The sequence below is a fragment of the Marinobacter lacisalsi genome, from assembly GCF_042651045.1.
GTDB lineage: Bacteria > Pseudomonadota > Gammaproteobacteria > Pseudomonadales > Oleiphilaceae > Marinobacter > Marinobacter lacisalsi.
In genome coordinates this window covers 1-41377 of the sequence record NZ_JBHSDI010000052.1, presented here as the reverse complement: position 1 = coordinate 41377, position 41377 = coordinate 1, and the positions used below count along the sequence as shown (strand labels likewise).

General features: G+C 58.2%; 36 protein-coding genes and 1 tRNA gene. 15 read left to right on the top strand and 22 right to left on the bottom strand.

From position 1 onward, the window contains the following. Window positions 1-108: 108 nt before the first annotated feature. The 3 genes from ACFOZ5_RS14515 to ACFOZ5_RS14505 all read right to left on the bottom strand — a co-directional run bounded on the left by ACFOZ5_RS14515 (window position 109) and on the right by ACFOZ5_RS14505 (window position 3734). Window positions 109-1473 (bottom strand): AmpG family muropeptide MFS transporter, encoded by a 1365-nt coding sequence (locus ACFOZ5_RS14515; protein ID WP_379888558.1) that lies wholly within the window; start codon window positions 1471-1473, stop codon window positions 109-111. A gap of 41 nt (window positions 1474-1514) precedes the next feature. After that, window positions 1515-1997, bottom strand: coding sequence for a YajQ family cyclic di-GMP-binding protein (locus ACFOZ5_RS14510; RefSeq protein WP_379888552.1), 483 nt, complete (start codon window positions 1995-1997; stop codon window positions 1515-1517). Between the two features lie 525 nt (window positions 1998-2522). After that, a complete protein-coding gene (locus tag ACFOZ5_RS14505; protein WP_379888550.1) occupies window positions 2523-3734 on the bottom strand; it encodes an argininosuccinate synthase in 1212 nt (403 codons plus the stop codon). Window positions 3735-3874: 140 nt separating this feature from the next. Here ACFOZ5_RS14505 and ACFOZ5_RS14500 point away from each other — a divergent pair, with 140 nt between their 5' ends. Next, window positions 3875-4162, top strand: coding sequence for a BrnT family toxin (locus ACFOZ5_RS14500; RefSeq protein WP_379888548.1), 288 nt, complete (start codon window positions 3875-3877; stop codon window positions 4160-4162). Beyond that, window positions 4159-4377 (top strand): BrnA antitoxin family protein, encoded by a 219-nt coding sequence (locus ACFOZ5_RS14495; protein WP_379888546.1) that lies wholly within the window; start codon window positions 4159-4161, stop codon window positions 4375-4377. The genes ACFOZ5_RS14500 and ACFOZ5_RS14495 overlap by 4 nt, the downstream gene beginning before the upstream one ends. 85 nt (window positions 4378-4462) lie before the next feature. Here ACFOZ5_RS14495 and fliS read toward each other — a convergent pair whose 3' ends face one another. The 4 genes from fliS to ACFOZ5_RS14475 all read right to left on the bottom strand — a co-directional run bounded on the left by fliS (window position 4463) and on the right by ACFOZ5_RS14475 (window position 9248). Beyond that, entirely contained in the window at window positions 4463-4867 is a 405-nt protein-coding gene (gene fliS / locus ACFOZ5_RS14490) for a flagellar export chaperone FliS (RefSeq protein ID WP_379888544.1), read from the bottom strand. 88 nt (window positions 4868-4955) lie between these two features. Next, on the bottom strand, window positions 4956-6947 hold the full coding sequence (gene fliD / locus ACFOZ5_RS14485; RefSeq protein WP_379888542.1) for a flagellar filament capping protein FliD: 1992 nt from the start codon (window positions 6945-6947) through the stop codon (window positions 4956-4958). Window positions 6948-7288: 341 nt separating this feature from the next. After that, window positions 7289-7726: a flagellar protein FlaG gene (locus ACFOZ5_RS14480; protein ID WP_379888540.1), complete on the bottom strand. Its 438-nt coding sequence runs from the start codon at window positions 7724-7726 to the stop codon at window positions 7289-7291. A gap of 70 nt (window positions 7727-7796) precedes the next feature. Then, entirely contained in the window at window positions 7797-9248 is a 1452-nt protein-coding gene (locus ACFOZ5_RS14475; protein WP_379888538.1) for a flagellin N-terminal helical domain-containing protein, read from the bottom strand. A 463-nt stretch (window positions 9249-9711) separates the two neighbouring features. Between ACFOZ5_RS14475 and ACFOZ5_RS14470 the strand changes: the two genes are divergently transcribed. The 3 genes from ACFOZ5_RS14470 (at window position 9712) to ACFOZ5_RS14460 (ending at window position 12411) form a co-directional block, all read left to right on the top strand. Then, complete coding sequence (locus ACFOZ5_RS14470; protein WP_379888536.1) at window positions 9712-9951, top strand: type II toxin-antitoxin system Phd/YefM family antitoxin; 240 nt, start codon at window positions 9712-9714, stop codon at window positions 9949-9951. After that, window positions 9881-10339 (top strand): type II toxin-antitoxin system VapC family toxin, encoded by a 459-nt coding sequence (locus ACFOZ5_RS14465; RefSeq protein WP_379888534.1) that lies wholly within the window; start codon window positions 9881-9883, stop codon window positions 10337-10339. The genes ACFOZ5_RS14470 and ACFOZ5_RS14465 overlap by 71 nt, the downstream gene beginning before the upstream one ends. Before the next feature lie 260 nt (window positions 10340-10599). Continuing rightward, window positions 10600-12411 (top strand): flagellin N-terminal helical domain-containing protein, encoded by a 1812-nt coding sequence (locus tag ACFOZ5_RS14460; RefSeq protein ID WP_379888532.1) that lies wholly within the window; start codon window positions 10600-10602, stop codon window positions 12409-12411. A gap of 87 nt (window positions 12412-12498) precedes the next feature. Here the strand turns inward: ACFOZ5_RS14460 and ACFOZ5_RS14455 are convergent, their stop codons facing one another. Together ACFOZ5_RS14455 and ACFOZ5_RS14450 are read right to left on the bottom strand one after the other, a co-directional pair. Then, complete coding sequence (locus tag ACFOZ5_RS14455; RefSeq protein WP_379888530.1) at window positions 12499-12909, bottom strand: type II toxin-antitoxin system VapC family toxin; 411 nt, start codon at window positions 12907-12909, stop codon at window positions 12499-12501. After that, window positions 12893-13141: a hypothetical protein gene (locus ACFOZ5_RS14450; RefSeq protein ID WP_379888528.1), complete on the bottom strand. Its 249-nt coding sequence runs from the start codon at window positions 13139-13141 to the stop codon at window positions 12893-12895. Before ACFOZ5_RS14450 ends, ACFOZ5_RS14455 begins: the two co-directional genes overlap by 17 nt. Before the next feature lie 207 nt (window positions 13142-13348). Between ACFOZ5_RS14450 and ACFOZ5_RS14445 the strand changes: the two genes are divergently transcribed. After that, window positions 13349-15349, top strand: coding sequence for a tetratricopeptide repeat protein (locus ACFOZ5_RS14445; RefSeq protein ID WP_379888526.1), 2001 nt, complete (start codon window positions 13349-13351; stop codon window positions 15347-15349). A 229-nt stretch (window positions 15350-15578) separates the two neighbouring features. On the opposite strand, the gene sbcB is transcribed toward ACFOZ5_RS14445, so the two are convergent. Beyond that, window positions 15579-17024, bottom strand: a complete 1446-nt coding sequence (gene sbcB / locus ACFOZ5_RS14440) for an exodeoxyribonuclease I (protein ID WP_379888524.1) — start codon at window positions 17022-17024, stop codon at window positions 15579-15581. Between the two features lie 227 nt (window positions 17025-17251). Here sbcB and ACFOZ5_RS14435 point away from each other — a divergent pair, with 227 nt between their 5' ends. Beyond that, entirely contained in the window at window positions 17252-18268 is a 1017-nt protein-coding gene (locus ACFOZ5_RS14435; protein ID WP_379888522.1) for a response regulator, read from the top strand. A gap of 27 nt (window positions 18269-18295) precedes the next feature. Beyond that, entirely contained in the window at window positions 18296-19246 is a 951-nt protein-coding gene (locus ACFOZ5_RS14430) for a GGDEF domain-containing protein (protein ID WP_379888520.1), read from the top strand. Window positions 19247-19264: 18 nt separating this feature from the next. Here ACFOZ5_RS14430 and ACFOZ5_RS14425 read toward each other — a convergent pair whose 3' ends face one another. The 5 genes from ACFOZ5_RS14425 to ACFOZ5_RS14405 all read right to left on the bottom strand — a co-directional run bounded on the left by ACFOZ5_RS14425 (window position 19265) and on the right by ACFOZ5_RS14405 (window position 25188). After that, window positions 19265-20356: a tRNA-queuosine alpha-mannosyltransferase domain-containing protein gene (locus ACFOZ5_RS14425; RefSeq protein WP_379888517.1), complete on the bottom strand. Its 1092-nt coding sequence runs from the start codon at window positions 20354-20356 to the stop codon at window positions 19265-19267. A gap of 91 nt (window positions 20357-20447) precedes the next feature. Continuing rightward, on the bottom strand, window positions 20448-22175 hold the full coding sequence (locus ACFOZ5_RS14420) for a sugar phosphorylase (protein WP_379888515.1): 1728 nt from the start codon (window positions 22173-22175) through the stop codon (window positions 20448-20450). Continuing rightward, window positions 22172-23395, bottom strand: a complete 1224-nt coding sequence (locus ACFOZ5_RS14415; RefSeq protein ID WP_379888514.1) for a glycosyl transferase — start codon at window positions 23393-23395, stop codon at window positions 22172-22174. The genes ACFOZ5_RS14420 and ACFOZ5_RS14415 overlap by 4 nt, the downstream gene beginning before the upstream one ends. A 54-nt stretch (window positions 23396-23449) precedes the next feature. Continuing rightward, window positions 23450-24256 carry an HAD-IIB family hydrolase gene (locus ACFOZ5_RS14410; protein ID WP_379888512.1) on the bottom strand — a complete coding sequence of 269 codons (807 nt, stop codon included), beginning with the start codon at window positions 24254-24256 and terminating at the stop codon, window positions 23450-23452. Between the two features lie 5 nt (window positions 24257-24261). Further along, entirely contained in the window at window positions 24262-25188 is a 927-nt protein-coding gene (locus ACFOZ5_RS14405) for a hypothetical protein (protein WP_379888510.1), read from the bottom strand. A 136-nt stretch (window positions 25189-25324) separates the two neighbouring features. On the opposite strand from ACFOZ5_RS14405, the gene ACFOZ5_RS14400 reads away from it, so the two are divergent. Next, the gene (locus tag ACFOZ5_RS14400) at window positions 25325-26785 is read left to right on the top strand and encodes a protein adenylyltransferase SelO (protein ID WP_379888508.1); all 1461 of its coding nucleotides are present in this window, start codon (window positions 25325-25327) and stop codon (window positions 26783-26785) included. An 88-nt stretch (window positions 26786-26873) separates the two neighbouring features. On the opposite strand, the gene ACFOZ5_RS14395 is transcribed toward ACFOZ5_RS14400, so the two are convergent. Together ACFOZ5_RS14395 and ACFOZ5_RS14390 are read right to left on the bottom strand one after the other, a co-directional pair. Beyond that, window positions 26874-27191: a hypothetical protein gene (locus ACFOZ5_RS14395; protein WP_379888506.1), complete on the bottom strand. Its 318-nt coding sequence runs from the start codon at window positions 27189-27191 to the stop codon at window positions 26874-26876. A gap of 43 nt (window positions 27192-27234) precedes the next feature. Beyond that, on the bottom strand, window positions 27235-27822 hold the full coding sequence (locus tag ACFOZ5_RS14390) for a hypothetical protein (protein WP_379888504.1): 588 nt from the start codon (window positions 27820-27822) through the stop codon (window positions 27235-27237). Window positions 27823-28220: 398 nt separating this feature from the next. Between ACFOZ5_RS14390 and ACFOZ5_RS14385 the strand changes: the two genes are divergently transcribed. Next, a complete protein-coding gene (locus ACFOZ5_RS14385; RefSeq protein ID WP_379888502.1) occupies window positions 28221-28766 on the top strand; it encodes a hypothetical protein in 546 nt (181 codons plus the stop codon). Between the two features lie 72 nt (window positions 28767-28838). On the opposite strand, the gene ACFOZ5_RS14380 is transcribed toward ACFOZ5_RS14385, so the two are convergent. Beyond that, window positions 28839-30353: a fumarate hydratase gene (locus ACFOZ5_RS14380; RefSeq protein WP_379888500.1), complete on the bottom strand. Its 1515-nt coding sequence runs from the start codon at window positions 30351-30353 to the stop codon at window positions 28839-28841. A 227-nt stretch (window positions 30354-30580) separates the two neighbouring features. Here ACFOZ5_RS14380 and ACFOZ5_RS14375 point away from each other — a divergent pair, with 227 nt between their 5' ends. Further along, window positions 30581-31354 carry an enoyl-CoA hydratase gene (locus tag ACFOZ5_RS14375; protein ID WP_379888498.1) on the top strand — a complete coding sequence of 258 codons (774 nt, stop codon included), beginning with the start codon at window positions 30581-30583 and terminating at the stop codon, window positions 31352-31354. A gap of 78 nt (window positions 31355-31432) precedes the next feature. Here the strand turns inward: ACFOZ5_RS14375 and ACFOZ5_RS14370 are convergent, their stop codons facing one another. Together ACFOZ5_RS14370 and rmuC are read right to left on the bottom strand one after the other, a co-directional pair. After that, the gene (locus ACFOZ5_RS14370; RefSeq protein WP_379888496.1) at window positions 31433-32257 is read right to left on the bottom strand and encodes a hypothetical protein; all 825 of its coding nucleotides are present in this window, start codon (window positions 32255-32257) and stop codon (window positions 31433-31435) included. 34 nt (window positions 32258-32291) lie between these two features. Continuing rightward, window positions 32292-33866, bottom strand: coding sequence for a DNA recombination protein RmuC (rmuC, locus tag ACFOZ5_RS14365; RefSeq protein ID WP_379888556.1), 1575 nt, complete (start codon window positions 33864-33866; stop codon window positions 32292-32294). 279 nt (window positions 33867-34145) lie between these two features. On the opposite strand from rmuC, the gene ACFOZ5_RS14360 reads away from it, so the two are divergent. Genes ACFOZ5_RS14360 through ACFOZ5_RS14350 form a run of 3 tightly spaced genes read left to right on the top strand, consistent with a single transcriptional unit; the run spans window position 34146 to window position 37410 of the window. Further along, on the top strand, window positions 34146-34931 hold the full coding sequence (locus tag ACFOZ5_RS14360; RefSeq protein ID WP_379888494.1) for an ATP-dependent zinc protease family protein: 786 nt from the start codon (window positions 34146-34148) through the stop codon (window positions 34929-34931). A gap of 11 nt (window positions 34932-34942) precedes the next feature. Continuing rightward, complete coding sequence (locus tag ACFOZ5_RS14355) at window positions 34943-36460, top strand: inactive transglutaminase family protein (protein WP_379888492.1); 1518 nt, start codon at window positions 34943-34945, stop codon at window positions 36458-36460. After that, window positions 36457-37410, top strand: coding sequence for an alpha-L-glutamate ligase-like protein (locus tag ACFOZ5_RS14350; RefSeq protein WP_379888490.1), 954 nt, complete (start codon window positions 36457-36459; stop codon window positions 37408-37410). The genes ACFOZ5_RS14355 and ACFOZ5_RS14350 overlap by 4 nt, the downstream gene beginning before the upstream one ends. 77 nt (window positions 37411-37487) lie before the next feature. Here the strand turns inward: ACFOZ5_RS14350 and ACFOZ5_RS14345 are convergent, their stop codons facing one another. Both ACFOZ5_RS14345 and ACFOZ5_RS14340 read right to left on the bottom strand, forming a co-directional pair. Then, window positions 37488-39083, bottom strand: a complete 1596-nt coding sequence (locus tag ACFOZ5_RS14345; protein WP_379888488.1) for a BCCT family transporter — start codon at window positions 39081-39083, stop codon at window positions 37488-37490. A 211-nt stretch (window positions 39084-39294) separates the two neighbouring features. Further along, a complete protein-coding gene (locus ACFOZ5_RS14340; protein WP_379888554.1) occupies window positions 39295-40923 on the bottom strand; it encodes an FMN-binding glutamate synthase family protein in 1629 nt (542 codons plus the stop codon). Between the two features lie 266 nt (window positions 40924-41189). Here ACFOZ5_RS14340 and ACFOZ5_RS14335 point away from each other — a divergent pair. Further along, window positions 41190-41266, top strand: a tRNA-Pro gene (locus ACFOZ5_RS14335). Window positions 41267-41377 lie beyond the last annotated feature (111 nt).

Here is a 41377-nt window from a genome sequence, read left to right as displayed (position 1 = left end):
TCGTCAACAGGCCGGATATATGGCAGCAACCTGTCCCTCATCAACGTCTGAGGCCTTGCAAATGGGAGGAGACCATATATGTTCTTCCGTGGATTCCGTGGCAAAAAATCAATCACTTTCGGACACCGAAGCCTCATTGGCCGGCGCCCGCTCGTCCAGCAGCCGGCCTTTTTTGTGCATATAGAGCGACAGCAGAATGGCCGGTATGCCCATCATGCCGGCAACCAGGAAGAACTCGGCATAGCCGAAGTCCGCCACCACAATCCCGGAGAAGCCCCCCAGGAACTTGCCGGGCAGGGTCATCAGGGAACTGAACAACGCATACTGGGTGGCGGTGAAGGAAGCGCTTGTCATGCTGGATAACCAGGCAATCAGCGCCACATTGGCGATACCACCGCTGAGGTTGTCGGCACTGACCACCAGGGCCAGGCTGACGATATCCGGCGGCATCTGGGCCAGCCACACAAACAGCAGATTGGTGGCTGCGGTCATCACCGCCCCCAGCACCAGGATGCGACGCACCCCATAGCGCACGACCATGACACCGCCCATCATGGAGCCGGCAATGGTCATAAAGAAGCCGAAGATCTTTGTCACGTCGGCCACTTCCACTTTCGAAAAACCCATAAAGTCCAGGTAGAACGGATTGGCCATCACGCCCATGGCAATGTCGGAGATGCGGTAGACCGCCACCGTAAGCAGGATCAGCAGAGCCAGTTCCCGGTAGCGGCGGAAGAAGTCCATAAAGGGGCCCGCCACCGCTGCCGAGAACCACCCCGCCAACCTGGCCAGCCCAATGGGCAGGTGCGCCCGCTTTTCGGCCTCGGCCTGAACCTTGTGGGCAATGTCTGCCGCCGCGGCGAAATGATTGATCCGGGGCTCCCGCACAATCAGCACCGTCAGCATGCCCACCCCGACCAGCAGAGCCATCACCTGGTAAGACACGGTCCATGACCAGAACTGTGCGATATACAAGGCCCCGGCCCCGGCGACCAGCAGCGCCAGGCGGTAGCCAAAGATGTAAGTGGAAGCGAGTGCCGCCTGCAGCCGGTCATCGGCAATCTCGATACGATAGGCGTCGATGGCCACGTCCTGGGTAGCCGACGAGAAGGCAACCAGCAGCCCGAACAGGGCCATCATTTCCGGCGCGACCACCGGGTCCACCGTTGCCATCAGGAACAGGCCGGCGGCAATACCGGTCTGGGCGAGGAAAATCCAGCTTCGCCGCTTGCCCAGTAGCCGGTCGAGTACGGGCAGCCGTACCCGGTCCACCACAGGCGCCCAGAACACCTTGATGGAATAGGTGATGCCCAGCCAGCTGAAGAACCCGATAGTGGCCGTTTCCACCCCTACGTCCGCAAGGCGCGCATTAAGCGTGGAAAATACCAGCAGGAAAGGCAGACCCGCGGAGAAGCCCAGAAACAAAAGGGCAAAGACCTGCCAGCGAGTGAAGGTATAGACGGTTTCCTTCAGCCAACCTGAATCGAGTCGGGAATCGATGATGGTGCTCCTGATCAGTCGCGGAAATTGTTGAACTGCAGGGGCAACTCGAACTCGGACTCTTTCAGCATGGCGATCGCCGTCTGAAGATCGTCCCTCTTCTTGCCGGTTACCCGCACCTTGTCACCCTGGATGCTGGCCTGCACCTTCAACCTGGCATCCTTGATCATCTTGACGATCTTCTTGGCCTGATCAGTCTCGATACCCTGGCGCAGCTTCAGGTGTTTCTTCACCAGTTTGCCGGCCTTGCTCTCCCCGTCGTCGTCGATGGCGCGAGGGTCAATCTTGCGATTGGCAAAGGCCATCCTCAGGATGTCGAGCAGCTGCTCCACCTGGAACTCCTGCTCGGCACTGATGGTAATGGTCTGGTCATCCAGCTCTACATCCGCTTCCACATTCTTGAAATCCCAGCGATTGCCCAGATCCCGTTTGGCCTGGTCCACCGCGTTGGTCACTTCGTGCATGTCGATTTCGGATACGATATCAAAGGAAGGCATGGTCTCTGGTCTCCTGCTCAGAAAGACGGTACTGGCTTGAATGGCGGATAGCATAGCGGCAAACGCCGGCCACATCGACCCTGCAGGCGGCCATTACCCAGTCGTAAAGTCTACATAGATCGCCAGGAAACACGCGGTAACACTAGAACACAGAAGGTCAACAGACGGCAGACGGCCGGGGAATTATTCTGGTCACGTGGATCAGGGGAATGTCGCAGTATCTCCTGGCAGTATCCACCCCCGACGGTGAGGGAGCCGGGTAGTACTCTCACCGGATTTTCGGGACCCAGTTGTGTTGTTCAGGCAGTATCGATCTTTCCTTGTTTGTTGTTATCGGGCCGGCTTCATTGAAGTCGGCCTTTTTTTGTCTTGGGCCAACCAAAACACCGAGTCAGCTGCAGACATCCCCTCTCCCCCTGGGGGGATAGGGCCAGGGAGGGGGGGAAGCGGACGAACTCCTCAGATTGCCTGCTCCACCCTCACCCCAACCCCTCTCCCCTCAAGGGAGAGGGGCTTTAGCCGGTATCAGAGCTTACGGCCCTTGCCGGCGGCAATCCGCAACCGCAGGGCGTTCAGCTTGATAAAGCCTTCCGCGTCCTTCTGGTCGTAGGCACCTTCGTCTTCTTCAAAGGTGGCGATCTTCTCGTCGAACAGGGAATCGTCAGACTTGCGGCCCACTACATCCACGTTGCCCTTGTAGAGCTTCAGGCGAACGGTACCGTTGACGTATTCCTGGGTCTGGTCGATCAGCGCCTGCAGGGCTTCACGCTCCGGCGACCACCAGTAGCCGTTGTAGATCACCTCGGCATAGCGGGGCATGATGCTGTCCTTCAGGTGGGCCACTTCCCGGTCCAGGGTGATGGACTCAATGGCGCGGTGGGCCCGCAGCATGATGGTGCCACCCGGAGTTTCATAACAGCCCCGGGACTTCATACCCACATAGCGGTTCTCGACGATGTCCAGACGGCCAATGCCGTTGTCACCGGCCACCTTGTTCAGGGTTTCCAGGACCACGTGGGGCTTCATGTCCTGACCGTCGATGGCCACGATATCGCCCTTTTTGTAGGTCAGCTCCACATAGGTGGGGGTGTCCGGGGCAGCTTCCGGCGACACGCTCCAGCGCCACATGTCTTCCTCGGCTTCCGCCCAGGGGTCTTCCAGGTTGATGCCTTCGTAGGAGATGTGCAGCAGGTTGGCATCCATGGAGTACGGGCTCTTGCCCTTCTTCTTCTCCACCGGGATATTGCGCTCGTCGCAGTAGGCCAGCAGCTTCTCGCGGGAGTTCAGGTCCCACTCACGCCAGGGGGCAATCACCTTCACGCCGGGCTTCAGGGCATAGGCGCCCAGCTCGAAACGCACCTGGTCGTTGCCTTTGCCGGTGGCACCGTGGGAGATGGCATCGGCCCCGGTCTCGTTGGCAATCTCGATCAGGCGACGGGAAATCAGCGGGCGGGCAATGGAGGTACCCAGCAGGTACTCGCCCTCATAGATGGTATTGGCGCGGAACATGGGGAACACGTAGTCCCGCACGAACTCCTCCCGCAGGTCCTCGATGTAGATTTCCTTCACACCCAGGGCCTTGGCCTTCTCACGGGCCGGCTCCACTTCCTCGCCCTGGCCGATGTCGGCGGTAAAGGTCACCACTTCACAGTCGTAGGTGTCCTGCAGCCAGCGGACGATAACGGACGTATCCAGACCACCGGAATAGGCCAGCACCACCTTATTGATATCAGACATGCCCTTGCTCCTGCGAATCACGAAAACGAAAAAACGAGGCCCGGCCCCGCTTTATTGGTTCTGAAAAGAAGGCGCATATTGTACGGGAGTGGGGGTGGAATGGCTATTGACTCGCTGGCCTGCGTACATACAATGTCAATATGATCAGGTTTGAATGGAATCAAGCAAAAGCTGCATCAAACGCGCGAAAGCACGGAGTCAGCTTTGAAGAAGCGCAAACTGTCTTCTTTGACGAGTTTGCGGTTCAGTTCTTCGACGAAACCAACTCTCATGATGAAGACAGGTTTCTCATGCTAGGAACAAGCGCGTTAGGCAGGCCCCTGTTGGTTTGCCACTGTGAACGTAGCGCAGGTAATGTCATCAGGATCATTTCAGCAAGGAAGGCGACAGCAAGAGAACGCACTTACTATCATGGTGGCCTTTCATGAAAGCAGAATACGATCTTTCGAAAATGAAATCACGCCCCAACCCTTATGCTGCAAAGCTCAAGAAGCCTATAACCATGCGTCTGGGTGAAGATGTTCTGGACTATTTCAAGGAAATGGCTGAAGAAACGGGTGTGCCTTACCAGACGCTGATTAATCTCTACCTGAGGGACTGCATGACCCATGGCCGGAAGATTGATATCGGCTGGCATGAATAGGCGGAAAGGTCTCATTTGCCACGAAACCCACGAAAAGCTGACGCTTTAATTGCGTGTTCTTTCGTGGGTTTCGTGGCTATAAAAATCAGCCTACGGCCTGCGCCTGCTGGCTCTCCACTTCGCCGCGGATACCATCCCAGCCTTCCTTCACGGAACGCAGCAGGTTGGCCACTTCGTCCAATTTGGCAAGATCGTTCTTCGCACTGCCTTCCAGCAGGGTGCGCTCCATGTAGTCATAGAGAGCCTCCAGCCGCAGGGCCAGTTCGCCGCCCTTCTCGAAGTCCAGGAAGCTGCGCAGGCCGCCGATAATCTCGATAGCCTTGTTGATCAGCTGGGCCTTGGCACCAAAATCCTTTTGCTGGATCCTGGCCTTGGCCATGTTGATGCGCTCCAGGGCCCCGTTGTACAGCAGCTGGATCAGCTTGTGGGGGTCCGCATCGGTGATGCTGGTCTGGGTGTTTACGCGCTGATAGGCCTGCAAACCGTTCATAATCTACCTCTTTGTTACCGGCTTTCCGGTTGTGCCGTGTTGGCTGCCATACCCGTGATATGGCTGAGTCTGAATCTGTCCGGCAACCTTAACCGTTGCCGCTGTTCTGGTTCGGGGCGAGTGCCGCCAGCTGCTGGCTGACGTAGTCCCGGGTGCTGTTGAGCTGGGAGATCAGGGAGTCCGCTGCACTGAACTGGCTGACCAGGCGCTCCCGGTAAGACGTGATACGCTCCTCCAGCCGGACCTGGTTTTCCTGTATCTGCTCCAGCTCCCGGTTCAGGCTATCCGTCCGGGACTCGATGGCACCGCCGGCACCGACCATGCTGCTAACCATGTTCACGGTGCGCTCGGCCACGCCTTCCACAAACGTGATCGAGCCACGGCTACCGGTCTGGTCCCCAAGTACTCGCACCTGCAGGCCGGACGCATCGCCATTGCCGCTGCCCAGATACAGAACCTGCCCGTCGCCTTCGGCCACCTGACCATCAATTGTGCCGGCAATGTCCAGCCCAGCTGTGCTGTTTGTGGTATCCAGCCCAAAGGTCGCGGCGTCCTCGGCGGACGTCAGAGTGACACTGGACTCGCTGCCATACGTTGACGACGTAAATGTCAGATTTCCGGCACCATCGAGCCCCGCCTGAACCGTTACACCCGCTGCGCTCAGGGCATTGTTAGCGTCCAACTGCGCCTGGATATCATCCAGTAAGGCCTGCTGCCCGAGGCCGGTGCCCTGGGTCAGGGTCAGGTCTACACCGATATCGCCGTTGACGGTAAGACTTAACTGATCGTTGGTGTCGGTGATATCAAAGGTGGTACCAAGCGCTGAGCCAGCAGCCAGCTGCCCCTGTGTAGCTGCCTGGGTAACATTGATCGCATAGTCGCCGGGCTGCGTGGCAGAGCCACTGCGCACAAACTCCACCTGGCTATCAGTCGCCCGGCCCTGCTCGGCAAATAACGCCGTGACGTCATCCGGATTGGCTTTAAGCTGCTCTTCAAACTTCGTCCGATCAAATTCAAGCCCACCTGTCTCCCAGTCGGTGGTAATGCCCACATCGGCCAGGCTACGAACACTAGCGTTCTCCATGCCCGGAACCACCCGGGTCAGAATGCTCCGCAACTGGCTCTGTATATTGCGGACCGTGGAATCGCCGGTCAGGAGACTGCCTGTGCCCGCTTCGGCATTGAATCCGGCGAGACTGTCGATGGTGGACTGCAGGGCGTTGAACTTGTCCACAAAGCCCTGAACCCGATCCGCTACCGCGCCCAGGTCCTGTTCCACCTTGATGGTCGAGGTGCCTTCAGCCTTGATATCAAAGGTCAGACCGTCGATCACATTCTCGAAGGTGTTGGTAGAGCGGGTGACTTGCACACCGTTAATGCTCATTTTCGCATCGCTGGCGGCAATGGTTTCTTCCAGGCCAGCACCTGCATCCATACCGGTATTGAAGGCGAAACGGGAAAGCCCCTGGTCGTCAGTATTGGTGCCGCCGTTGTCACCGGTCACCGACATGCTCACCGCATTGACGGTACCGGTTTCATCGGCAGAAAGAACCAGTTGGTAACCACTACCCGTATCGATTACGCCAGCAGACACACCCGCGTCGGATTCATTGATCGCATTGGCCAGCCCCTGCAGGGTGTCGTTGCTGCTGTCGATCGTGATGCTGGTCTTCTTGTCGCCAACCGATAGCTCCAATGTACCCTGCCCCACACTGGTGGCATCCCGATCCGCAAAGACAGTGCGTGAAGCCAGTGCCTGGGCTGAGGCCAGACTGGTGACTTCAACGCTGTAAGTGCCCCGGCTGGCCTTGGTGGCATCAACAGACACACCAATGTCTTCATTGGAAGAGGAGGCGGAGAAGGCCTTAAGGTTATCCGGCGCACTCAGTTGCCGCATTGGCAGGCGCAGCTCAGTCACCGCGCTACGGAGCTTGCCGTAGGCAGACAGCATGGCCTCGGCCTGCTGGGTTTTCTGGGTCAGCCGGGTTTCGGTGGGCTTGCGCTCCGCCGCCACCAGCTGATCCACCAGATCCGAATTCAGGACCCCGGAACCAATACCTAACGATGATATACCTGCCATAACTCTGCCTCCTCAAGGGGGCTCAATTCGCTACTGTTCAGTTTATCGGCAGCGGGCGGCAAAACTTTGCCCCTTTTCGCTAAATCCCCATGCCGTTTTGTAACAGCCTGTAACAAACCTTTTAGCCACGGACACTCACAGACCCACACGGACAATAAATAACCGTCTTCATCCGTGAAAGTCCGTGAGCGTCCGTGGCCAAATGTTCTTTTCTTTCGCGTATTCCGTCGCTAAGCAATCGTTCCACGACAATTATCCAGAACGCAGAACACCGCCGGACCCTTGGGGGTGCGGCGGTGCTGAAATACCGTTGTCTCAATCAGGCCAAAAGCGGCAAGCTTTTACACCTTGATGTTCAACAACGTCAGCGGTTCGTCCTGCTGCAAGTTTTCTGCCAACCTCATGGCAACCTCATCCGGAATCTGGCGGATAACCTCTTTGGTCTGCTGGTCTACCACCTTCACAATGGTCTGACCGGCTTCATTATCCACTTCGAATTGCAGGTCCCGCTGAACGTTCTGTACGAAATCGTTCAGCTGGGTGACGGCTTCCCCCAGATCCTCGCGCTGATCTTCGTTGCGGGCCTTCAGCTTTTCAGCTTTAGAAGGCTCGCTGGACTGCTCAGCGGAGCGGGTTTGTGCCGTACTGCCTTCGGATGACGATGCCAGGTCGGAGGCATTCCTGCCTTCGGCCTGAGATGACGACAGTGCCTTCACCGGCGCCTGGTCGCTGGAACGCACCAGCTTCAGGTTCGGGTTGTTCAGGTTAACGTCATTCATAGCTTTACCTCGCTATCCTCAAACGGCGTAAAACCGGAGCCCGAAGGCTCCGGTTGTTACCGTCAGTCCCTTACTGCAGGAGGGACAGAACCTGCTGCGGGCGGGCGTTAGCCTGGGCCAGTACCGAGATACCGGCCTGCTGCAGTACCTGGGACTTGGAGAGCTTCGCGGTTTCTGCGGCGAAGTCGGCGTCCACAATTCGGCTGTTTGCAGCGCTGAGGTTCTCTGACGTTGTAGCCAAGTTGCTAATGGTAGACTCGAATCGAGTTTGAACTGCACCAAGCTCGGCCCTGAAACTACTTACCGCCGCAAGCGCTCCATCAATGGTGGTGATCGCGTCGCTAGCCCCCTGCTGGTCACCGATATTGACAGAAGCAAGTGAATCAAGCTGCGCATCAACGCCACTGGTGAAGGTTGTGCCAGTGTCACTGGTCACAGAAAAATCTTCTTGAGCGTCGAAGCTGACCTGGCCACCAACGATGATACTATCGGTGGCGGTGCCCTCCGTCAGCGTGGTGGAGTTGACGTCCACAGCTCCGCCTGTGCCAAGAGCAAAGTTATCGACAGAAATATCCTCACCTTCTTCGCTCACGAGGGTAATGGAGTCCTTCGAGGTCGAAAGTTCGGCTTTGATCCCTGTTGCGGCGGTTTGAGCATTTATAGCATCTGCCAAACCTCCCAAGTCCCCGGCGTCAGCGACGTTTGCAGTAATTGAAGCCGCACTGCTGTTTTTTCCATATAGGTCGAAAGTCACCTGCCCCGTTGTCGACAGATTATCAAGAGTAGTTTCGGTTCTGGCGCTCGCACTAACACCCGTGTTCTTCGTTTCAGCATTAACCGCAGCTGCGATTTCCTTAGCTGACTCCCCTCCAGTCAAAGTAGCTGTCGCAGCTCCGAGCTCTCCGGAGACTGTGAGAGTTTGGCCAGCAACACCATTATCAACAAGGGTGGCGACATCCGCACCAGAAGTTGTTGGCGTACCGATATTTTGGTTAGATTGACCAGCATAGCTACCCAAACTGCTTGAAGCAGCACTACCGATGGAAACCCCGATAGTCTGCCCTGCGTTAGCACCAACCTGAAACAATTTATTCTGGAAATCGCCGTTAAGAATTTTTGTTCCGTTGAACTCAGTAGTAGAGGCAATACGGTCGATCTCAGCCGTCAATTGCTCCACTTCTTCCTGCAGCGCTGCGCGGTCACTGGTTGAGTTCGTGTCGTTGGCAGACTGAACCGACAGCTCACGGATCCGCTGCAGAGAGCTGGTAACTTCGCCAAGCGCGCCCTCTGCGGTCTGGGCCAGGGAGATACCATCGTTGGCATTCCGCTGAGCGACATCCAAGCCAGAAATTTGCGCCTGGAAACGAGTCGAGATCGCCAAACCAGCGGCATCGTCTTTTGCGGAGTTGATCCGCAGACCGGAAGACAGACGCTCAAGTGCCTGGCTATTCATGTCCTGAGACTTGTTGAGGTTGTTTTGAGCAGACAATGAAGCGACGTTAGTGTTAATACCGAGAGCCATTATGCTTCTCCTTCGACTTATGTCGTTATTTCATGGAAAAGGTCTGGCGCCCGTTCTCGTTTGGTTGGGAGCGCCGCCCTGTTGCAATGCTTAACGGCGCCTGCCCTGGTTCCTTTAGAAAAAATTTAAGGGGTTTTGTAAAGGAATGTTACACACCTCGCTCTGGCGCAGGATTATCACTGTCATTGAAGATAGAGCGCTCCTTCAGTGAACTGGGACTGTCACCCGGCGATCTGATAAGGAGCGCCTGAAAGCGAGAACCCTGAGTCTTGGCTGTTTATGATCCTGAGACAGAAGCACAACCTCAACTGGCCTTTAAGCGTCGCTTCAGGCGGCAAAGTTGCAAAGCGGGACAGGGACAGACCAGCCAGAGAAATCTGAGGTGTACATACTCTTCCGCTCTGGATCCACCCTTTCCCTTTCGTTAAACTAAGTCAAATAGACTAAACCAAGGAGTTTGGACGTGGAATCCGTGAACATGCATGAGGCCAAGACACGCTTATCACAGCTGGTCGCTCAGGCCGCCAAAGGCGAAGGGTTCATTATCGCCAAAGCTGGAAAACCGGTTGTCCGTGTCACTGCCATTGATAGCCCCGAGAAAGGCCAACAGAAGCGAATTGGCTTCATGGCCGGTGAGTTTACAGTCCCGGACGATTTCGACCGGATGGGCCAGGAAGAGATCGCTGAGATGTTTGGGGGTTGAGGTGAATCTGCTTCTTGATACCCACATCCTCCTATGGGCTGCAGCAGAGCCCCACATGCTATCGCCCCCGGCGGCAACTCTGATTAACAACGATGACAATAGATTGTATTTCAGCGCCGCCAGCGTTTGGGAGGTGGTCATCAAGAATGGACTCGGCCGACCGGATTTCCAGGTTGATCCGCATCTGTTAAGACGCGGACTTGTCGACAATGGGTATCTGGAGCTGCCCATCTCATCCCGGCACACCCTTGCTGTGAGTCACCTGCCTGATATCCATAAAGACCCATTCGACCGGATTCTAATTGCCCAGGCCGAGACGGAGGGCTTTTTACTACTCACAGCAGATGAACTGGTGGCTCGCTATCCAGGTCCTGTCCGTCGAATTTAGGGCTATTTTGTCGTGCCCAGCTGACTGAAAAAGCGGCAATCCGTTTCCCTTTGCCGCGCCAAATTTCCGGCAATCACTGCTGACTCCCCTACTACGCTGACCGTAAAAAATTAGAAAAAACAGATTACTAAAGACATATACACAAAACTGGCACACCCTTCGCTTAAGGCTCTGCAACACAGCAATTCAACGAATTTGCGCCGGCAGAGGTTTCCGCTTTCGGAATCACAGCCCGGCATCTCTGAGCAGGGAGAAGGGTTATGCCTCAGGTCATTAACACCAACATTGCGTCGCTGAATGCGCAGCGCAACTTGAATGCTTCACAGGGCGATGCAAACCAGGCACTGGAGCGTTTATCATCCGGTCTGCGGATCAACTCTGCCAAAGACGATGCGGCAGGCCTCGCAATTTCTACTCGCTTCGAATCACAGATCACTGGCCTAAATATGGCCCAGCGGAATGCCAACGATGGCATCTCGCTGGCCCAAACGGCGGAAGGTGCGCTGGACGAAGTCACCAGCAACCTGCAGCGTATCCGCGAGCTGGCGGTTCAATCCGCTAACGCCACGAACAGCACCTCTGACCGCCAGGCTTTGAACCAGGAGGTCCAACAACGGATTGCGGAGATTAACCGTGTCGCAGCGCAGACCAGCTTCAATGGCTTAAAAGTATTAGATGGAACCTTCGGAGAACAGACATTCCAGGTTGGCGCGAATTCTGGTGAAACAATAGGTGTCAGCGGACTGGACTCACGAGGCAGCCAGATTGGCTCCATCATCTCAGCGACAGAAGGCTTGTCCGACACAATCGTTACTGAGGGGGCCCCTGCTCAAACCGTTATAGATGTATCCGATACCGGCTTCAGCTTTGATGGAACCGATTCAATCGACGGTACCATAGAAATCAACGGGGTTTCGCTGACAATCAGCGACACGTCAAACGATGTTACCGAATTGGCGACTGCAATCGATGATGCAATCGATACCTTTGTTGCGGACACCAACAATGATCCGGAGGATATTGCCACGCTCAGCACGGTTTCGGTCTCCGGTAATGCCGCAAACGGTACGTTGACCTTTGAAAACGACTCGCCGGAGGACCTCAGAGCGGTATTCAACCTTGCCACAGCTCCGGCCAATGCGACTTTGGCATCCGCAGCAATTAACGATGGGGCCTCAACTTCAATTGATGTATCGGCTCTGGACTTTACTAGGGGCGGTGTGATCGACATCGGCGGTACCGATACCGTGATTCGCCCGGATTCCGACTTTGACTCGATTGCCAGCCAACTTGAAGATGCGCTCCAGGATGCAGGCAACAATCTTACAGTTTCAAACTCGGCCGGAGTACTGACGATTGCTAACGACTCTGGCGGGCCAATCACTCCTGCTGCCATAACTATCACCGACGCACCCCAAGGTGAACTCAGTGGCACCTTCACGCTTGTAGCCCGTGATGATGTCAATCTTACGGAGTATCTTAAAGATAGCCCAACTGACTTCGAGATTGAGATCAACAATGAGACCTTTACCGTAGAAGGTGCGACCTCACTCAACGATATGATCTCGCAAATTAACGCGAAGACCGTTGAGACCGGAGTCAAGGCCAACCTGAACTCCGAGAATGACGAGATCATTTTCTCTTCTCAGTTTGGAGAGGCATTTCAGATCAACTTGAGCACTCCGGACCTGCTTGATGCCGCCAGCAGTCCAATTGTTGACACGCAGATTAACGCGACTGTTGACCAGAATACTGTCACGGTAAACGATTTGAACATCGCCACACGCGACGGAGCGGAAGAGGCTTTGGTTGCCATCGACTACGCCTTCGACAAAATCAACGGTTTCAGGGCAGAGCTAGGCGCGGTACAGAACCGCTTCGAGTCCACCATTGCCAACCTGGCCACCACTTCAGAGAACCTCTCAGCTTCCAACAGCCGAATTCGCGACGCGGACTTCGCGGCGGAGACGGCGGAGCTGGCCCGAACACAGGTATTGCAGTCTGCGGGCCTGTCGGTACTGGCCCAGGCCAACGCCCGGCCGCAGCAGGTGTTGCAGTTGCTACAGGGTTAAACCTGAAGCACTACAGAAAACGGTCGGCTTTGCCGGCCGTTTTTCTTTCAATGCCCATCAATAAGTAAGAGTTCGCTCTGGAAGCCTTTAATCCAGCACTTCTATGGAAATGGCGACCTTGTCAGCAAATCGACGGAATCCTTTGTCAAAGGTGACAAACGCACTGCACCCGCACCTTTCAGCATGCACCAGGTGAATCAGGTCGTTAATGCTTTTCCCGGCATCAAGCTCGTCTGCCAGGTCGGTCGCTTTTTCAACATCAGATCGAGAAATACCCGGTGAAGAGAAGCGGCTGAAAAACCGAACGCTGTCCCTGTAGTCGCCGAGCACATTCAGCTTCGACAGGACGAACACCATCTCAGACAGTACGAGAGGAGATATGATCAGCGTATTGCTCCGCAATGCTCCCTTTATAAGCCGTTCCGATGTGGCCTGTTTTTGAGAATCCTGATTAATGGCGGCGTAAACGAGGACGTTGGTATCAAAAAACGTCGTCATTGATGTCGTCCTCCATGGACTCTATTGCCACATCCTGTGGTACTTCACGTTTTTGACTACGACGGGACTGCAACTGCTCGAACAGAGCAACATCTTCCCTCAATTGGTGAGTGTCTTCCTGCTCGTCGTCTACCTGGATAATGACCCGCGCATGCTTGTTGACCAGCTTGTCATAATCCTTCAGTTCCAGAAAACGGCTGGTAATCTCGGTTTCAAACTCGACGGTCACCATGAGACCTCCTGATTTGCCTGCAACTGTGTTGCCGTGAAACCAGTGTACCCCGGCTCGCTGAAACACTCAACGCTGTGCCAGGGCCTATACGCAGTGATCAGCAAAACTGGCACACCCTTCGCTACACCTCCCCCAACACGGCAATAAACGCCATAAAACTGCAGATCCTTGCCGCCCCTTGCCGCGGCCCGGTTGATGAGGTGTTCCATGCAAGCACAACACAATATAAAGGTTTCCGAGTCCCGGAGCGCCGAGGCGGCCCGGCTGGTGCTGGAGGCCAACCAGGCCTATGGCGAGTCCAATCATCCCCAGCGCCGCTACGTGGAGCGTATCCGTGCACGGCAGGGTTGCCGTCAGCTGCTTAAGCAGGCACTGGCAATCCAGCCGGACCATGCCGCCGGCCTCGGCTTGCTGGGCCGGGTGGAGATGGACGATGGCCAGCTGGAGCGGGCGGCCTCCCTGTTCGAGGAAAGCCTGAAGGCCCAGCCGGATCAGCCGCAGCAGTACTGCAACCTGGGCTACTGGGCCCTGAAGGCCGAGCGCCCGGCCCGGGCCGAGAGCTACTTTCAGCAGGCCCTGGAGCTGGACCGGCAATCCGCCGCCGCTTTCTGCGGCGTGGCCCATGCCAAGCGTGAGCAGGGTCAGTTCGATGTGGCCTACCTGCATTACCGCAAGCTGATCCAGCTGGGGCTGGACTGGCCCTCTGCCTATAGCGGCATGCTCAAGTGCGCCGCGCAGATCGAAGTTCATCAGGCGGATACGGAACTGGCGATAGATGCCATCAGCCTGCTGCGCCGCAATGAGCTACCCCATCAGGAGATCGGCCGCTTCTGCGCTGCCATCCTGCGGCAGCAGTACGATCTGGATAACCCGAACGCGGAAGTATTCCTTGATGCCGCAGCGGAGGATGAACTGCTGATCCTGGCCCTGGACCGTACGCTGATGCCCGACCCGGCCATAGAGGAACTGGTCACTCTGCTGCGCCGGGCGATCATCGCCGAGGTTGCCCAGACGGTAACTCTCCGTGACGAGCTGCAGCCCCTCACCCTGGCCATCGCCCGCTACGTGGATCGTACCGGCTACGCTCTGGCGGCAGAGGCCGACGAAGAACATCTGATCGACACGATCAACAACAGCATTGCCGCCCAGTTCGCCATGAACGATCCGCTGGAGTCGCTGGTGGGCAGCGTGATGATCAGTGCCATGTATGGCGCCTTGTTCCACCAGAGCTTTGCGACCCAACTGGGGCAGTGGTCGCTGACCGAGTGGCCCGCCGGCACGCAGGGCGTAATGGCGGCCAGCTACTACGACCGCGCCATGGACGAGTCCATCAAGCAGAACTTCGAGGAGAAGGCCGACGAACTGACCCTGGCCCGGCCCGACGTGCCCCAGGCCTGGCCCAGCTGGAATCATCTGGCGTATCACGCTGAAACCAGTCTGAAATCCATCATGGCCCAGGAGCTGGGCATGGACACCAGTGCCCTGCCCGGCACCCTGCGGATGATGATCTGCGGCGCCCAGTCCGGCCAGCGGGCACTGGAGCTGGCCTACTACCTGGACGATGTGGAAATCATTGCGGTGGATGAGTCCCTGGCCAATGTGGCCACAGCCACCCGCCGCTCTGAAGAGCTGGGCCTGAACAATATCGTATTCTGGCCCTGGTCCGTGGCCCGTCGCTTTGTGGCGGATGGGCACCGGGTGCACTGGGTGGAAGTGGGCCGCCTGCCCTCACAGGCCATGGGCGACCTGTCCCTGGCAGCGCTGGTCAGCGAAGCTTCAGCCCAGGGTGCTGTGGTACACATGCATACGGCCGTCGCGGAACAGACCAAAGGCGACTTGCAGATCCGCCAGCTTATCCATGACCACAACCTGACGCCGACCCGTGAGTCCCTGCGCCGGCTTCGCCGCATGGCACTGAATAACCGGCAGGATGCCCAGTGGCAGGAGCTGCTACAGGAGGAGGACTTCTATGGATTGGGCGGCTGCCGCGACCGCTGGTTCCGTCCCCAGGACGTCAATCAGCTCAAGGATCTGATGGGCCTGGTCAGTAATGAGGTGGAATGGAAGCTACTGAAAGCCCGGGACCATGATGGCCACAGCCTGGCGCTGGGCCCCGTAGCCCGCCAGGTACGTGCCGAAGCCCTGGGCAGCCAGGTGCAGAGCCTGGTGGGGCAACCGCTGTCTGTTTACTTTGTTCGCCGTCGGTAACGGATTTTTTTCGCCACGGAATCCACAGAAGAACACGGAAAAAGAAGAAAAAATGAAATGATTTTTGGCCACAGACACTCACGGACCCTCACTGACGAAAACAGAGAATTGTTATTGTCCGTGTGGGTCCGTGAGTGTCCGTGGCAATAATTAGTATTTCTTTCGGTGTTCTTCCGTGGCTAAAAAATCTTTCGATCCCTGTGCTGGGACCCGACCAACAACTCCGCCACTAAAAATACGGCATGATCGACTCCCCATAAAGATGCAGGTCTTCCAGGATCTGCATCTTCTCAGGGGTTATCGCAGGATCCTGTGCCATGCGCTGCAACTCGGCGCCAAACGCCTCCATGGACAACCACCCCTTGCCGGGCTGCATCAGCCGCTTCTGGCGGAAGGCTTCCCAGCGTTCCCGCTCCTCGTCAATCAGGGTGTCCGGGTAGTTACGGGCACGGTAGCGGAACAGCATTTCCTCCAGCCGTGGGTCGTCAAACCTTTCATTCACGTCCGCCAGCCGCTCCGGGGGCTGGCTGATGATCCAGTTGAGTCGTTGCCGGTCGGTATCACCAATGAAGCCTCCGGCGTACAACTGCTCGTCGGGATCCGTCAGATCACCTTCCGGCTTCTGGCCAAAAACCTCCGCAATCTTTGCAGACAGGCCTTCGGCGGCGCGAAGGGTGGCCAGATTCTGCCGCAGTGTGCCGCCATCCAGCGCCAGCTCCTGCAGGCGTTCCGGACTCAGGGTCTTCAGCATGGTGCCGGGGGCCAGTACCGGGCACTTGTTGACCTGTATTCCCTTGAGAGGAAAGCGTGTCACCCCCTCCCCGAGCTCTGCCTGTGAGGTAAACACCCGTTCGCGGATCTGCTCCACCGAGGCATTGATCAGCTCCGTGGGGTCTTCCCGCAGGTCGTAGACGATGACCTGGTTCTTGTTGGTGGGATGCTCCGCCACCGCTGAAACCATTGCACAGCAGCCCCGGCTGGCCGGGTATTTTGATGACACATGGAAGACCGGCTTCATGCTCGCGGTATCCAGCATGGCCCGGGCGGATCGCTTATCCTTGTTGTTGAGCACGAACTCGAACAGCTTCGGCTGTTTTTCCCGTATCAGCTTTGCCAGTGCGATGGTGGCCTGAACGTCGGACATGGCGTCGTGCGCGGCCTCATGGGTAATGCCATTGGCGGCGGTCAGTTCCTCCAGGCGGAAGCTGGGGCTGCCATCCTCCTTGCGGGGCCACACGATGCCTTCCGGGCGCAGGGCGTAGGTCAGGCGCACCATGTCGATGATATCCCAGCGGGAGTTGCCGTTCTGCCATTCCCGGGCATAGGGGTCCCGCAGGTTGCGGTAGAGGGTATGGCGGGTGACCTCGTCGTCGAACCGCAGGCTGTTGTAGCCCACCGCACAGGTGCCAGGCTGGCTGAAAGCCTCGTTGATGCGGGCAATGAATTCCGCCTCCGGCAGACCGTTTTCCAGGGCCGTCTGCGGAGTGATACCGGTGATCAGACAGGCCTCCGGGTTGGGCAGATAATCGTCCGACGGCTTGCAATAAATGACCAGAGGGTCTTCGATAATATTCAGGTCGGTGTCCGTACGAACACCGGCAAACTGGGAAGGTCGGTCGTGCACGGGGTCCGCGCCGAAGGTTTCATAGTCATGCCAGTAGAAAGAGCGAATCACGCCTGGAGCTCCCGGATTGTCCAATCGAAGGGCGAAGTGTAACAGTTTCCCGGAAAGGAGCTGTAACCAGGCAGACTCCTGCATAATGGGGAGTTTTTTCTGTCGATGTTTTGCAGGCTTTGACGGTTGCCCGGTTTTTGCCCAACCAATTGCCTGTATCATGGGCATATTCCCTGCCGAGCGTGGTTCAGGGCCATATTTCAGTGTTTTTGACGAGCGTACCTCTCATGCAAACCCGTATCCTCATCTGTGATGATTCGGCCATGGCTCGCAAGCAGATGGCCCGTGCCCTGCCCCAGGACTGGAACACCGAATTGCTGTATGCCGGTGACGGCAGCGAGGCCCTGGACCTGATCCGGGAGGGGCAGGTGGACCTGTTGCTGCTGGACCTGAACATGCCGGGCATGGACGGCTACGAGGTTCTGGACGTTATCCGCAAGGAAGATCTGCCGGTGATGACTCTGGTGGTGTCCGGCGATATCCAGCCGGAAGCCCGCAACCGGGTGATAGCCCAGGGCGCCATCGACTTCCTCAAGAAGCCTGTTAACCCCTCTCAGTTGGCCGAACTACTGAGGCAGTTCGGACTCTACCAGCCAGACCTCTCCGCTCCCCAACCCGACAATGAGGGGGCCCGTGATATCGGGCCGTTCAGTGTGGGCCTGGCCGACTTCCTCCAGGAGATTTCCAACGTCGCCATGGGCCAGGCAGCGGATTTGCTGGCCCGCCTGCTGAATACCTTTGTGCAGTTGCCGGTGCCGAAGATCACCACTGTCTACCGCAGCGAGCTGAGCATGGTGCTCACTGCATCAGCACAACAGCAGGACACCTATTCCGCCGTCTGCCAGGGGTTCACCGGCGCGGGTCTGGCCGGCGAGGCCCTGCTGCTGTTCTCCGACTCCAGCGTGAAAGATATGGCCCAGATGCTCGGCTATGACAATGCAGACACAGAGGTGGTCGAGATCGAGGTGCTGATGGATATGTGCAGCATCCTGTTCGGGGCCTTCCTGCGGGGTGTCGGCGAGCAGATGGACATACAGCTGGGGCTTGGTCAGCCCATGGTACTGGGGCGCCACCGTCGCGTGGATCACCTGGTGGAGCACCACAGCCTGCGCCAGGAGAAACTGATGTGTGTGGAGATCCCCTACCGCCTGGAGGGCTACGACATCCGCTGTGACCTGCTGGTTTTCCTCACCGAGGAATCCATTAACCAGCTTGAAACCAACCTGCCCTTCCTGACCGAGTGACTGTGGAGATGATTGTGGAGAGCACCCATGGCTGACGAAACCGAGGCTACCGGCTACCACGCCCTGGTCACGCTACTGGAATCCATCGAGGTGGGCCTGGTGGTGATCGATCTGGACTACCGCGTCAAACTCTGGAACGGTTTCATGGAGAACCACAGCGGCGTAACGTCCAACCGGATCAAGGGCCAGAACCTGTTCGAGCTGTTCCCTGAGCTGCCCCGGTCCTGGCTGGAACGGAAACTACAGTCTGTGGTAACCCTGAATACCCGCACCTTCACCTCCTGGGAGCAACGCCCCTACCTGTTTCGCTTCCGCAATACCCGACCGATTACCGGCACTGAAGAATTCATGTTCCAGAACCTGACCATCAGCCCACTCACCGGTCCGGACGGCCAGGTGACCCAGGTGTGCCTGATGGTCTACGACGTGACGGACATTGCCAGCGGCAAGCGCGCCCTGGAACATGCCAATGAGCAACTGGAGCGGCTCAGCTCCACCGACCGCCTCACCGGCCTGCTGAACCGGGGTACCTGGGAAAACCTTCTGGATGCCGAGTTCGAACGCTATCGCCGCTACGGCCACAACACCGTGCTGGTCATGTTTGATATCGACCATTTCAAGGCAGTCAACGACACCCATGGCCACCTGGTTGGCGACGAGGTCATCCGGGAGGTAGCCAGGGTTACCCGCGAATCCCTGCGCCAGGCGGACCGCCCCGGGCGATACGGCGGCGAGGAGTTCAGCATCATCCTGCCGGAAACGGAAATTGACGGTGCCCTGATCATCTGCGAGCGTATCCGCGAGACCATCGCGGAGCAGCGAATACCGGCCGGCGATGGCACCATCCAGTGCACCGTCAGCATTGGCCTGGTCCAGCTTTCTGACACCCCGGACAACTACATGCAGTGGCTGCAACAGGCTGACAACGCCCTCTATGAGGCCAAGCACGGCGGCCGAAACCGCTCCGTCATCGGTTAGTGCGCCAAACAACACACACTAACCTGCCACTTCCAGGATATGACGCCGGTAGTCAGCCACCAGCCGTGACAGTCGCCATGCATCAGGGGCCACGGGCGCTGGCCGCTGATGCAGCAGGGTTTGTAGGCCGTCCGCCGCAGCTGCGGCTTCTGCGGCAGCATCTTCCACCAGGCTGGCGTAGCACTGTGCCGCAGGCACATATTCCGGATACGCCAGACGGCGCGGAGCCAGGGGAAGACAACCCGACGCCATGGCCTCCAGCATTGCCAGCCCCTGGAAATCGTGGGTCGCCGTACTGATCACCACATCGGCCGTGGCCAGCAGCCGATCGTAGTCCTCCCGGCTGTCCTGAAAGCCCCAGCAGACGATCTGCTGCCCGAGCTCTTCCCGGATCTGCCCGAATGCTGGTGGCTGTCGACGGAATTGCTCCCCCACCACACTCAGCCGGAAAGACTGCTGCCGGCGCTTCAGCTCCCTTAACAGAGCCAACAGGCGCTCCGGCCCCTTGTCGTATTCCCAGCGGTGGTTCCACAAGAGGTGGGGGTGGGTCAGATCCAGTGGCTGAGATCGGGAAACGTATAGCCGGTCCTCAATGGGAACCGGAAGCACATGGGACTTCTCACGGATGCCATGGGTCATATCCGGAGGCAACCGATCCGGCATGCGGTCGATAAACCGATAGGCACCGTCCAGGAAGCTGTCCCGGTTCCAGGCACTGTTGAACAGCACCCTATCCGCCGCCAGTGCGCTGTACAGGTTCACCATGGCCGGCTCAGCGCTGGAATGCTGGCGACCGGAATCCGGGTAGGCGAACTGGTTTTCGTGCATGTACAGCAGGGCCGGGGTGCGGGCCAGGTTCGGATTCAGTCCTTTGAGCGTGGCCAGGTCCACCATGGACGTGGCCACGATCAGGTCCCAAGGCTCCTGCAACACGGGGTCGCCCAGCCAGCTCAGGGGATTGCCCCGGATGCGCCAGCGGAAGAATCGCGGTGGCAGGGCCAGCGTCTGCCACTGGAATTCCGGCAGGGCGGCCACCAGCTGCTCCCGCCAGCGACGGTGACTGCCAGCGTCATAGCCGGACAGTAGCAGGATGCGTTTTTGATCAGCCATAGGAGCGCCTGTCGTCTGGAACAGCGCCCCAGTGTATTCATGAAACCGGTAAATGTCGCGCCGTGGCAAGCTATGCGCAGGGACGTAACGGCTAGCGGTTTGCCAGCCACACCACCTGGTAGGGCTTCAGCGTCAGGCATCCGGACAGGTCTTCAACAGGGTCCCCGCTGATCAGGTCCCGCCAGTGGTCGGTGCCGATCAGGTTGATGTCCGCCAGGGATACCTGCTGCACCTCGTCGGTGATGTTATGGATGCAGAAAATCGACTGGTCCCGGCGCATGCTCTGCCGCCAGAACCCGAAAATTTTCAGGCCCAGGTGCAGGGTGAACTGGGTGGCATTGGGATGGAACGCCGGCTGGGCCCGGCGGATGTTGATCAGCCGGGTCAACTGGGTGAACACCTGGCAGTGATGGCTCAACGGGTTTTCCAGCTCCGTCTCCAGCTTGTCGATGTCCCACTGGCCACGGTTGATGGAGCGCAGGCGGCCGGTGTGTTCCATGCGGGCATAGTCATTACCGGTGCCCAGCAGGCTGTGGATGTAAAACGCCGGAATACCTTCCAGGGCCAGCATGATGGCATGGGCACAAAGGAAACGCGGCAACTGCCACTGATCCGGGCCATGCTCCTCGGTGCCCTTGAGCGCATCCCACAGGGAGATATTGATCTCATAGGGCTGGCTGTCGCCGTTGCCAAGCCGGCGATAGGACACCTTGCCGCCAAAGGTTTCCATACTCCGGATCAGCGCCTCTTTCTCCTCCTCACTCAGCAGACCATCCGTCGGCCGCAGGCCAACGCCATCATGGGAGGCTATAAAGTTCAGGTAGGTGGTGCCCATCTGGGCCGGCGGCATGCTCATCAGCCAGGTTTTCAGGTGCCGGCTGTTACCACTGACCAGGGTGTTGATCAGCAACGGCGGCAACGAGAAGTTATAGATGACATGGGCTTCGTTGGCGTTGCCAAAATAGGTCAGGTTCTCGCGATTGGGCACGTTGGTTTCGGTGATCAGGGTGGCCTCCGGTGTGTGGTGCTCCACCAGCAGGCGCATGATCTTGATCAGCTCGTGGGTCTGCTGCAGGTGGATGCAGGGGGTGCCCGGCTCCTTCCACAGGTAGGCCACCGCATCCAGCCGGAAGATGCGCACACCCTGCTCCAGGTAGAACCGGATAATCTGCACGAACTCCAACAGCACCTGGGGGTTGGCAAAATTCAGGTCTACCTGATCCTCACTGAAGGTGCACCAGACATGGCGTTCGCCGTCTTCGGTCTGTACCGGGACCAGCAGCCGGGACGTCCGGGGCCGCACCACTCCGCTCAGATCCAGACCCGGGTCCGCCTCGAAAAAGTAGTCTTTGCCCGGGTGTTCCCTGCGCCGGAAGTTCTCGAACCAGCGACTGCGGGCAGACATGTGATTGACCACCAGGTCCGCCATCAGTTTGTAACCCGATGCGATATCACGGATGTCGTCCCACTCTCCCAGCGACTCATTGACCTGGCGATAGTCCATAACCGAGAAGCCGTCGTCCGAGCTATAGGGAAAAAAGGGCAACACATGAACCGCATTGACCGTGCCCTTGAGGCAGTCATCCAGGAACCGCTTCAGGGTATGCAGCGGTTTCTCCCCCGGCGCCTGCACGGAGTCCCCGTAGGTAATAAGCAGAATGTCAGACTCGTCCCAGTTGTTCCGGTGGGGCGGCGGCCCGGGGCTGTCGTCCTCGAGCCCCATGGCCTCCAGCAGCTCGGTGGCCAGCCAGCTGGTATTCAGGGCGGGATACACCTGTTCCAGCATGCCAGTCAGTTTCTGTATCAACACGTCACTCATGGAGCATATTCCCGGTTATCCAGTTCCACCGCTTCCGCCATCTCCGACATCAGGTCGGGCAAGGCACTGACTACCCGGCTCCAGCTGGGAATAAAAGGTGCGTCCATGGGGTTATCCAGGAAATAATTGCCGGCTTCCATGACATTGCGGGCAAACATCTCCACGGCCTGCTCCTCGCTATGACGGTCAATGGTCAGGCCGTTGATCAGGGCATCGGCCTGATAGGTTTCAATAAAATCCAGGGCAATCCGGTAATAGGTGGCCTTGATGGTGCGGAACTCCTCGGTGGAGAGCACCTCGCCATTGGTCGCCAGCTTGCGGAACAGGGCCTTGCAGATATCCATGCTCATCTTCGACAGACCCTTGCTGGCATCCTCCGGCGACAGCTCCTGGTGCTTGTGGTCGTAGTTGTCCGCGATATCCACCTGACACAGACGGTTGGTGGCGTAGTTTCGGCGCATCTCGGAGAGCACGCCGATTTCCAGCCCCCAGTCACTGGGGATCCGCAGGTCGCTGATGACGTCCCGGCGCAGGGAGAATTCCCCCGCCAGCGGGTAGCGGAAGCTGTCCATGTAGTCCAGGAACTCCCGCTGGCCACAGACCTTTTTCAGGGCCCTCAACAGCGGCGTCACCAGCAGCCGGCTCACCCGGCCGTTCATGCTGCCGTCGGCGACACGGGCGTAGTAGCCCTTACAGAACATGTAATTGAACGCCGGGTTGGCCACCGGATAGATCAGCCGCGCCAGCATATCGCGGGAATAGGTCAGGATGTCGCAGTCATGCAGGGCGACGGACCGGCTGCGCCCCGACGCCAATACGTAGCCGAAGCAGTACCAGACGTTGCGCCCCTTGCCCATCTCGGTGGGCGCCAGTCCCTGCTCCCGCAGTTTCAGGTCAATCCCCCGCAGGCGCGGGCCGTCGTTCCAGAGTACCTTGACGTTCTGGGGCAGCTCCGAGAAATAGGCCATGGCGTGACGGTATTGCTCTTCACTGGCACGGTCCAGGCCAATGACGATCTCCTCAAGGTAGGGCACCGCCTTCAGCTCCTGCACGATATTGGCCAGTGCCGGGCCTTCCAGCTCCGAATAAAGCGAGGGCAATACCAGCGCCATTGGGCGGGTCTTGCTGAACCCGACCAGCTCCTGCTCCAGATCCTCAACGGGTCGGCGTGTCAGGTTATGAAGGGTGGTAACGATGCCGTTCTGGTAAAAATCCCCCATAGGGACTCTCCTTGAATGTTCGGATAACTGCCGGAAACCGTATTCATCCCGGCTTCAGCTGTAGCCGTACCGGGAAAGAACCTCCAGCACGCAGCGGTTCCAGCCGACCGGCCCCGGCTCAGCAGAGCGGATCACCGGATGTGACGACGGTAGCTGGATCCGGCCGGCGTTCTCGCCTGCGATGATGATTGCAAGGTCCGCGCCAGCGAGCATTGCCTGATCGTTCGGGCTATCCCCCAGGGCAACGGCAACACATCGATAGTGCGGGGTCTGGGCGCGGTATCGCTGCATCAGCTGAACCATGCCGTCGGCCTTGTCGAACTGGCCCATCACATGCAGGAAGCGACCTCCCTGCTGCAGGACCAGCCCCCTGTCTGACAGGTCACGGCGAAAACGCTCCAGTTCCGCGGCCGTGCCCTGCCACTGGAGGGGTTCGGTACCAATACGGTCCGCCGCCCTTCTGGCCGACTCCTCGTCGAGCCCGGTCAGCCTCGCCAGCTGGGCAGGTGACAGGTCCGCAAACCCGGTAAACCGATAGCCCCTGGCCTTCAGGACGCCCAGTGTCTCAAGGATCGAGGCGCGGGACGCGCCGGTGGTAATCACCTCCTCTGGGCCAGCGCCAAAATAACCCGCCGGTATGACCACGCCAGCGCCATTCTCCACGATGTAAGGGTGGCCGTTATCGAGCTGCTGCCGCAATGCCCGTATTTCCGGCCCGGTCTTGCTCGAGTTGAGTACCAGGGGAATGCCCAGAGCATCCAGACGCTGCAATGCCGGGCGGGCCGGGCGCCAGTCGTAGGTGTCGTGGTCCAGCAGGGTGCCATCAAGATCACTGAACAGGATCAGGCGCGGCTTGGACATATACGCTAGACCTGAGTCAGGTTGTGGTCTTCATCCAGCTTGAGCAGCACATCGGCACGTTCAGGCATCTCGGCCAGGCAGTGGCGGGTGATCCGTTCGTAGTGCATGACGAACCGGTCCAGCTCCTGCTCACTCATGATGCGCACTTCCGGTGCAGGACGCCCGGCGTTCTCGCCCACTTTTGGGGCACTCTGGTAGCGCTCCGCCAGCTTGCGCTCCTGCTCGATGCGCCAGCGCTTCACAGCCTCCATCGAGGGGGCTTTCAGCATGATCAGTAAATCCAGCCGCTCGAAGAAAGCCCGGTACGGGCCCCGTAACTGCTCGTTCACGTAGCGGCGCCAGCGGCCGTCCCGATCATCGTTTTCCTCCAGGGAATTCAGTGGACGCTCCAGGGCTTCATCGGATTCCGGCCGGGCGCCCAGGCACCACCCTTCCAACAGGATAATGTCCGGGTGGCCAATGAACAGCGGCCAGTTCTCTTCAGGCTCTCGGTCATCCAGTGCCTTGTTGAAGGTGGGCATGGCCGTGCGTGAACCAGCGTTTGCCTGGAGCAGCCTGTCGATCACCCGGTTGCCCAGCTCAAGGTCGTGGGTTCCCGGAACGCCACGGGTAATCAGCAGCGGGTGAACCTCCTGCGCCAGTTCTGACCGGTCCTCGCGGGTGCAATAAATGTCATCCAGGGACAGGCTGGCCGTGGGGCATTTGTAACGATAGGCCAGCATGACCCGCAGAAAATCCGTCAGCGTGGATTTGCCGGTTCCCTGGGCCCCATGGATACCCACCACCAGAGGTGTGTCCGCGTGCTTGCTGGCCTGATACAGTGACAGAGCCAGGGGCTCGAGCACATCCCGTACCGTGCGTCGGTACTCCGGCGGCAACTGATGCTGGGTCATCAGGGCTTCGAGGGCGTCATCAATGTCGGTATTGGGCATGGCTTTGGCTCCAGGTGCTCACGTTGAAGGGATCAGTGCAGGTTCCGTACCAGCGACAGGCGTCCCTCCGGCAGATCATTCGATATCAGTATAGGAGCAGAATGGCCCCCGGCCAGCAGGCTGGCGGTTAAACCCCATGGCTTACTTCAGCAATATCACCACCCGGCAACGCTACCTGGAGCTGCCGGACACTTTCTACAGCCACGTCCATCCTACGCCATTAAGGGGCGACATCCGGCTGGTGCACGTCAATAAAGAGCTGGCCCATGACATGGGACTGTCAGCGGCGGCACCGGAAGAGTGGGCCGATATCGGTGCCGGTCGCGCGCTGCCTGAAGGCATGACACCGGTAGCCATGAAGTACACGGGCCATCAGTTCGGCATGTACAACCCGGACCTGGGGGACGGCCGGGGCCTGCTGCTCTGGGAAACCGAAGGGCCGGACGGACGGGTGCGGGACTGGCACCTGAAGGGCGCCGGCCAGACCCCCTACTCCCGTTTTGGTGATGGCCGCGCGGTATTGCGCTCCACCATCCGTGAATACCTCTGCGGGGAGGCCATGCACTACCTGGGCATTCCTTCTACCCGATCGCTGTTCCTGGTGTCGTCCACGGAACCGGTACGGCGGGAGACCATCGAAACCGCAGCCGCACTGGTACGGGTGGCAGACACCCACATCCGCTTTGGGCACTTCGAATACGCGGCCCACCACCTCGGGCCTGATGCGGTGAAAACCCTGGCGGACCACACCATTCACCACCACTTTCCGGACCTGGAAGCCCTCCCGGACAACGAGCGCTATCCGGCTTTCTTTGTCGAAGTAATCCGCCGCACCGCCCGCACCATTGCCCGTTGGCAGGGCGTTGGTTTCTGTCATGGGGTGATGAACTCCGACAACATGTCCATCATCGGCGATACCTTCGACTATGGGCCTTACGCCTTTCTTGACGACTTCGACGCCCGCTACATCTGCAATCACACCGATCAGGGCGGCCGCTACGCCTATAACCGGCAGCCGGAAATCGGCTTTATCAACTGCCAGTTCCTGGCCCATGCGTTGACATCGCTGATAAACGAGGACGAGCTTCGCCGCTGCATGCGCGAGTATGAAACCACCTACAATGAGGCCTTCGTCAGTCTGATGCGCCAAAAACTCGGCCTGGCTCAGGCGGATAACAACGACCTGAGCCTGGTGATGGATACCTTCAGCATGCTCCATGAACACAGCATCGACTACACCCGCTTCTTCCGCGGGTTGTCCACCCTGCCCTCCCGGGGGCCTGCCCCGGTCAGGGATCTGTTCACGGATCGCCAGGTGGCCGATGAATGGCTCGACCGTTACCAGAACCGGTTGTCGTCGGAAAATCGATCACCGGAGGACCGGGAAGCGGACATGCGCCAGACCAATCCAAAGTACATCCTCCGGAATTATCTGGCACAGAAGGTTATTAAAGCGGCACAGGCCGGGGACGATCAGCCACTGGCAGATTTACTGGAAGTGTTGAAACGCCCTTTCGACGAGCAGCCGGAGTTCGAGGATTATGCCGCACTACCGCCGGACTGGGGCAAGCATATGGATATCAGTTGTTCTTCCTGAGGGTAAGGCAAGCCATATACCGATGCTGCAGCTATCGGAAACGAAAAAGGCGGGGTATGCCAACCACTCAAGACAAAACGCGGATCCCTCACTGGGCGTAGAACTGCCTGGCTGCTTCGCATTCCCAGTCACGCCCCACTTTCTTCGAGGCCTTTGCCTTCAATGAAGCAAAAGCCTCATCAGGAGGCAATTCAGATAGGTACTGAAAAAACGTATTGATTTCCGGGAGTTCATTCTCAACCCTGTTCGCCAATGCGTTCACGCGAGCGAACCCCTCCTGACCGTCTTTTTGCGCCTCGCCGTAAAGTTCACATAACCGATTATAAGCTTCAGCATCCTGCGCGGCAGACCGCTCACAGCCAGCCAAACCAATTACCAATCCCATGGAAAGCAGTATTATTCTCACCACCAGTCAACCTTTAAAAATAACGGATTTGAATTGAGTTTTACTAGAGGGTCAGGTCTTTTCTTTCTTCATGGATAAGCCAAGAGTGTCTGGTACCCGGTTTTCTATAGGGATCCACCAGAAAGTAAGACGACACATGGACCACTTTAAAAGAAGCGCCATCTTTTACCTTACCAATCTCTTCAACCTTCCAGAGCTCATCCCCAGCACGGGCCAGGACCTTTTGGCTTTTCTTCGCCACACTAAGTGCAGTACTACCCGCACTGAACAAAAGCGATGCTCCGCCAGAGACGAGGCCCACACCGGCCCCCAGTACAGCCGTCAGTACTGGGTAATTTCTGCCTCCCATCAGTTTGGTATTGAGAAGGGAGGTCACGTTGTCTTCGGATGCGATAGGCAAGGTCAAAACCTTGCGGACAGATTGACGATTCTGCGGCTGTTTCAGCGAGTTTGCGCCATTCTCCGGGAGGTGATCCCAATGGGAGTTTGCTATCAGCTTTGGCTTTATCAACTCCTCCGGATCACGCCCTTCCGCCTGCATGTACATATTAAAACCAGTCATGCCGGTGAGTATCCGGATTTCAGAATCAGCTCGTAGCTCTGGCAGGTGTCTGAGAATATCAGCACTCATAAATTCCCTTTTTATATCGTATGATCCGGTCTGTTCCTTACCGGGTGAGTCTCGTTATAAACAGAAGAATGACGTTAGCATTCATAGACGTAGGGTGCCAAGGTTACGTTCACAGCGAACACTCTCGCTAAGGTTACGGTTCTGCCATACTCCACCGCAGTTTTAGCGGAAGCAATATTGGCGTTTCTTAAAACGGTTTTATATCAACACCCTGCTTCAACTTCCATATTTGATTCAGCTTACGCAACCAGCCACTACAATACATAGATAATGTGTTTCATATTAAAACTGTTAATATCACAAACCGATCTAGATTGTTCATTTAGCAACCAGCTGCAGCCGCTAGACTGATAGTAGAATCTTCTGAACAGCGTCCCGACAAGGGAGGAGGACAGGTCATGAAACGATTGTTCTATCTGGTGGATTCCATCGACAGCGTGGATGAGATCTCTGACGACCTGCATAAGCACGGAGTCACTGACTGGCGGTTTCATATCGTCAGTAAGGACGAGGCAGGCCTCTTCCGCCATCATCTGCATACCGCCAGTATACTGGACCGCACCGACCTGCCACGATTTGTTGAACGGGGCGTTTTGATTGGTGCGCTGGCGGGCGTTCTCGTGGTTGGCACCCTGTCACTGATCATCGGTCTGAGTTTTCCCATGGGTGCATGGATAGCCCTGTTTGCCTTTTCCGTGGTGGCCGGCGGCTGGCTGGCGGGCTTCGGTGGCATCCAGAGTGAAAACTATCGCATCCGGCGCTTCCACGATGACATCGAGGCGGGCAAATATCTGGTCATGGTGGATGTACCGAAGCAGGATGAAGAGGAAATGAAACGCCTTATGGGCGCGCGCCACCCGGAAGCCGTCCTTCAGGGTGAAGGCAGCAGTTTCAACAATCCGTTCGCGGGATTGTCGCTACACAGGAAAGCCAGGGCTCACTGACCGACAAAACCGTCTTGAAAGCCCCTCCCCCATGCGGGCGAGGGGCCTTCATTCAGGCGCGGGACTGAACGATCATACAGCCTTGGCAGCGATGATCTTCTCCTGCCACTCTGCCGGACCGGTCTGGTGTACCGAACTGCCGCGGGAATCCACAGCCACGGTGACCGGCATGTCTTCCACTTCGAACTCGTAGATGGCTTCCATCCCCAGTTCCGGGAAAGCCACCACCTCGGCCTTCTTGATGGCCTTGGACACCAGGTAGGCTGAGCCACCAACGGCCATCAGGTAAACGGCGCCAAACTCGCGGATAGCATCGATGGCAACCTGGCCGCGCTCCGCCTTGCCGATCATGCCGGTCAGGCCGGTCTTCTCCAGCATGGTATGGGTAAACTTGTCCATGCGAGTGGCGGTAGTGGGACCGGCCGGGCCAACCACTTCCTCACGTACCGGGTCCACAGGGCCCACGTAGTAGATAAAGCGGCCCTTGAGATCCACCGGCAGTTCCTCACCCTTCTCGATCATATCCACCATCTTCTTGTGGGCGGCGTCACGGCCGGTCAGCATCTTGCCGGACAGCAGTACGGTTTCGCCCGGCTGCCAGTCCTTCACGTCGTCCGGAGTGACGGTGTCCAGGTTGACGCGGCGAACGTTGTCGCCCACCTCCCAGGTGATTTCCGGCCAGTCGTCCAGGCTCGGCGGAGTCTGCAGGGCCGGACCGGAGCCATCCAGCACAAAGTGCGCGTGGCGGGTGGCGGCACAGTTGGGAATAATGGCGACCGGCTTGTTGGCTGCGTGGGTGGGATAGTCCTTCACCTTCACGTCCAGCACGGTGGTCAGGCCACCCAGGCCCTGGGCGCCGATGCCCAGATCGTTGACCTTGTCGAACAGTTCCAGACGCAGTTCCTCGGCACGGTTGGAGGCACCGCGCTCCTTCAGGTCCTGGATATCAATCGGGTCCAGCAGGGATTCCTTGGCCATCTCCATGGCTTTCTCGGCGGTACCGCCAATGCCGATACCCAACATGCCCGGCGGGCACCAGCCGGCGCCCATCTGGGGCACCATCTTCAACACCCAATCCACCACCGAGTCGGACGGGTTCAGCATGGCAAACTTGGACTTGGCCTCGGAGCCGCCCCCCTTGGCCGCGACATGCACCTCCACCGTGTCGCCAGGCACCATCTTGTAGTGGATGATGGCCGGGGTGTTGTCACCGGTGTTCTGACGCTTGCCATCCGGGTCTGCCAGTATCGAGGCCCGCAGCACGTTGTCGGGGTGGGTATAGGCCTGACGCACGCCTTCATTAATGACGTCGTCCAGGGGCTGGTCGCACTCGAACTTCACGTTCATGCCGATGTTGACGAAGACGGTGACAATACCGGTGTCCTGGCAAAGCGGACGGTGACCCTGGGCGCACATGCGGGAGTTGATCAGAATCTGCGCCATGGCATCCTTGGCCGCCTGGGACTCTTCCCGCTGATAGGCCTCGTACACGCCCTGGATGAAGTCCTTGGGATGGTAATAGGAGATAAACTGCAGCGCGTCCGCTACGCTTTCGATCAGGTCGTCCTGGCGGATTACGGTGGTCATAGGCGTCTCATCAGTTTTCCGGTTGTTCGGGTGGGGGGCATCGATCTGCCGCCGGGAGGCGACCGCCCCGCAAAACGGCGCACAGTTTACCAGCAGGGCCAGATTTTATACAGGCTGCGCCAACCTTTGCATCCCGCTGCTGTTATGGGGTTTAATCCGGAGTCACGACAAAAGTCTAACGACTATCAGGCATTGCGGTGCCCACCAGAACAACTCAAGGAGCCCCCGTGAGCGAACACGTTTCCGTAACTATCCAGGATCAGGTCCAGATTCTTCGGTTGAACCGTCCTGAGCGCAAGAATGCCCTGAGCCAGGCCATGTACGCGGCCCTGGCGGACGCCATCCAGAACGCCGAGAACGACAACTCCATACGCTGTACGCTGATTACCGGCAGTGAGGAGTGCTTTACCGCAGGCAACGACCTGTCCGATTTCGCCGCCGGACCTGTGGGCGATTTCGAAACGTCCCCGGTTGGCCGCTTCCTGTTTGGCCTGGCATCCGCCGAGAAGCCGGTGGTGGCGGCTGTGAACGGCCCCGCCGTGGGCATAGGAACCACCATGCTGTTGCATTGCGACCTGGTATTTGCCGGCAACACCACTGCCTTCCAGATGCCCTTTGCCAACCTTGGCCTGTGCCCGGAAGGCGCCTCAAGCCTGTTGCTACCGGAATGGCTGGGCCGGGTGCGCGCGGCAGAGCTGTTGTTGCTGGGTGGCCGTTTCGATGCCCCCAAGGCTGCGGAACTGGGGCTGATCAATCGCGTATGCGAACCTGGCGCAACGGAAGAAGAGGCGCTTGCCGCCTGTCGTCAGTTGGCAGCCCAACCCCCGGCAGCCATTCGTGCCACCAAGCGCTTGCTGAACCGTCGCAATACCGCAGCGCTGCGGGACGCAATGCTGGCAGAAGGTGAGCTTTTCGGAGAGCGGCTGAAATCGCCCGAAGCGGCAGAAGCCTTCAAGGCATTCATGGAGAAGCGCAAGCCGGACTTTTCCTCGTTCTCCTGAAGCAATTCGCCAGCCCGGACACCGTCAGAAAAGGCGCCATCACTCGGCGCCTTTTCTGTTTCTGACTGGCTCAGCGCGTCAGGAACCGCTGTTTGGGGCCTGCATCTTGCGGATCAGGCTACCAAGGGTATTCGCCAGGACTTCGGCCTGATCCCGGTCATTGCCCAGTCGCAGGAAACGGGAGCCGTCCCGGGGATCATAGATCCAGCAGGACTCGGTGGCATTCTCGCAACTCCACTCAATCATCGGGCTGATACCATAGACCGGTAACAACAGGGTGGTCAGCTTGCGCCCGCCACCTTCCTGGTTACGGCTCTCCCGGAACTGTATCTCACCATTGTGGACAGAGGCCTGATAGTGCACATCCGGGGTACTGCCTTCACGGATCAGGCGGGGGTTTCGGCGCCATCCGGCGCGATCAAAGATCCGGTTCATCCGTCTCACCAGCGACTGGCGACTGGCGTCACTACCGGCCACGGTCTCGCCATCCTGCCCTGCGCCATTGGCCAGGACTATCTCCGCTACCGGCTCCTGGTCTGCTTCCGCGGTACCACGGCCAGAGGCCTGACCGGACCGAGCCTGCTCAATCGTGGTGATCAGCTTGAGGGACTCGGTATAGTACTTGCCGTCAGCCCCCGTGCCTGCCACATAGTTTTCCAGCGCGGACATGGCCTCATTGTAGTGTTCGGAGCGGGCCATCACCTGCCCCCGGTAGTACAGGTACTCCGGTGGTTTCTGCCCTTCCAGCTGTTGCAGCCGGTTCAGGTACTCAGCCGCGTCGCGCCAGCGCTCGGCTTCCACAGATTCCTCCACCGCCAGCATCAGCCGCTGGATTTCATGCTCGGCCGGCAATGCCAGAGCGCTGCCGGATACCAGCAGGCTTCCGGCCAAAGCCAGCCCCATGAGCGGGCCACACTTACGGTTTGCTGAAGGCGACTTACTCCTTGAGTACATCATTGCTTTCCTCATCTGTGCCTGCCTGATTGCTGTCGTCTTCCCCTTCCCGGGGCAGTTCGGCTGCAACCTCGTCATCCTCGCCGCCGGCATCGGCCTGGTCGGTGATCGTCCGCGGAAGTTCCTTCTTCACCCGCACCCCCAGCTCCACAAATTTGCTGGCCTGGGAAATCAGGTTACCACGGCCCCGGGTCAGGGTGTTCATGGCACCGTCGTAAGTGGTCTGCACTGTCTGCAGCTGCCCACCCATCCTTTCCAGCGTCTCGACAAACACCCGCAGTTTGTCATAGACGGCACTGGCCCGGTCGGCAATCTTGCGGGCATTCTGGCTCTGGCGTTCATATCGCCAGATGTTCTCGATGGTCCGTAATGTCGCCAAAAGAGTGGTTGGCGTTACTACGATAATCTTTTTCTCGAACGCTTCCGCGAACAGGTTCTCGTCATGCTGGAACGCCGCCACAAATGCCGGCTCGATGGGCATGAACAGCAACACGAAATCCGGCGAATGCAGGCCATTAAGCTGGCTGTAGTCCTTCTCGCTGAGGCTGCGGATATGCTGGCGCACCGCCTCTACGTGGGCCTTCAGGTGGTTCTCGCGCTCCACATCGTCTTCTTCGGTCACCCATTGCTGGTAGGCAAGCAGTGACACCTTGGAATCGATGATCAGGTTACGCTTGTCCGGCAGATGGACCACCACGTCCGGCCGCAACAACTGGCCATCGGTGTCCCGGTAACTACCCTGGGTATCGTATTCCACACCCTTTCGCAGCCCGGACTTCTCCAGCACCCGCTCCAGGATCAGTTCGCCCCAGTTGCCCTGGATTTTTTTGTCGCCTTTCAGGGCGCGGGTCAGGTTGGCCGCTTCCTCGGTGATCTGACGGTTCAGGTCCTGCAGCGATTTGATCTCGCTGCGCAGGGCCTGCCGGTCTTTGGTTTCCGTTGTATAGACATCCTCCACCCGTTTCCGGAAATCCTGTAGCTGGTCCCGGAACGGGTTGAGCAGGGTATCCAGGCTGGTGCGGGTCTGCTGGGTGAAACGTTCGCTCTTCTGCTCAAAAATGCGGTTGGCCAGGTTCTCGAACTCCTGTTTCAGGGCATCCCGGTTGCGTTCGAGCAACTCCAGTTTTTCGGTGGTGGCCTTGCGCTCCTTCTCCAGGGTCACATCCCGCTCCCTCAGAGTCATGCGCACCGATTCGAGTTCATGGGACAATTCATCCCGACGGCTCTGAAGATTGTCACGCTCCCGGCCCAAGCCATCCGCGCGGGCGCTTTCCGACTGTTTTTCGGCCTCCAGGGTGGCAACCCGCTGTTGCAGGCTGGCGGACTCTGCGCGCCAGTGTTCAGTGCGTTCTTCCAGCTCCCCCGCCCGCCTGGCGAGTACCTCGGCCCTGTCGGTGACCTGCTCCAGGCGCTGACGCTGCAACTCCTGGTCATGCTGGTGACGGGACAGATCCTGCTCAAGCTCCTGGCGCCGGCGCTGTTCTGACGCAAGTTGTCTGCCCAGCATTCGGACTCTCAGTAGCAGCAAGGCGGTAAGCACAATAAGTACAACACCCATTGCCACTACGGCAGGCTGCTCGATAATCTGCTCCCACGACGGATTCAAGACGTTCTGTCTCCCGCAATTTGTCGGCTGGTTTTCAGTAGGCTCGATTTATCAGTACTATACGCGAATTCCGGCCTGCTGTGGTCGGACCGATATCGGCCTGGTAACCGGTGATTACCGGGTAACGGGCTCTGAAAAGACCCGAGATGCTACGATCGTGAAGTTACCGTAAACTCGAACGAGGGACCGTTCATGTATAATCCGCGCGACCCGGACAGTCAGAGAGATACCATGTTGTCGACATCCAAACTGCTTGCGCCTGCCCTGCTCGCGCTGGCTGCCCTGTTTTCCGGTTGCGCCTCCGATACGGTCTTCGTCAAACGATACGAGATGCAGGGCCTGCAGGAATCCGTAGCCAGCCAGCAGGGTGACCTGACCCACCTGAAAGTTACCGGTGACAGGCATTATGAGGAGCTCAGAGAGCTTCAGACCGACGCCACCCAACGGATCATCGCCACCATTCAGCAGCAGGTGGAGCCTCCCAAATGCCCGCCCATTCCCAAGCCCCGCACTTGTGAAAACGACGAGTCACGGGATACTGGCACCAGTGACCGGGTCAAGGGGAAGCTGGTGGTTGGCGAAGTGGAAAAGGCCTTTCTCGTCGGCCCCAATTTCATCTACGACGCCCGTATCGACAGTGGCGCAGAAACTTCCTCCATGGACGCTCGTAATGTTCAGCGATTCGAGCGCGATGGCCAGGAATGGGTACGGTTCGACATCCCCGTGCCCGGTAAGGACGACACCTTTGAAACCCTGGAGCGAAAGGTGGTCCGCAATGTCCGGATCATCCAGGCTAACGAGGAGGATTACGAGCGCCGTGCGGTGGTCGAGCTGCAGTTCCGTATCGGCGACCATGAGCAAAAGGCCGAGTTTACCCTCACCGACCGGGGCCATCTCACCTACTCGCTGCTGATTGGTCGAAATATTCTGCGGGATGTGATGCTGATTGATGTGGGCAAGGAATATGGCACCGAGCTGCCCCGGTCCGTACGCACCAGTGCCATTGGCAGCAACTGAGGGCCTTTGTGTTGAAACAGCGTTCCCGTTATCCCTTCTATCTTGCCATTTTCCTGTTTATCGCCGGCGGCATCGCACTGGCCACCGCTCGCCATGTACAACTGGGTATTCCCTGGCTGGCGGGACAGCAGCAACCGGTCTGGATGGTGGAAGCCCGCATTGACTTCGAGGCAGTCGGCAACGAAGTTCTGGTCAGCCTGAACGTGCCAGACAATCCGCCGGGCTTCCGTGTACTGTCCCAACAGGCCGCCTCTCCCGGTTACGGTTTTTCGCTGATTGAGGACTCGGGTGACCTGAGGGCCGAATGGAGCATCCGCGAGGCCGATGGCCCCCAGACCCTCTATTTCAACGTGCAGTTGACGCCTGACGACGCCGACAACAGCGAGTCGCCATCCCAGGCACCGCAACCGGAGGCGGTTTTCTGGGAAGAGCCCAAGGCAACGGCGGTGGCCGAGGTGCTTGAACGGGCGGCCGCCAAATCGGCAAGCCCGGAAAGCATGACCCGCGAGCTGATCAAGCTGATGCAGGCCAACGACCCGGATCAGAACATCGCTCTCCTGCTGAACAACGAACCTTACGTCGCCCTGCTACAGCGCATGCTCAACCACGCCGGCATTCCTGCCCGGGTGGCGGATGGCCTGAAGCTTGAGGATGCCCGCCGCCTGCAACCCCTGCGTCCCTTCCTCCAGATCTATAACGGCGAACGCTGGCTGACATTCCATCCGGAAACCGGACAGCAGGGCCTGCCCGAAGACGTACTGCTGTGGCGCCAGGACGCCCTGTCACTGCTGGATGTGGTCGGTGGTGAAGACTCCCAGATCAGCTTCTCCATGCTTCAGCAGACGGTACCGGCGCTTCAGCTGGCCACCCGCGAAGGTGGGCAGAACGGGCTGGGGCTGGTCAGCCTGTACGAACTGCCCATTGAGGAACAGGGGATGTTCCGCATGCTGCTGTTGCTTCCGCTGGGGGCCCTGATGGTTGCCTTTATGCGCATTATTATCGGCGTGCGGACCTCCGGCACCTTCATGCCGGTACTTATCGCCGTTGCCTTCGTACAGACATCGCTGGTGCCCGGGCTGATTGCCTTCCTGTCCGTGGTCGCGGTAGGCCTGCTGATGCGAGGCTATCTGTCCAGTCTCAACCTGTTACTGGTGTCGCGAATATCGGCACTGATCATCCTGGTTATCGCCATCACCGCCGGCTTCAGCATTATTGGTTATCAGATGGGCTTCAATACCGGCATGACCGTTACTTTCTTCCCCATGGTCATCCTGGCGTGGACCATCGAGCGCATGTCTATCCTGTGGGAGGAGGACGGTGCCCGTGAGGTACTGATCCAGGGGTCCGGCAGCCTGTTCGTGGCGGTGCTGGCCTATCTGCTGATGGACGCTCCGCTGGCGCGACACCTGACATTCAACTTCCCGGAGCTGCACCTGGTCACCTTCGGGCTGATCCTGCTGATGGGACAATACACCGGTTACAAGCTGACGGAGTTGCGGCGCTTCCATCCGGTGAAGGAGTTCTCATGAGCTCCTGGATATCGCCATTCCGGCTCCGCAAGGCTGGCATCCTGGGGATGAACCAGCGCAATGTGGGCTACATTGCCCGCTACAATGACCGCAGCGCTTACCCGCTGGTGGATGACAAGCTGAAGACCAAACTGCTGGCCGAAGAGTACGACATCAAGACCCCACGGCTACGACAGGTGGTTCGTCAGCAGCATGAAATCGGACACTTCAGCGAGATGGCCGTTGACCTGGAAGGGTTCGCCATCAAACCATCCAAGGGGTCCGGCGGCAAGGGCATTACCGTCATTCAGCGCCGGGAAGGTGATGACCAGTATGTGAAGGCATCCGGGGCCCACCTGTCCCTGGAATACCTGAAACGGCACCTGAGCAACATCCTCGCCGGGCTCTACAGCCTGGGCGGCAAGCCTGATGTCGCCATTGTCGAGGACCTTGTGCGCCCGACTGCCCTGCTCTCGAAGTTTTCCTTCCAGGGAGTACCCGACATTCGCATTGTGGTCTTCCAGGGCTACCCGGTAATGGCCATGCTGCGTCTTTCCACCAGGGCCTCCGACGGCAAGGCCAACCTGCACCAGGGCGCCGTCGGTGTGGGTCTGGACATTGGCACCGGGCAGGCCCTCAATGCCGTGCAGTTCAATCGCCAGATCCTGTTGCACCCGGACACCGGGCTGCCAATGAACCAGCTCCAGATCGATGACTGGGATACCATGCTGATCATGGCCTCCCGCTGCTACGAAGCCACCGGCCTGGGATACATCGGCGTAGATCTGGTGCTTGACGAAAATGAAGGCCCCCTGCTGCTGGAGCTGAACGCCCGCCCGGGGTTGGCGATCCAGATGGCCAATGGCAAGGGGTTGTTGCCCCGCCTGGAAAACATCGAAGCCCTCAAGCGTCTGCATTTTACGCCGGAAAAGCGCGCAGCCTATGCCATGACCGCCTTCGGCGCCCGGTAAAACCAGCCACCAGAAACGCAAAAGGCCCCTCAGCGAGGGGCCTTTTGTTTATGCCTGTCTTTCACTTAGCGCGATCGCTACATTTTGCCTTCGGCGATCAGCAGCCCACGCTCGTGATTAAGACCTTTGAACAGGCTGTAGCACATTGCAAGCAGCACAAAGGTGAAGGGCAGACCTACACTCACTGCACCGGCCTGCAGGGCACTCAGTGCCTGGTCACCACCGATGTAAAGCAGTACCCCGGCAATAGCACCTTCAGTAACCGCCCAGAAAACCCGCTGGCCTTTCGGCGCATCGATCTTGCCACCAGAGGTGATGCTGTCGATCACCAGTGACCCGGAGTCTGAGGACGTCACAAAGAAGACCAGTACCAGTACAATACCAATAAACGAGGTAATGGCTGCCAGAGGCAGGTTCTCAAGCATCTGGAACATGGCCAGAGACTCGTCCGTAATACCTTCCGCTGCCAGTGCCCCTATGCCATTCTGAATCTGATCAATACCACTGCCACCAAACACGCTCATCCATACTACCGTGATAACGGTCGGAACAATCAGCACCGCTGTCACGAATTGGCGCACGGTACGGCCCTTGGATACGCGGGCGATGAACATGCCCACAAACGGTGACCAGGAAATCCACCAGGCCCAGTAGAACACGGTCCAGCCATGGAACCAGGTAGAGTCTTCCCGGCCAAACGGGTTGCTCAGTGAAAACATATTGGTGGCATATGAGGCCGTCGTTTGCCATATCCACTGGAAAATAGAGAGTGTGGAGCCGACAAACAGAACAAACAGAAGCAACAGGGCAGCAATGAAAATATTGAGATTGCTCAGCAGCTTGACACCACCGTGGATGCCCCGGAGAACGGAAATTGTCGCTATCGCCGTCACGCCTACAATCACGGCGATCTGGACGTTAAGGCCGCCCTCGATAGTCTCCGGAAACAGGAAACTCAACCCTGAGGCCGCCTGCTGGGCACCGAAGCCAAGAGAGGTGGCAAGCCCGAAGATGGTCGCCAGTACGGCCACAATATCGATAATATTGCCGGGCCAGCCCCAGACCCTGTCCCCCAGGATCGGGAAAAACGCGGAGCGGATGGTAAGTGGCAGCCCCTTGTTATAGGTGAAAAACGCGAGCGAAAGGCCGACCACAGCATAGATGGCCCACGGATGCAGACCCCAGTGATACATGGTGGCACCCATGGCCAGATTGGCACCTTCAGGCGTGTTCGGTTCAACGCCAAGAGGTGTACCAAACCAGTCGGTGTAATAGGCCGCAGGCTCTGCCACAGCCCAGAACATCAGGCCGATCCCCATACCGGCAGCGAACAGCATGGCGAACCAGGAAAGCAGCGAAAACTCGGGTTTGGCGTCAACGCCACCGATCCGGATCTTGCCCACAGGCATGAAGATCAGCGCCAGGCAGAAAATAACAAACAGGTTTGCACTGAGCAGGAAGCCCCAGTCAAAAAGTGCGATGGCGCCATTTTTGGCGCCTGCAAGCAGATTCCCCGCTCCCTCAGGGAAAATCAGGGTTCCGATAACAAACGCGAGAATCAGTATCGCAGTGAACGGAAACACGATGTTATGCATATCAAAACCGAACTTGGCGACATTGTCCTGCCCCACCACGTAGTCGGTATGATATTCATCTTTAACGACGTTACCCACTATGGAGTCTCCTATAGCTGTGAACTGTGGCAGCCAGCCAACGGCAGGCCACGCTAACATTACACAAGCGCAATGCTATTGCTTTGAACTCTAAGAATCAAAGTCTCAGCAAAATTAATGTGAGATTAAGCGAGTGTGCGAGCGTTATACGTACTGGTACTCATACGTCTCAGCATAGACGACAGACTTATACCTTTGCCAGAAGTGGGACTTAATGAATCTTGGATTCCCGAAGCTTGAGAATGAAGCCAGGGGGATCAAAGCTATCGGCACGGGCGTCGTCCCAGTATTTTTCGAACACTGAGTGGTGGGTCTGCCCTCCTTCAACCAGTACTCCCGGCTCGAGAAACGAATACAGATCCATGTACGAATGCACCGTGGTCCTGCTGACCCGCCTCACAATATGCTCGGGCCCCAGTTCCGAAGGGTGGCTCAGGCCAGCTGCGCCAAGCAGGTTTGCCAGCGCATCCAGGGTGTTGCGATGGAAGTTCGCCACACGCACACTCTTGTCAGCCACATCCAGCTTGCTGCCGCGCACACTGTCCTGGGTTGCCACGCCGCTGGGGCACTTTCCGGTATGACAGTTCATCGCCTGGATGCAGCCCAGGGCAAACATGTAACCCCGCGCAGCGTTGCACCAGTCCGCGCCCAGGGCCAGAATACGCGCAATATTGAACGCCGAGGTGATCTTGCCTGCCGCCCCGATGGCGATGTGCTCCCGGAGGTTGGCTCCCACCAGGGAATTGTGAACCAGCAGCAGGGCCTCAATCAGCGGCATACCCAAGCGATTGATGAACTCCAATGGCGCCGCCCCGGTACCGCCCTCACCGCCGTCGACGACAATAAAATCCGGGTGTCGCCCGGTCTCCAGCATGGCCTTGACGATGGCAAACCATTCCCAGGGGTGGCCAATGGCCAGCTTGAATCCCACCGGTTTGCCTCCGGAAAGCTCCCGTAACCGATCAATAAACTCCAGCAACTCCACCGGCGTGGAAAAGGCTGAGTGGCGGGATGGTGACACGACATCCTCAGCTACTGGAACGCCCCTCGCCTCGGCAATTTCCGGCGTGACCTTGGCACCGGGCAGGATACCGCCGTGTCCCGGTTTGGCACCCTGGGATAGTTTGAGCTCAATCATTTTCACCTGGTCGAGAGTGGCATTCTCGGTAAACTTTTCTTCACTGAACGTACCGTCCTCATTGCGACAACCGAAGTATCCGGAACCAATCTCCCACACCAGGTCACCACCGGGCTCCCGGTGGTAGCGGGAAATGGAGCCTTCACCCGTGTCGTGATAGAAGCCGCCGGCCTTCGCGCCCTTGTTCAGGGACAGGATGGCGTTGGCGGAAAGGGAACCGAAACTCATGGCTGAGATGTTGAACACACTGGCGCTATAGGGCTTCTCACGCCCTGCCCCGATGGTAATGCGGAAATCGGAATCCTTGATGTCCACCGGTCGGATGGAATGGTCCATCCACTCAAACCCCTCTCCGGCCATATCAAGCTGGGAGCCAAAAGGCCGCTTGTCCAGCACGTTCTTGGCCCGCTGGTAGACGAGCGCTCTCTGCTCGCGGGAGAAAGGACGTTCCTCGGTATCAGACTGGATGAAGTACTGGCGGATTTCCGGGCCGATGGATTCCAGGAAATAGCGAAAGTGAGCCAGTATCGGATAGTTCCGGCTGACCGTGTGCTGCCGCTGAAAGACGTCCCGCAGCCCCAGCACAACCAGTGCCAGAAAAACCACCCCCAGCAGCAGGAACTCGGTCGCCCAGTAAGCCAGGGGGATCGAGAGCAACAAGCCGGCAATACTCAACGCGAGCGCGCTGTAACGCAGCGGCATGGACCAGCGGGAAATCTTCAAGAGCGAACTCCGAATCCGGTTTCAGAAAGAGAATTGGTTGATAATCATGGGATTCTACAGCTCGCTACGGAAATGTCATGGCTATGGATGTGCCAATACAAAATTCCACCCAATGCCGGCCGCAGAGTGTTTATTTTTCAGAATGGCTAGTGTAGACTTCGCTCCCGCTAAGCCAGTGGGGGAAACCACTCTGGCCCGGAAGCCACGGAAGCACAGCTTCTGAACCCGGCTGTCCGGATGCGATTCGGGGCGTAGCGCAGCTTGGTAGCGCACTTGCATGGGGTGCAAGGGGTCGCAGGTTCAAATCCTGCCGTCCCGACCAATTCGAATGACCCGTCCTAAAATACGTTGACGGTTTTTGTTGAAGCCAGCGCCTTATGGGGGCTGGCTTTTTCATGTACCTCTTGGGGCGTTTTCATGCCCAGGCTGAGGT

Coding starts and splice junctions, on each gene's coding strand:
- ACFOZ5_RS14415 (WP_379888514.1), bottom strand. CDS start 23,395: ATGGGGGATTTTTACCAGAACGGCATCGTTACCACCCTTCATAACCTG.
- ACFOZ5_RS14480 (WP_379888540.1), bottom strand. CDS start 7,726: ATGAATGACGTTAACCTGAACAACCCGAACCTGAAGCTGGTGCGTTCC.
- ACFOZ5_RS14340 (WP_379888554.1), bottom strand. CDS start 40,923: ATGCCGCTGCGTTACAGCGCGCTCGCGTTGAGTATTGCCGGCTTGTTG.
- fliD (WP_379888542.1), bottom strand. CDS start 6,947: ATGGCAGGTATATCATCGTTAGGTATTGGTTCCGGGGTCCTGAATTCG.
- ACFOZ5_RS14350 (WP_379888490.1), top strand. CDS start 36,457: ATGAGCTCCTGGATATCGCCATTCCGGCTCCGCAAGGCTGGCATCCTG.
- ACFOZ5_RS14420 (WP_379888515.1), bottom strand. CDS start 22,175: ATGAGTGACGTGTTGATACAGAAACTGACTGGCATGCTGGAACAGGTG.
- ACFOZ5_RS14410 (WP_379888512.1), bottom strand. CDS start 24,256: ATGTCCAAGCCGCGCCTGATCCTGTTCAGTGATCTTGATGGCACCCTG.
- ACFOZ5_RS14400 (WP_379888508.1), top strand. CDS start 25,325: ATGGCTTACTTCAGCAATATCACCACCCGGCAACGCTACCTGGAGCTG.
- ACFOZ5_RS14435 (WP_379888522.1), top strand. CDS start 17,252: ATGCAAACCCGTATCCTCATCTGTGATGATTCGGCCATGGCTCGCAAG.
- ACFOZ5_RS14445 (WP_379888526.1), top strand. CDS start 13,349: ATGCAAGCACAACACAATATAAAGGTTTCCGAGTCCCGGAGCGCCGAG.
- ACFOZ5_RS14500 (WP_379888548.1), top strand. CDS start 3,875: ATGATCAGGTTTGAATGGAATCAAGCAAAAGCTGCATCAAACGCGCGA.
- ACFOZ5_RS14450 (WP_379888528.1), bottom strand. CDS start 13,141: ATGGTGACCGTCGAGTTTGAAACCGAGATTACCAGCCGTTTTCTGGAA.
- ACFOZ5_RS14380 (WP_379888500.1), bottom strand. CDS start 30,353: ATGACCACCGTAATCCGCCAGGACGACCTGATCGAAAGCGTAGCGGAC.
- fliS (WP_379888544.1), bottom strand. CDS start 4,867: ATGAACGGTTTGCAGGCCTATCAGCGCGTAAACACCCAGACCAGCATC.
- ACFOZ5_RS14360 (WP_379888494.1), top strand. CDS start 34,146: ATGTTGTCGACATCCAAACTGCTTGCGCCTGCCCTGCTCGCGCTGGCT.
- ACFOZ5_RS14495 (WP_379888546.1), top strand. CDS start 4,159: ATGAAAGCAGAATACGATCTTTCGAAAATGAAATCACGCCCCAACCCT.
- rmuC (WP_379888556.1), bottom strand. CDS start 33,866: ATGGGTGTTGTACTTATTGTGCTTACCGCCTTGCTGCTACTGAGAGTC.
- ACFOZ5_RS14455 (WP_379888530.1), bottom strand. CDS start 12,909: ATGACGACGTTTTTTGATACCAACGTCCTCGTTTACGCCGCCATTAAT.
- ACFOZ5_RS14475 (WP_379888538.1), bottom strand. CDS start 9,248: ATGGCTCTCGGTATTAACACTAACGTCGCTTCATTGTCTGCTCAAAAC.
- ACFOZ5_RS14405 (WP_379888510.1), bottom strand. CDS start 25,188: ATGCCCAATACCGACATTGATGACGCCCTCGAAGCCCTGATGACCCAG.
- ACFOZ5_RS14370 (WP_379888496.1), bottom strand. CDS start 32,257: ATGGGGCTGGCTTTGGCCGGAAGCCTGCTGGTATCCGGCAGCGCTCTG.
- ACFOZ5_RS14430 (WP_379888520.1), top strand. CDS start 18,296: ATGGCTGACGAAACCGAGGCTACCGGCTACCACGCCCTGGTCACGCTA.
- ACFOZ5_RS14385 (WP_379888502.1), top strand. CDS start 28,221: ATGAAACGATTGTTCTATCTGGTGGATTCCATCGACAGCGTGGATGAG.
- ACFOZ5_RS14390 (WP_379888504.1), bottom strand. CDS start 27,822: ATGAGTGCTGATATTCTCAGACACCTGCCAGAGCTACGAGCTGATTCT.
- ACFOZ5_RS14505 (WP_379888550.1), bottom strand. CDS start 3,734: ATGTCTGATATCAATAAGGTGGTGCTGGCCTATTCCGGTGGTCTGGAT.
- ACFOZ5_RS14510 (WP_379888552.1), bottom strand. CDS start 1,997: ATGCCTTCCTTTGATATCGTATCCGAAATCGACATGCACGAAGTGACC.
- ACFOZ5_RS14425 (WP_379888517.1), bottom strand. CDS start 20,356: ATGGCTGATCAAAAACGCATCCTGCTACTGTCCGGCTATGACGCTGGC.
- ACFOZ5_RS14460 (WP_379888532.1), top strand. CDS start 10,600: ATGCCTCAGGTCATTAACACCAACATTGCGTCGCTGAATGCGCAGCGC.